The sequence below is a fragment of the Hafnia psychrotolerans genome (assembly GCF_014639435.1).
In the GTDB taxonomy this organism is placed as follows: domain Bacteria; phylum Pseudomonadota; class Gammaproteobacteria; order Enterobacterales; family Enterobacteriaceae; genus Ewingella; species Ewingella psychrotolerans.
In genome coordinates, this window is record NZ_BMFZ01000007.1 from 154,119 (window position 1) to 211,789 (window position 57,671).

Genomic DNA, 57,671 nt, shown 5'->3' on the forward strand with positions numbered 1-57,671 from the left:
GGTTGGAACGCTGGCGTATGCGGCTCAGGAAAAGCCTAATATTGTTTATATCATCGTTGACGACCAGCGTTATGACGCGATGGGATTTGTAAACAGTGATGCAGTAACGCCGAATATGGACGCCATAGCGAAAGAGGGCACCTATTTTAAAAATGCCTTTGTCACGACGTCACTGTGCGGACCAAGCCGCGCCAGCATCTTGACAGGAATGTACGCTCACAACCACGGTATGGTGGATAACAATAAAAACGACAATGTATACAGTCTGGACTTCTTCCCCCAGCGTCTTAAGCAGGCGGGATATCAGACCGCCTTCTTTGGTAAATGGCACTTTGGCGGTGTGGAAAAAGAAGCCAAGCCAGGGTTCGCTGGGTTTGATAAATGGGTCGGTTTTATCGGTTCCAACGCTCAGGGCAACTACTACCCGATCAACGAGTTTGGTGGCGCGTCTGAGCTGAATGTGGACGGCAAAGTCGTGAAGCAAAAAGGCTATATTACCGATGAGTTGACCGACTATGCCGTGGACTGGCTGGATCACCGTGATAAGTCCAAGCCTTTTATGCTCTATTTAGGCCATAAAGGTGTGCATGCCGACTTCCTGCCTGCACCACGTCACATCGGCAAGCTGAAAGGTAAAGTGTTCAAAAAGCCGGACTCCTGGGTGAACAATGCGGAGAACTACGCCGGGAAACCCCGTTGGGTGAAAGATCAGCGTAATAGCTGGCACGGCATCGATTTCCCGTATATGGAAAACCTGGACTACAACGAATGGTTGCAGAGCTACTATGAAACGCTGATGTCCGTCGATGACAGTATCGGTCGCGTACGTCAGTATCTGAAAGAGCACAACCTGGATAAAAATACCATCATCATGGTGATGGGCGACAACGGCTTTATGTTCGGCGAGCATGGTCTGATCGATAAACGTAATGCATACGAAGAGTCGATCCGCGTACCCTTAATTGCCAGTGGTCCGGGCTTCGATGCCGGTCGCGTGGTGAACGATGTGGTCGCCAACATTGATATCGCGCCGACCATTCTTGAAGCGGCTGGACTACAAAAGCCGAAAGAGTATGACGGTTCCAGCTTCCTCTCCCTCGGGACGGGTAAAGAGCCTGCTGAGGCGAGAAGTAAGACTTTCGTCTACGAATATTTTTGGGAATATAACTTCCCGTACACGCCGACTACCTTCGCGATCCGTGGCGAACGCTATAAATACATCAACTACTATGGCGTGTGGGATACCGAAGAGCTGTACGATCTGCAAGAAGATCCGAAAGAGATGCATAACCTGATTAATTCCGACGATCCGGTGATTGTGAAAATTAAGCAGAATCTACGTCAGGAGTTGTTTGCCAAACTCGGCGATCACAAAGGCAAGAACATTATTCCTTATAACGCCAAATTGTCTGAAGGGGTTGTTCAGCGTTATGACGATAATGGTAAGGGCGTGAAATCTGCCGACTTCCCGCAGAACTGGATGCGTCCCTATGGCCCGAAAGACAAGTATGTCGGGTTCCTGCCGGACACCCCGGGGAAAGCGGAGCAAGTGCAAAAAATGAGTGAAATGATGGGTAAAACCCAGGACTTCATCAAAGAAAACTACATGAAAGAAAAGAACTAAACGAAGCCAGAAAGCGGAGGAGGAGCGAACAATGCTCCTCCTTTTTCTGTTTTTACAGGAAAGAGAAAATGCACCTTAGCCGCATACTATTTGCACTGATCCTATCGCTGTTTGCTGGCGTTGCCCTCGCCGACAATATTGACCAACTGACGCAGTCGCTGGCGCAGAAAATGGGGGTGCCGGAGAAATATCGCCAAACCTCTCTCGTGCGGGTGATCCCCTTCGCGCAGTATCCGGAATCGAAATTGGTCTTCAATCGTTATAACGGTATCACCTTCGATGACCAGGGTAGTTCGCTGCCGTTTGCCATGTTCCTGTCACTCGCCTCTGCCGAGACGCTGGAGAAATTCTACGATAAGCAACTACCAGGCTTCCATAAGATCCGCCATGGCGATTCAACACTCTGGTTTGCCGGCGAGGTGAAAACCGTTGTTAACTTTCCGGTGGATCACATTGATAAAGTCTGGGTAGCGTTGGAACCCTTTGTCGTGGATGGGGTGAAAGTGATGCTGGTAAAAATGAATTACCGATTGGCGCAAAAATAAGTCGAGTTTTTACATGGGCGGGCATCGCCCCCGCCGCAACAAGGCAGCGGGGAGGGAAATTTAATGTGGGTGTCGGGCAAAATTTTTCATTTCGCGCTTGATGCGGGCTGGCGTAGTTCTTTGCTGTAGCCGTCTCAGGATATGCTGCATTCTGGGCACCACGTGATGCAGGTGGATCGCAAAACCATCACAGAGATAATTTTTGGTTGGCTTCCCGTCGCTCGACAATTCAAAGCGGTGCTTAGGGCAGCCGCCATTACAGACGTATTTTACCGGGCAGGTCAGGCATTCCTTGCTGATATGGTTGGCTTTACGCTCGCCAAACTCGATATTTTGCGGCGAATTTACCATTTCAGTGATTTTGTGCTCGTTGATATTTCCAAGCTTATTTTCCGGATAGACAAAATGGTCGCAGGAATAGACATCACCATTGGATTCAATAATTAAATTGCCACCACAGGTTTCGTTAATAATACAGGCACTTTGTGCGCCATTTATTTTGGCTAGAGTTTGCTCAAAATTCATCACAAAGGTTTGGCTGAGATCGTTGGCCGACCATTCATCGAATATCGTATTAAGGAATTTCCCCCAGGCAGGAGCCGGAACCGACCAGGCTTCCACCGCACACTGACCGGAGAAATCTGGTTTAATCAGCGTCAGTCCATTCTCATCCGGATGGGCAGCGCGGCGTTCAACTAAAGGGATGAATTGCATATAGCGACTGCCGATCCTTTTTAAAAACCGGTAGACATCTAAAGGTCGCTTAACATTTTCCGCATTCACGACCGTTAGGGTATTAAATTCGACCTGATGACGTTTCAGAATATCAATGCCATTTATGACGCTGTCGAAGGTGCTCTTTCCTGAGCGGGTTAGACGGTGGGCATCATTGCTGATACGATCGCCGTCGATGGATATTCCCACCAGGAAATTATGCTCTTTAAGAAATATTGCCCAGTCGTCATTAATATTCATGCCATTGGTTTGAAAGAAGTTATTGATGGTTTTCTTGCCCCGATACAGCGCCTGTAATCGGACGGCTTCCCGATAAAAATCAACCCCTAACATCGTGGGTTCACCACCTTGCCATAGGAAGTCAACGACATCGGCATGTTGTGCTGCAATATTTTTCTTGATGTAATTTTCCAACGTCAGATTATCCATTCTCCAGTTTTTCTTTCTTTCCGGATACAGATGCTCTTTCTCAAGATAAAAACAGTAGGAACAGTCGATGTTGCACACCGAACCTGAAGGTTTGGCCATCAGTTGAAAGTTATTAATTTTCATTTTCCGCTCTCATCATACATATTTAAAAAAAAACCTGGCATCAGTTGACGTGTAACACATCAACTGATGCCAGGTTTCGCCCTTAAATGGTAACGATCTCCTTCAAATATACCTTAGGATGAAAAAAATAAAAGGATAGATGTCGCATAATGACATCATAATATCCTTAGCATAAACACGCTCAGTGGTCGTGCTAAGTTCGTAGGTTCGGCTCCTATTATCGGCACCATGAAATACTTTAAAATAAAAAACCAATCAGCATTATTTAATAATAATCCGAGATGAAAATCAGTCTGTTTTTGAATGAAAGGTAACTCTAAAGATAAGAAAAAGAGTATAAAAAAACTGGCGTGTGACGGCCAGTTTTTCAGAATGACAACGGTGCGCGGTGATTTTCCGACACGACTACTGCGTGATTAACGCATGGTAACAAACTCTTCCGCACCGGTAGGGTGAATGGCCACGGTGTTGTCGAAGTCTTGCTTGGTGGCACCCATTTTGACCGCCACTGCGAAGCCTTGTAGCATTTCATCCATGCCATAACCAATACCGTGAATACCTACGATCTTCTCTTCTTTACCGGCACAAACCAGCTTCATGCGACACGGTTGGCGGTGTTGGGTCACGGCGGTGTACATGGCAGTGAACTGAGATTTGTAGACTTTCACGTTGTCTGCGCCGTACTGCTCGATGGCCTGCGGTTCGGTTAGGCCCACGGTGCCGATTGGCGGGTGGCTGAATACCACGGTGGCGATGTTGCTGTAATCCAGATGCTCATTCGGCTTGTTGTTAAACAGGCGCTCGGACAGGCGACGGCCAGCAGCAACGGCGACCGGCGTCAGTTCAACCGCGCCGGTGTTGTCGCCCACCGCATAGATGCCTTTCACGCTGGTGTTCTGGAATTTATCGACAATGATGTAGCCTTTATCATTGGTTTTCACGCCAGTGGCTTTCAGGTTGAAGTTGTCGGTTTCTGGTTCGCGGCCAATGGCCCATACCAAACTGTCGACTTCAAAGGTTTTGCCATTTTCCAGTTTCAGCGTCAGGCTGCCGTCGGCATTTTTGACCACTTCTTGCGGAATGGATTCTGTATGCAGTGCCGGGCCTTCCGTGTTGATCACTTCAAGCAGGGTTTCGACGATCAGCGGATCGAAGGTACGCAGTGGCGCGTGTTTACGCACAAACAGATGCGTTTCTGCGCCCAGCGCGTTCATGACACCGGCAATTTCTACGGCGATATAGCCTGCGCCAACCACGGCAACGCGTTTTGGCATTTCAGTCAGATCAAAGAAACCGTCAGAGTCGATGCCATATTCCGCACCTGGGATATTCGGGTGGATCGGGCGGCCGCCGGTGGCGATCAGGATATGATCGGCAGTGATCGTCTCACCATTAACTTCTACAGTATGATCGTCAACAAAGCGGGCAAAACCACGGATCACATCGACATTATTCTTGCCCAGCACGTTGTCGTAGGAGGTGTGAATACGGTCGATGTAAGCGGTGCGATTGGCCACCAGGGTTTTCCAGTTGAAGCTGTTGACGGTAGTATCAAAACCGTAATCAGGACCGTAGTTGCGGATAGCTTCAGCAATTTGCGCCGCATGCCACATCACCTTTTTCGGGACACAACCCACGTTAACGCACGTGCCGCCCAGCTCTTTCGCTTCGATCAGCGCACATTTTTGCCCATGCATGGCGGCACGGTTGATTGATGCGATACCGCCGCTGCCGCCGCCAATTGCCAGATAGTCATAATGTTTAGTCATGGGTTTATCCATAGGTTGTGAAAAAGTTACAAACGCCACATCGGTGCCGCTGATCTTAAAAAATTGAGTGTGAGTTTAACGCGGGAATCAAGTTTGTCGCAAAGTTTGGATCAATGATTGCGATAGGTGTGATAGCCAAAGCCTATCCCCGTCATCCTTCCAACTGTCTCTGCGTTGACTGCCTTCACTCACCCCGGTCACTTACTTGAGTAAGCTCCCGGGGATTCATTCAGTTGTCGCCTTGATGTAACTCGAATGATTTAGGGGATTTTTAATGAGGGGGATTTACTCAGGCACCACCCATTTCACCAACTGATGGCCAGTACCCGATGGCACCAACGTTTCCAGCAGCCACGGTAATACCGCTTTCATCTGCTGTTCCAGCTTCCATGGCGGGTTAATGACGATCATGCCCGAGGCGGTCATGCCACGCTGGTCGCTGTCCGGACGAACGCCCAGCTCGATTTGTAGAATACGGCGAATACCGGTGGCTTCCAGATCACGCAGCATCTTTTTGATCTGCTGGCGCATGACGACCGGGTACCACAGGGCATAGGTGCCGGTGGCGAAGCGTTTGTAGCCTTCCTGAATCCCTTGCACCACGTCCTGATAATCGGTTTTCAGCTCATACGACGGGTCCATCAGAATTAAACCACGACGGGAGAGTGGCGGCAGTTGAGCTTTCAACTGCTGATAACCGTCTTCACGCAAGACTCGGGCGCGATCGTCTTTAAGAAACTCACTGCGCAGCAGCGGGAAATCGCTCGAGTGAAGCTCAGTCATGTGCAGTTTGTCATGTTCACGCAGCAACTGGCGGGCGATGAGCGGTGAGCCAGGATAATAACGCAGGTTTTCATTGCGATTAAAATGCCTGATAACCGTCATATAAGGTGCCAATTCCGCCGGTTGATCTTCACGCTGCCAGATGCGCGCGATGCCTTCCATATATTCGCCAGTACGTTCGGCGTGTTCACCACTCAGAAGGTAACGACCCGCACCCGCGTGGGTGTCGAGATACAGGAAAGGTTTGTCTTTTTCCTTCAGAGATTCAATGATCAGGCTCTGAACGGTGTGTTTCAGGACGTCGGCGTGATTGCCAGCGTGAAAACTGTGGCGGTAACTCAGCATGGATTTACGTTTCCGAATAATGAATGTAGACAGTAAAATCAGTGGGTTACCGGATTTTTATACTGTACTGGGAATAGGATGCAGGCGTTGGCTCAAAACGGCCCGCCTTTAATGCGCCTCAGTATAAACCGTCTGCTGGCCACTGCCTAACCCGATCCCCATTGAATTCCCTGTGGCTTGACCTCATGTTAGAAGTTGCGTCATATAGAATATCACTCGAATTCACGGTGTGTTGCGCGAAGAGCCGATGCCAGCGCCACGCGCACCATGCACACAACAACAGGACCTTCCTATGACTACAGCTTCAACTAACCCGCTTCTGCAACCTTTTACGTTACCGCCGTTTTCTGCTATCCGTCCTGAACATATCGTTCCTGCCATGCAATCGGCGATTGACGAGTGCCGCCAGGTCGTGGAAAAAGTGGTTGCTCAGGGCGCGCCTTATAGCTGGGAGAGCCTGTGCCAGCCGCTGGCTGAAAGTGATGATCGCCTGAGCCGTATCTGGTCTCCGATTGGTCATCTTAATGCGGTGAAAAACAGCCCTGAACTGCGTGAAGCCTATGAGCAGTGCCTGCCGATTATTTCCGAATTCAGTACCTGGACTGGGCAGCATGCGGGTTTGTATCAGGCCTATCGTGAACTGAAAGAGGGCGCAAACTTTGCCAAACTGACGCTGGCGCAGAAGAAAGCGGTGGATAACGCGCTGCGTGACTTTGAGTTGTCAGGGATCGGTTTGCCTGCGGAGCAACAAAAACGTTACGGCGAGATCTCCGCCCGACTGTCTGAACTGGGTTCGACTTACAGTAACAATGTGCTGGACGCCACCATGGGCTGGAGCAAACTCATCACCGACGTGAATGAGTTAAAAGGCTTGCCGGAAAGCGCCCTGGCCGCCGCTAAAGCGCTGGCAGAATCGAAAGAGCAGGATGGTTGGCTGTTAACGCTGGATATTCCAAGCTATCTGCCGGTGATGACTTACGGTGAAAACCGCGAACTGCGCGAAGAGATGTACCGTGCTTTCGTGACCCGCGCATCCGATCAGGGCCCGAATGCCGGTAAATGGGATAACAGCGAGGTGATGGCCGAAGAGCTGGCACTGCGCCATGAACTGGCTGCACTGCTGGGCTTTGCCTCTTTCGCCGATATGTCTCTGGCCACTAAAATGGCCGAGAATCCATCGCAGGTTATTGATTTTCTGAACGATCTCGCCAAACGTGCGCGTCCTCAGGCTGAGCAGGAGCTAGCCCAGCTACGCGCCTTCGCCAAAGAACACGTTGGTGTTGATGAAATGGAAGCCTGGGATCTGCCTTTCTACGGTGAAAAGCAGAAACAGCATCTGTTCTCGATTAATGACGAGCAACTACGTCCGTACTTCCCGGAACAGCGCGTGCTCGAGGGGTTGTTTGAAGTGGTGAAGCGCATTTACGGCATCACCGCCAAAGAACGCACTGATGTCGATACCTGGCATGAAGAGGTCCGTTACTTCGATCTGTTTGATGACAGTAATGAACTGCGCGGCAGCTTCTACCTCGATTTGTACGCCCGTGAGCACAAACGCGGTGGTGCCTGGATGAACGACTGCGCAGGTAGCCTGCGTAAAGCCAGTGGCGAGGTGCAAAAACCGGTCGCCTACCTGACCTGTAACTTTAACCGCCCGGTCGGCACCGGTCCTGCGCTGTTTACGCATAATGAAGTGACCACGCTGTTCCACGAATTCGGTCACGGTCTGCACCATATGTTGACCAAAATCGACACCGCGGGTGTTGCCGGTATCAGCGGCGTGCCGTGGGATGCGGTCGAACTGCCGAGCCAGTTTATGGAAAACTGGTGCTGGGAACCGCAAGCGCTGGCGTTTATTTCGGGCCACTTTGAAACCGGCGAAACGCTGCCAAAAGATATGCTGGATAAAATGCTGGCCGCGAAAAACTATCAGGCGGCACTGTTTATTCTCCGTCAACTGGAGTTCGGCCTGTTCGACTTCCGTATGCACGCCGAGTATGACCCGGCCACCGGTGCGCAAATTTTGCAGACGCTGGCTGAGATCAAAAAACAAGTTGCCGTGGTGCCATCACCGAGCTGGGGTCGCTTTCCTCATGCTTTCAGCCACATTTTTGCTGGGGGTTACGCTGCCGGTTATTACAGCTATCTGTGGGCGGAAGTGCTCTCTGCCGATGCCTATTCGCGCTTCGAAGACGAAGGTATTTTCAACCGTCAAACCGGCCAGTCTTTCCTCGACAATATTCTGTCGCGTGGCGGTTCGGAAGAGCCGATGGAGCTGTTTAAACGCTTCCGTGGCCGCGAACCTCAACTGGATGCTATGCTGCGTCATTACGGCATTAAAGAGAGCGGCGCGAAAGAGCCTGTCTGAGGAAACGTCACCCAGTGAGTATCTGTTTAATTTGTGAAGAAGGCGCCGATGCAGGCGCCTTATCTATTCTGGCTGAACGCTGGGGCCTGACGTCAGATGACGGTGCCGTGATGGCGCTGGTGCTGACGTCACAACGCCTTGAACTCCATAAGCGAGATGAGCCAAAACTGGGCGCAATTTATGTCGATTTTGTCGGCGGCACCATGGCGCACCGGCGTAAATTCGGCGGCGGCCGCGGTGAGGCGGTCGCGAAAGCGGTCGGCATCAAAGGCGGTTACCGACCTCATGTGGTTGATGCCACAGCAGGATTAGGGCGCGATGCTTTCGTGCTGGCATCACTCGGATGTCATGTGCGGATGCTGGAGCGTAATCCGGTGGTGGCTGCACTGCTTGACGATGGTCTGGAGCGCGGTTACCGCGATGCGGAAATTGGCCCATGGCTGCGTGAGCGCATGACGCTATTGCATGCTTCCAGCTTGACGGCTCTGGCGGATTTGACGCCAAAACCTGAGGTGGTCTATCTTGACCCGATGTATCCACACAAGCAGAAAAGCGCGCTGGTGAAGAAAGAGATGCGGGTTTTTCAGGGGTTAGTTGGCCCAGATAATGATGCTGATGGTTTACTGGAACCGGCACGTCGCCTGGCCACCAAGCGTATTGTGGTCAAACGACCTGACTACGCTCCGCCGATGGCGGGTCTGCCCGCACAGGCCGCGTTAACAACCAAAAGTCACCGCTTTGACATTTATACGCCGTTATAAAAACGTTATAAAAAGGAGAAGTATTCACCTCTCCTTTTTAGCGGTATTAACACATTAGTCTGAAGCAGCGTCGTCGTCGTCTTCTTCGTCATCGTCTTCATCACGCAGTGGAACGATCAACATGTCAATATGAACGGTGTTGATCAACTGGCGGGCTGAAGACATCAGCTTGCTCCAGAAGTCCTGATGGTGGCCACATAGCACTAAATCGACGCTGTATTTATTGATGGCATCGATTAAAACCTGGGCTAAATCGCCGCTGCCGCTTAGGGTTTCTGAGATGGGGTAACCCGCGTTTTGCGAAAGTTCATTCAGTGCGTGATGTGTTTCTTCAGAGATGCGTTTCTGCATATCGCCCAGGTTGACGTCAATCAGACCGGTGTATAAATCAGAGTAATTTACGTCAACGTGGATCAAAGACACTTTGGCGTTATACGGACGCGCCATAGAAACCGCTTTCTCAACCAGAACTTTGCTTTCGGGAGACAGATCAACTGCAATAAGTATGTGTTTGTAAGACATAAGAAAACTCCTTTCATAAATCAGTTAATAGCGATATCAGCATCATGCAATTTTCATGTTTTTAGTATAGCGCTAAAACGTCCAGAGAAATCAAGACCGCTGCCTCGTTTCGAAAAAGTGGTCCTCACGCAAAGCATATAAGCAAATGATATGAAGATGTTTCCCCTTTTTTCATTTCGTTTCCTACACTAAATAATGAGGGGCTGGCTTTGTACGCCAGACGTCCTTGATATTTTTGGCGATAATAGGGGAGGCGGGGTAGTTTGACCCGAGATGAGATGTCTTAGGCGGTAAGGCGAAGCGGCGGGCTGGCGCTATTTAAAAGTGGCACGGTGCGTTGTAAATTCGTCTTGAGGGGGAATTATGATCAGTCCCGTTGCGCTGTTTTGGGCTTTATGTTTTGTCTGCGTAGTGAATATGCTGCGTTACTACTCGTCTTTGCGGGCATTGCTGGTGGTGTTACGCGGATGCGATCCTCTGCTGTATCAGTATGTCGATGGCGGTGGTTTTTTCACCGCGCATGGGCAACCGGTTAAGCAGATCAGATTGGTGCGGTACATCTATGCCCAGCGTTATAACGATCATCATGATCCCGAGTTTATCCGCCGTTGTGAACGCGTGCGGGGACAGTTTGTTCTTACTACCGCATTGGTAGGGTTAATACTCATCAGCATGGTAGCAATGCTGATTTGGTATTAATGATCGGTGAATGGAGGATGTTTTGAGACTTCGAAAAAAGAGAAAGGCGGCTTAATATTAAGCCGCCTTTCTTATTTCAACTTACCCGATTTAAATCAGTTTTAGCGCAATCCAGTACAGCACACCAGAAAGGACAATCGATACCGGCAGGGTTAAGATCCATGCCATGGCGATATTTTTCACAGTTTTGCTCTGCACGCCACCACCGTCAACCAGCATGGTGCCCGCAACGGCAGAAGAGAGTACGTGGGTTGTGGAAACGGGCATGCCGGTATAACTGGCGACACCAATCGACACGGCGGCGGTTAACTGCGCCGACAGGCCCTGTGCGTAAGTCATACCTTTCTTACCAATCTTCTCGCCAATGGTGGTCGCAACGCGCCTCCAGCCAATCATGGTACCCAGTGCCAACGCCAGCGCGACAGCGATGATGATCCAGATTGGGGCATACTCTACGGTTTGCAGAATGTCGCTTTTCAGCTCGGCCAGGAAGCGTTTGTCTGCTGCCGTGGTTTCATTCAGCTTGGTCACTTTGTCTGCGGTATCCGCTACGCACATCAGCAGACGACGCATATGGCTGCGCTGCTCTGGTGTCAGGTCGCTGTAGGATTGCAGGTTTGTCAGCAGTGCTTGAGTACGATCAATCGCGTCCATCGCGTGAGAGCTGTCGCAATGGAACTCTTTTTCCTTTGGCGTATCTGCTGCGTTTGCTGCTGCTTCATCTGGAGTCGGTACGATGGGAGTCAGCGCTACCACGTGCGGCAAGGCATCGGCATGGAGCCGGTAGAACTGCTGCAGGTTCGTCACTGCGTCGCGGGTGCGGGTAATGTCGTAACCTGTGGCGTTCATGTTTAGCACGAAGCCCGCAGGAGCAACACCAATCAGCACCAGCATAATCAAGCCGATGCCTTTCTGGCCGTCGTTAGCGCCGTGCGAGAAGCTGACACCAATGGCAGACAGAATCAGGCCGATACGTGTCCAGAATGGCGGTTTCTTTTTACCGTCTTTCTTTTCTCGTTCGGCTGGCGTCATATGAATCCGTGCGTGTTTTTTGGTACCGCTCCAGTAGCGGCGCAGTACGAAAATCATAGTACCGGCCATGATCATCCCGACCAGCGGAGAAATGATTAATGAGGCGAAAATACCAATCATCTTCGGAATGTTTAACGCATCAACCACTGAGCTGTGGGTGACCAAGGCATTCGTCAGACCAACGCCGATGATGGCACCGATGAGTGTATGGGAACTGGAGGCCGGTAAGCCAAAATACCAGGTTCCGAGGTTCCAGATGATGGCAGCCAGCAGCATGGAGAACACCATGGCCAGACCGTGAGTAGAACCGACATTCAGTAATAAATCTGTTGGCAATAGATGAACAATGGCATAAGCCACGCTCAAACCACCGAGGATAACGCCAAGGAAGTTAAATACCCCAGCCATGACAACCGCAAGTTGCGAGCGCATTGCTCGGGTATAGATGACAGTAGCTACTGCGTTAGCCGTATCATGAAAGCCATTGATAGCTTCGTAGAACAGTACAAACAGTAACGCGAGAATCAATAACGAACCGGTATGGAGATCTAACCCGGCAAATAAATGCAGCATATTTGTTACGCCAGTTTGTGGTCATGAACGCCGCGCATTATCTGCGAGAACAGGGGGGCGGTAAAAGGGAAATATGACATTTTTTTGACGAAAAGCAGTTAATGTTTCTCCTTACTTGATAGTAATCTTTTTTAAATCAAATAATTACACACACAATGTGACGTAACATTTACTTACTATCGCTGTGTTTGTTCTGACAGACTGGTTTCGAGCCCTCACGCGCCTTACAATCGCCGCCCGTAGCGCGTTTGCGGCGACAAGTTAAATGCGCCATTGATATAAACGCAACTGAAGATTTAAAGACAAGTGAGGCCGATGTGGAACAGGTAGATGTGGTGGTCGTTGGTGCTGGCGCAGCAGGTATGTTTTGCGCGGCTCTGGCTGGACAGGCTGGCCGTCGGGTGATGTTGCTGGATAACGGCAAAAAACTTGGCCGCAAAATACTGATGTCCGGTGGCGGCCGTTGCAACTTCACTAACCTCTATACAGAACCGGCCGCTTACCTTTCTCAAAATCCACATTTCTGTAAATCAGCACTGGCACGTTATACCCAATGGGATTTCATTGATATGGTCAACCGTCACGGTATTGCCTGGCATGAAAAAACCCTGGGTCAACTGTTCTGTGATGATTCGGCGCAGCAAATCGTCGCCATGCTCGAAAGCGAATGTGCCGAAGGTAACGTAGATATCCGCCTGCGTAGCGAGATCACTGAGGTCGAAAAAAACCAAACTGGCTTTGAAATCAAAGTGAATGGTTCAACTGTAAGTACTCACTCACTTGTGGTGGCGAGCGGTGGATTATCAATGCCGGGTCTTGGCGCTTCGCCTTGGGGATACCGCCTGGCTGAGCAATTTGGGCTAAAAGTCCTACCGACCCGTGCCGGGCTGGTGCCTTTTACTCTGCATAAACCGCTACTCGACCATATTCAAATGCTGTCCGGCGTATCGGTACCGTCGGTGCTGACTGCGGAAGATGGCACGGTGTTCCGTGAAAGCATTCTGTTTACCCACCGCGGGATGTCCGGACCGGCCGTTTTACAGCTGTCGAGTTATTGGCAGCCAGGGGAGTTTGTAAGTGTTAACTTACTTCCTGATGTCGATCTGGCAGGGTTTCTGGATTCTCAACGACAGGAACACCCTAATCAAAGCTTGAAAAATACCTTGGCAATACAGTTGCCAAAACGGCTGGTGGAGTGCCTGCAAACCTTAGGGCAACTGCCAGACGTCTCCCTGAAACAGCTCAATGCACCGCAACAATCCGAACTGGTAGAGCAATTGCAGAACTGGCAGGTGCAGCCGAATGGCACCGAAGGTTACCGTACCGCCGAAGTGACGCTGGGCGGGGTTGATACCAAAGCGCTGTCGTCAAAAACCATGGCGGCTGAAAAAGTGCCGGGTTTGTATTTCATCGGCGAAGTGGTGGATGTGACTGGCTGGCTGGGCGGCTATAACTTCCAATGGGCATGGAGCTCTGCGTGGGCCTGTGCACAGGCGCTGAGTGTTGCGCGGGAACAATAATCTTTGTACATAAACCATAAAGCTTGTGCATAAGAAGCTTTCGGAATCTTTGCATCTGTACCTTCGCTATACTTCATCCGTCTTTTTTGCCAGAGATGAAGCATTTTGGCAGGGCATAGAAGGCTTGATCCGCACGCTGATTTCTAACCTGTAGTCAGTCAATATTTGTTTTGTGAGGGTTTTTATCTCATATGAAATTACGTTCACTACAAGTTCTCTGTTTACTCAACTTTTTTATCGCCGATGTCCGTGACGGACTTGGGCCTTTTTTGGGAATATTTCTGGTATCCCATCACTGGCAGGCGAATGAGATTGGTCTTGTCATGACGGTGGGCGGCCTGGCCGGGTTATTGGCCACTTTTCCTTCAGGGATGATTGTTGATGCCACGCGTTACAAACGCTTGTTAATTATCACCTCATCCGTATTGATTACTTTCAGCACACTTGCCCTCTGGTATTTCCCTACTTCAGCCGTCGTTATTTTATCGCAAATCATAACCGGTGTAGCGGCCGCGATCATCGCGCCGGCTATTGCTGGAATAACCTTAGGCATTACCGGTCAGAAAGGCTTTTTGGATCAAATGGGCCGAAATGAAGCTTTCAACCACAGTGGTAACATGGCGGTTGCGGTATTGGCCGCGTTAACCTGCTGGATTTGGGGGACAGGATCGGTATTTTTACTGATGACGACGATGGCTGTGTGCACCGTCATATGTACATTAGGGATTAACAAAAAAGAGATAGACCATAATGTGGCCCGGGGTATTGAAAAACAGGATGGCCCGGTAGTTCCTGTCCAGTTTTTTGCGCTACTAAAGCGACCTGAGTTGGCGGTAACGGGATTCACTCTGCTTCTCTTCCATCTGGCCAATGCGGCACAACTGCCCATGTTAAGTATGCAGGTAGCCTCCTCAACCTCGGGTTCAATGTTCACACCAGGCACATATGCCGCATTAACGGTGGCGATTTCGCAGGCCGTCATGATCCCCGTAGCCTTGCTGACGGCGCGATATGCTTCTCAGTATGGTTACGGAAGGCTGATCTTAATTGCACTCATCGTGTTGCCGTTTCGTGCAGCCATTGCGTCCTTTGGGGGCAATGAGTTCGTTTTATTCCCTGTTCAGGCTCTGGACGGTATTGCCGCAGGTATTTTGGGGGTGGCTGTTCCTGGACTGATTGCGTCGTTGTTTAATGGTACAGGGCATATTAACGCAGCGCTTGGCCTGGTGATGTTACTGCAGGGGGTGGGCGCTTCACTCAGTCCTGCGCTGGCCGGGGCCATTGTCAGCTATACGTCATCATGGAGTTTTGCATTTATCACTCTGGGGGTAATCGCACTGTGTGCCCTGTTGATCTGGGTGATTTTTGGCAGGCTCGTTTTGAAACATTACTTTACCCTGCCGAAATCCTGATTAAGAGGGGAACCGATGAGGTAGCAGGATGTGAAATCATGGCGTGCAACCTCGTTAAGGCCAACGGCAAAAAACCGCCATCCTATAAACCACAGAGTGGTTTATAGGATGTAGAAAAGGGTTTAGGAAGCCTTGTCATACAATCCGCTCTATTTAAATGACACAATGATTACCATCATGAGTTATCAGCACTAAAATTCTATATATAATAAAAATCTTAAATATCAAAAAGATAAAAGCAGACTCTTATATTGAGAGAGTGTGTATATTCGTCACTGACTCGCCGTTAAATTAAAAATGCACTGCCATTAATTTCCCTAATGTATAGAAACAAAAATTCATTTTTTTGAGGAAAGGGTATGAGTCGCCATACTCAAAGGCGTATACGTGGCGGATACCAAGCCCTTAGCAGAATAACTGTTTGACTTGCTTATAGAATATTTTCATTTATATCAATAAGTTGAACGCGTCAAAATAAATAGGTCACTGCCTCGATAAACCACGACAAGGCATGCTCTTTAATAAAGGGCGGATCTATTTATCTTGTTTGCTTTCAATTTCAATACAATTTATTTTCGTATTAATTACACACGGTTTTTAACAAGACAGGTAAAATGAAAAATTGAGAATGAGCGTTCACTTAGGATCAATTCACTTATGGTTTTTAAAAAACTGTTTATTGTAGGGCTTGTGTTTTTGGTGGTCAGTTGCGATCAGAAAAATGCAGGAGGACCGGGATCAATTCCTACTGAAGTGGGCGTGGTAACCCTAAAATCTGAGCCCGTTACCCTTTACAGTGAACTTTCGGGACGCGTCACCGGGACGATGGTTTCTGATGTCAGACCGCAGGTCGGTGGCATCATTCAGAAACGGCTTTTCACGGAAGGTGACGAGGTTCACGCGGGGCAGGTTCTTTACCAGATTGACCCAGCCACTTATCAGGCCAGTTATGATGAAGCGGTTGCGCAGATGAATAATGCTATCGCCGTGGTGAAAAGCAGCAAGCTTAAAGCTCAACGCTATGCGGCGTTACTGCGAGAAAAAGGGGTGACCCGTCAGGATGCCGACGATGCCGAAGCGACCTACCAGCAGAATGTTGCATCAGTGGCGCAGTATCGCGCTGCCGCGCAAAGTGCCCGTCTTGATCTCGAATATACCAAAATTAAGGCGCCAATTTCTGGCCGCATCGGTATTTCATCGGTTACGCCGGGTGCGCTTGTCACCGCGAGCCAGACCGATGCACTGGCAACGATAAGAGTGCTGGATCCGATTTATGTTGACCTTACTCAGTCCAGTACACAACTGCTGAAGCTGAAGAAACAGCAGCAACAGCAATCAGGTCAAAAAGAAGAAGCTGTCCCTGTGACCGTAACGTTAGACGATGGGACAAAATACCAGCATGCAGGCCGGCTTGAACTGGAAGAAGTCTCGGTGGATGAATCCACAGGAACCGTCACACTCAGAGCTATTTTCCCTAACAAGGAGCATGAGCTTCTTCCTGGAATGTATGTCAGGGCGTCGGTAAGCCAAGGGACGCGTAACGATGCTATTTTGGCTCCTCAACAGGGCATTACCCGTGATGCAAAGGGCAATGCGACAGCTCTTATTGTGGATAAGGACAATAAGGTTGAGAGCCGAAATGTGATCACTGATCGCGTGATTGGGAATAAGTGGCTGATCACCAGTGGCCTCAAGGCGGGTGACCGTCTTATTACGGAAGGTACTGGCAAAGTTCAGCCTGGTATGGAGGTTAAAACCACGGAGGTTGGCAGTAGTGCTGTGAACCAAGCTTCCAGCAAAAATTCTGGGGGCAATTAAGCATGCTTGCACAATTTTTTATCAGACGACCGGTTTTCGCATGGGTCATTGCCATTGTTATTATGCTTTTTGGCATTATCAGCATAAACAGCCTCCCGATTGCACAGTATCCAGACGTTGCTCCCCCTCAGATCACGATCCAGGCAACCTATACCGGTGCATCGGCTGAAACGCTTGAAAGCAGTGTGACTCAGGTTATCGAACAGCAGCTTACCGGTCTTGATGGCCTGCTGTATTTTTCTTCGACCAGTACGGCTTCTACGGGTCAGGTAAAAATTACAGTGACCTTCAAACAGGGTACTGACCCAGATATTGCACAGGTTCAGGTTCAGAACAAAGTTCAGCAGGCAGAAAGTCGTCTGCCGGATGCTGTCACTTCCCAAGGTGTGACCGTCGAAAAAGCGCAAAGCGACTTCCTGCTTATTATGGCGCTTTATGACAAAACCAATAAAAGTACCTCTGCTGATGTCGCAGACTACCTTGTGAGTAATATGCAGGACTCGCTCGCGCGTGTTTCAGGCGTGGGTGGCGTTCAGGTATTTGGCTCAGAATATGCGATGCGCATCTGGTTAGACCCGGTCAAACTCGCGGCTTATTCACTGATGCCCTCCGATGTGACAACGGCGATTGAGAGTCAGAACACGCAGGTCTCCTCCGGTCAACTTGGTGCGATGCCTTCAGGTAAAGAACAGCAACTTGTCGCGACCGTTCAGTCACGTTCACGCCTTCATACTCCAGAGCAATTCCGTAATATTATTCTTAAGAGTAAATCAGACGGTTCAGCTGTCCGACTCAGCGATGTGGCGCGCGTTGAGATGGGTAATGAGGATTACAGTGCTAACGTTATGGCTAATGGCCATCCGGCGGCCGGGATTGCGGTTCAACTAGCTTCAGGGGCTAATGCGCTTTCGACAGCAGAAGCAGTCAAAAAAACAGTGGCTGAATTTCAGGAAAATATGCCTGCCAGCTATGTGGTTTCTTACCCGCTAGACAGCACAGACTTTGTTAAAGTATCGATTAAAGAAGTTATTAAAACGCTTTGCGAAGCCATTTTGCTGGTTATTTTGGTGATGTTTGTTTTCTTGCAAAATATCCGCACAACATTAATCCCGGCGATTGCTGTTCCGGTGGTGCTGCTGGGAACCTTTGGTGTTCTTTCGGCCTTCGGTTATTCCATAAACACGCTCACGATGTTTGGTATGGTGCTGGCCATCGGGTTGCTGGTTGATGATGCCATCGTGGTAGTCGAAAACGTTGAGCGCGTAATGCGTGAGGAGAATCTCCCTCCTCGTCAGGCCACTGAAAAATCGATGAGAGAGATAACCGGGGCGCTTATAGGGATTGCGATGGTGCTTTCCGCCGTTTTCCTCCCGATGACTTTTTTCAGCGGCTCTACCGGCGTTATTTACCGACAATTCTCGATCACCATCGTTTCATCAATGGTGCTGTCAGTGATAGTGGCTCTTACACTGACTCCAGCCCTATGTGCCACCTTGCTTAAACCACATAATCATCAAAGTAGTGGTAATCGTTTCTTTGAATGGTTTAACCGCACATACAGTGCCATTCAAAATCGGTACAAGAATGGGGTCGGTCGCGTTATTCATGGACCAATGCGCTTTATTCTTGTTTACGGGGTGATTCTGTTGGGCTGTGCTGTCCTGTATATGCGACTGCCGACCGGGTTTCTTCCTACTGAAGACCAAGGTTATATCATGGTGCAATATACGCTGGCCCCGGGTGCCACTGAAAACCGCACCCGTGAAGTGCGTAAACAAATCCAGGAGTATTTTCAAACCAAGGAGAAAAATAACGTCAATGTCGGCATGCTGGTTGACGGCTTCAGCTTCGCTGGTAGTGGCCAAAACGCGGGTATCGGTTTTATTTCACTTAAAAACTGGGATGATCGTAAAGGCAGTGAAAATAGTGCCAATGCCATTGCTGGGCGAGCCATGATGAACTTATCGCGGATCCGGGATGCACAAATTTTCGTATTGACCCCGCCAGCGGTCTCTGGACTCGGACAGTCTAATGGTTTCACTTTTGAACTGCAGGCGCGCGCGGGGACTGACGCCAGTACGCTGATTAAATACCGTGACCAACTCATTTCTGAGGCGGCTAAAGATCCATCGTTGGATAGCGTTAGGGCCAATACCTTGCCGGACCTGCCACAGCTCCAGGTCGACATTGACGATGATAAGGCACAATCCCTTGGTGTCTCAGTGAGTGATATTAACGACACGCTAAGCGCCGCGATCGGCGGTACCTATATTAATGACTTTGTGGATCGTGGCCGTGTGAAAAAAGTCTATGTGCAGGGCGATTCGGAATATCGTAGCAAGCCAGAGGATATCAACCAATGGTTTGTTCGCGGGACTGACAGTGATGGCAATAGTACGATGGTACCATTTTCTTCTTTCGCCTCCTCTCATTGGGTATACGGAGCGGATACTCTCTCACGCTTCAACGGACTGTCTTCTTACGAAATTCAAGGGAGTGCCTCTTCTGGCAGCAGTTCCGGGGATGCAATAAAGGCGATGGAGAAACTGGCTAATAAATTACCGTCAGGAATTACGTACTCTTGGTCGTCCCTTTCATACCAAGAAAAACTCTCGGGCAATCAAGCTATGTCCCTCTACGGCATTTCTCTGATTGTGGTGTTTCTTTGCCTGGCAGCACTGTATGAAAGTTGGTCAGTACCTTTTTCCGTAATGATGGTCGTTCCCCTTGGTGTCATTGGGGCCCTTCTGGCTATCACATTACGCGGGCTGGAAAATGATGTTTATTTCCAGGTCGCTCTCCTAACCATCATTGGACTGTCAGCCAAGAATGCGATCCTTATCGTGGAATTTGCCGAGGATAATTATCGCAAGGGAGAAGATCTCATGCATGCCGCTATTCATGCCGCTTCCATGCGTCTTCGTCCCATCATTATGACGTCCCTTGCCTTTACAGCTGGCGTATTACCTCTGGCGGTTTCTTCCGGAGCAGGAGCGAACAGCCGGATTGCAATCGGGACGGGTATCGTTGGCGGGACGATTACGGCCACCTTACTTGCCATATTCTTGGTCCCTCTGTTCTTCGTTCTGGTAAGACGCCGCTTCCCGGGACTTCCGGCTGAACATAACGACGTGCGTGATGCCGATGAAGGGAAAGGAGAATAAAATGACCTTTAAGCTTCTGATTTTATGTTTGCCAATGTTGTTAGCGGGTTGTATTTCATTAGATCCAGATTATAAGCGGCCAGAATTAGCGACACCGGCAACGTCTCCCAAAGGGGAAGCTTATGCCGGTTTGGGCAAGGTGACTGCGGGACATTATCGTGACACTGGCTGGCATGATTATATCCTGGACAGCAGACTCCGGCAGGTTGTGGCGATGTCACTAGACAGTAGCCGGGATCTGCGCGAAGCGGTTGCCAATGTGAAAGCCGCTCGCGCTCAGTATGGAGAGGAGCGCTCTAATCTTTTCCCGACCATCAATGCTGAACTGAGTGGGAGTCGCGCCCGTTCACTCACCGGCGAGGGTAACAAGACGGCAGTGAGCTCCAGTTATGAGGGCGATGCCAGCGTGAGTTCCTTTGAGCTGGATCTGTTTGGGAAGAATAAAAGTTTGACGCGCGAGCAGTATGAAAGCTATCTCAGTACTCTTCAGGGAGCGCGGAGTACTCGTCTAACTGTACTTTATAATACGGTTGACTATTGGCTGACACTCGCCGCAGATCGAAGCAATCTGGTGGTCGCGAAAGAAACCGCTGAAAGTGCACGTCAATCATTGGACGTTATAAAGGCGCAGCTTAGCCACGGGACGGCATCAATGGTGGATGTCTCTTCCGCTGAAACCACATATCAATCTGCACTTGCTGATGTGGCGAGTTATAAAACCAGTGTGGCTCAGGACAAAAATGCGCTGGATCTTGTCGTCGGAAAAACCGTTCCCGACAATCTTTTACCTGAGGGAATCGACACGCTTTCACATGCGTTCCGGGAAATACCGGCGAGTATATCTTCTGACGTTTTACTGAATCGGCCTGATGTGCTCGAAGCGGAACACAACCTTAAGTCAGCCAATGCCAGTATCGGCGCTGCCCGAGCCAATTTCTTCCCAAGCATCTCGCTTACGGCAAGCGGCGGAGCGGCCAGTTCTGACCTTTCATCTCTGTTCAAGCATGGGGCCGGGGTATGGTCATTCTCTCCCAGTATTTCTCTGCCCATTTTCTCAGGCGGATATAACACTTCTCAGCTGAATTACACCAAAGCCCAGAAGGAATACTACATAGCTGCTTACGAAAAGGCGGTTCAGACAGCATTCCAGGAAGTTGCCGATGCGCTGGCCCGACGAGGCACAATAAATGAGCAACTCACCGGCCAGCAGAACTACGTTACCGCGGCAGAAAGTTATTACCATTTGGCCGACTTGCGATATCAGAATGGTGTGGATAGCTGGCTGAATGCTCTTGATGCCCAACGTACGCTCTATACCGCGCGAACCTCACTGGTGAGTACTCAGCAGGAGTATTACGAGAACTTGATTACTCTGTACAAGGTGATGGGCGGAGGAACCGCGCTGAAAGAATCAGATATCAGTCACTGATGGTATTATTTGCAGCAATACCACCCGCAGCAGAGCGCGGACTTATCCGTGGCTCAACTGACCGGCTACATCATGACAACGACAGGGAAGCGTTAAAGGGTTGTCGCCGCATCAGGCATTATTCAATGATGACGGATTCTTAGTCGAGCGAGAACAGTACGGAGTTCAGAAAAGATCCAAAGAATATAAACCGGTGGGGTATGTTTCGGGGCTGGATGAGGGATTATCCAGCCTTACTGTTTTTATGCGGATAAAAATAACAACCTGTATGCACGTAGGAAAATACGAGGTTTATCACGTTACCTGAGGCAACATATCAGAAGACATTAAGTGACATTTTCCCCTACAAGCTAAAATGAAAGAAATATCGTGTATGTATAGGGTAAATATACTGGAGTATAATTTTGGTGAGCAGTTAACACTCACCAAAATTATCAGGAGATAGGTTTGGGTTTTGAAGGTAGATAACCCAGGGCTTTATTGTTTTCATGATGGTTCTAAACTCCGTTTAACATTGTGAGTCCAGACAAACTTCAAAACCCTCTCTGGTGAAATAATTTCCCGGTTAATAAATAACAGTTGTGGTAGAAACGTTGGATAATCTAACGGGCAGTGCCATTAATAATATTAGAATTTATAATTCACCCCTATCCCTAATGAACTCATATCCGACTTGTCAACCATAGGGCTATTTTTAACATCACTGGATAGCGCGCTGTAACGCACATTGATAGAGGCTTTCCAGTTGGTTAAGAACGGGTAATCCAGAGTCATCTGTAAATAGGGGGATAGGCTGTCGTTGGGGTCGTAGGTGTTCAATCCGCTACGCCTGGATTCTTGCTGGCTGATACCATAGTAGTATTCATTCTGCTTCTTGCTGCTCCATGAGACACCGACGCCGGGAGTCAGCTGAAATTTATCCCATTCGAAGCGATAGCTGTACCCTACATCACTGGTCATGCCGTTAGTCACGCCTGATGTATCTCTCATGATATTCGCATGAATAAGTCCCCAGACATCGTGATGAATATAAGAAAAACCAGCCATTATGGTCGATTTTCGCTTATACAGTTCTTTTAACTGTGGGTCATCACTGTCTCCTGGCTTGAACTCCATCGGAGAGTAGTTACCTAATAGGTTAAATTCATTATGATCATCCTTGTATATATGAACACCGGCACCTAAACCGTGTATAAAAAAGTAAGATGAGTCATAGTCAACAAAAGGAAGGGGGGATGCTTTTGAACTTACCCCTTTATAAGGACTGTTTTTAATCGCAACGGCGGCTCCGATCGATAAATCATCCGCTGCTGAATTTTTTATTATCACCATCGAAAGAACCATGGTAATGGATGTAAGGTATTTATTTGGTTTAATCATTTTCTAATCCCAAGGTTCAATAAAAAGAGGATGGCCTGGCAACAAGCTTTCTCTCCATTCTGGCTGTTGTGAACTATTTCACCCCAGTCAGGGCGATCTGTGTTTGTTATTTAACGGAAAGTGATTTTCAGACATGGCATGTTACAGACTTATCGAAAAAATTACGTAACAGACCCACTCTATAACTCGCCCGCTAAAATGGCGTGGGCGTTCACTGATGCATTTAATGTAGTATTCTTATTTTAATGTTGGTTAGCAAGATGCTTTTCACAAAACCTACAATAGGAATGAGTAAGAGGGATGGCGATGTGGTAATGCGAAAAGAAAATAAAATCAGACAAAATAAATTTTATTGAAAAGTAGACTATGTTAACAATACTGTTTGGTTTGTGGAAATTAATAAATATTTAATAATAAACAATATTCACATATCCGAAATTAGGGATGAGGCGGGGGATTCATAGGTAGCGGAAACCTATATAGCATCGGACTTCAGGATGTTCGATGCGTTGTTCTCTACATTTTTTAAATTCTAACGTGAAAAAAACATCGTCTCGCAACCACAAGATACTAGCTTCATTCAAAACTTCCATCGGCGTGATTGCCCACGAGGTTATCTGCGCGGACCTCTTCCTGAGCAACCTGACCGATGCAGAAATCCACCAATACAGGATGTAAGGTCTGAGTGCATTTGAACGTCAGGCAATAACAACGCGAACTCTCTGATCCTGGCTTCCTCTATCAGCAGGGAGCTTGTTGTGCGACACTCTCTCTTTGCCGGAGAACGCCTTTGTCTGCATGATGCCCTGATTTTTTCTCCTGATGTGAGTGAAATGTCACCCATCACGGCCGACATGCCATTTATTGAGTGAATGATGTCCTCAATCATCATATCTGTATCTTTCGCAACCATGATTTAGCCGACCGTCGTTGCGCCACAATGCGGTATCATGATGGGTGCCGTAAGAGCAGAGCATCCCCGCGCTGACCCCGCCGAGAACCGATGGAGGTGCTGGCTGGCGGAGTATGCCGTCTGACATCAGGCGGCGGTGATGTTCCGAATAATAAAAAAATGACGCGGACAGGCATGTCAAAATGTGTACGGGTTGCTTAAAGAAGGGACTGACAGGGAAGCCTTTTATTTCAATCCGACTTATTCAAAGAAGCTTTATTGGAGTGCGAAATGCTACAGAAAGTAGAGCCTATAGATATCAATAAAATAATTTTACTTCTTCCACACAGTTATCCTTTCTTGCTGATTGACCGAATTATTTCAATGCGAAACGATGTTAATGGTATGCATGTTAAGGCGATTAAAAATGTGACGAGTAGTGATTCAGCAATACCTGTGGGCTCCAGGTTGCATACTGCATTTCCCGCCGTGTTGATTATTGAAGCTCTGGCGCAGGCAACGGTTCTCCTTGCAAAACAGGTATTAGGTGATACTCATTCAGACGCAGTGTATTATTTTGCCGCCATTAATCGGGCCCGCTTTTACCATGCGGTTTATCCTGGTGATCAATTAGAGCTGGATGTCTCTTTTATCCGCAAAAGAGGGATGATTGTGCAGTTGGCCGGTGTGGCAACCGTGTCGGGAAAAAGAGTCTGCACAGCGAAATTCATGTGCGTAAGGAAATAACTTTCCTTCTTTGTTTGTCGTCTGAGTGGGTATGAATAATGGTAACGATAGATGCGTTTTTAAATAAAATAACATTGCTGACCAGCGGTAATACTATCGCTAAAGAAAGCGATGAGTACGGTAATATTATCGTCACTGATTCAACGAAGTATAGAGTACTGCGATTTGATGGCATTAATGAGCAAAGTAAAATGCTCAAAAGCGACACTTGCTTACCAATACATAATTATATTAAAGCGATGCTGATGGCAACTGCCTTCACCTCATCAAACACGGCGCTGGTACTCGGGCTTGGTGGCGGGTCTTTAGTTCGTTCCCTGTATGCTCTCGATAGTCAATTAACACTCGACGTCGTAGAATTGAGGTCGCGTGTTCTCTCCATCGCTCGTGAGTATTTTTCATTACCCTCATCAGATAAAATAACCTATTACATTAACGATGCTGGAGACTATTTAAATAATCTCTCTCTTCCTCGTTATGACCTTATTTTTTCTGATCTGTATTCTGCCTTCACCATGGATCCTCTTCAGGGAACAGAACGTTTTTTGCGGCTGTGCCTGAATAAAATGCATGATCATGGTTGGCTGGTGATGAATTATCACGAAGTACCCAAGGTAGGTAGTTCATTATATGATGCACTGCATCGTGTATTTGACGAGGTTCTTTACTGCATCGTACCGAGCGGAAACGTTGTCATTTATGCGGCCAAAAAGCCTCATGACAGCTCTCTGGACGAAAAGAAAAGCCAGGCTAACCAACTGTTGTTACAACTTGGCAGTAATGTCGATTACCTGTCGAGAAAAATTAACTTTTTGCGTTGTCTTTAACTTACCATATGTGCTGGAAAAAGATGACTAACTTATTGAAATATTTTAGAAATAGCTCAGTCTACGGGCTGTAATCAGTTAACGGGCACACAAATTTTGTTCTGGCAAGGTTATCCGATGTACATCCGTTATTACCCCCACGTCATTAGGCTTTAAAAATCAACGCAATGAAAAAAATAATAAGGGGATTTACGGGGTTAAGCATCATGCTCCCGCTGCTTCTGACGTCCTGCGGAACCTTGTCCGAGATGCAGGTTGATGAAAGCCCGCATAAGGTGAAGCAACTCGCCTGCACAAAAAATATTGATGATCTGGTCGACGGCATTGTTCGTCAATATATGAATAAGGAAAAAAACACCGGTATGGCGGTGGGTATCATCAGAAATGATGGGGCTCCACGAACCTGGGGATATGGCTATACCAATGCGGACAATCGTTACCCAATTGATGGGGAAACCCTGTTTGCGCTGGGTTCAATCAGCAAAGGTGTGACAGGTGAAGTGGTGGCGGGGCTGGTCGATAAAGGACAACTGAAGTGGGACGATAATCTTGCTGATTTATTGCCGAAAAATACGCTTCTCAGTGATGACGCAAAGCACATCACATTGTTGCAACTGGTGACCCACACGTCTGGCTTACCCCGACAAAACATGAATGCACATATGCTGCAGAGCTTCCTAAGCTATCTGTTTACCGGCGACAATTTCTATAGTGAGCTGGACAGCGACTCGGTGGTGAATGATTTATCGTCATTTAAAAGGCCGCAAAAACGGGTGCCGCTGTATTCTAATCTGGGTTATGCCCTGCTGGGGTATATCATCAAATTAAAAACGGGAGAAGATATCCAGCAGTTGTCTTATGACTTTATATTCCACTCGTTGAAGATGAGCAGTACCAGCTTCGATGCCCCAAGGTTAAAAGCCTATCCCTATCGTGCGATTGGCCATGCAGGCGATCAGCCGAAGTTTATTCGCCGTGGAGCCGTCGTTCCTGACTGGTATTTCACCAATAATATGGTCGCAGCGGCTAGCTTGTATAGCAATGTAGATGATTTAATGAAATATCTTCGTGCACATATTACTGATTCAGAAAGCAGCGATCTTAATTCGGCAATATTGGTTTCTGAAAAAATCTATTTTCAGAGAGAGATCGAAGCGGCCAATATTGCATGGGTGACCGACCATAAAGATAATCAAATTATCACCTATCAGGTCGGGTATATCGGCGGTTATTCCAGTTATATCGGTTTCGATAAAAAGCATAAAAATGCCGTAGTGGTATTACAGAATTCATTCAACTGGAGCAACTATATTGGCCATGATTTGCTGTTAAAAATGGCAATGGCGGACGACTACCGCGGAACCTGTAAGTAAAAAGGCTCAGTGTGCTGAGCCTTTTCGAAGAGATGACAATGTTCAGGTAGATCCGAACGCGCGGGGGAATCGCGAAACGTTCTACTGATGTACACCAATATAGCGCTCAAATTTTGCCGGTTTTAACTGATGAAGATCAACCAGTACCAGCCCATCGATGCAATGATTGAACGCCGGATCGGAGCCAAAATCGATAAACTGTACGCCGCCAGCTTCACAAAGTTCTGAGTACTGTTTATAAAGTGGCGGAATGCTGCATCCTAAATTACTGAGTAATCGCTTCAGGCGCTGCAAATCCTGCGGGTAGTCGTCCCCGGAAAACTGTGCCAGTACGTCCGGCAGTGATGCCGGATAAGGTCGGCGAGAGGTTGCGAGCGGTAGCGTAGGGGCGAAATAGAGCCGGTAAAATGCGATCAGCAGGTCGCGGGCGACCAGAGGGAAACCGCCTGAAATCGACACCGGGCCGAATAAATAGCGGGTTTGCGGATATTTTGCCAGATACGCGCCGATGCCTAACCACAGATAATCCAGCCCGCGTTTGCCCCAGTAGGCCGGCTGAATAAAGCTACGACCCAGCTCAATTCCCTGCTCCAGTATCGGGTCCATCTGGTTTCCATAATGGAACAAACTTTGGCTATAAATACTCTCTAAACCTTTCTGACTCCCTCGCCCGGCGGTGGGAATAAAACGGTATGCGCCGACGATTTCCAAATCCTGTGGATCCCATAAAACCAGATGATAGTACTCATCATCGTAGCTATCTAAATCGCGGCGGCGACCGCTGCCTTCCCCCACGGCGCGAAAGGCGATTTCGCGCAGGCGGCCCAGTTCGCGTAGCACGGGTACATAGTCCTCACCGTTGCGACGGTACAAATAGATCAGCTTGCCGTCCGGCGTCTGGCCCAGTTTCTCACTGGCTTCCAGCGCACGTTTCAGCACCGCGCGATCTTCGGCGCGGGCAATGGCCGATTCCGACTGAAATAACCCCTCTTTGCTCTGCCCAAGACGGTAAACGTGGCGACGAAAGCGTTCGGCCAGATCATTGGCGTGAGTATGTCCGTCATACCAACTGGCGTAAGGAATGCGCGCGCCAATCTGTAATTTCAGGCAGTTGCCACGTTGGCGAAACATCTCGCGTACCAGCAATAGCGAGGAGAGTGGCCGGTAAATCAGCGAGCTTAGATAAAATAATACGCTGTTAGCCCCACCGATATGCACCGGCACAATCGGCGCACGGGCTTTGGCTGCCATGCGGATAAATCCGGTATGCCAGCGGCCATCGCGCACACCTTTGGACGTTAGGCGTGACACTTCACCGGCTGGGAAAACAATCAGGACGCCCTGATTTTCCAGTTGTTCTTGCATGGCTGACACCTGCGAACGCTGGGTGCGATTGCCCATGTTATCCACGGGAATCATCAGACTGCTAAGCGATTCCACTCGTGATAACAAGCGGTTTGCTACAACTTTGACGTCGGAACGTACTGAGGCGATGGCGTGCAACAACGCCAGCCCGTCAAGCGTACCGATAGGGTGGTTGGCTACCACGATCACTGGACCATAACTGGGGATTTGTTCGAGGTCGCGTTCGGCCAGTTCGCAGCGAATATCGAAATATTCCAGCACCTGCTCCACCATATCCATGCCTTTTAGATGGCGGTTCTGGTCCGCCAACTGGTGAAACTCTTTCTCATGGAACAGGGTTTTTAACAGACTGCGCTGCCAGGGCGGGGTAATACGCTGTGGGTCTAAATCCTGAAGTACGGTATCCATGCTGAACATAGGATGTCCTCCGGTTAAGTTACTCAGAACATAAGCAGCGCACATGACAGAGAAATTGCAGGGAAATGACAGAACGTGGAAATAATCATAAGGAAATGTCGCATCCTTTGCGATAACTATGGTCTATCAGGTTATTGTTTGAATTCTAACCAATGATAATTATCCTATTCACTTAGGATCATGCTTTATGTGATAACTGATGCTGCGGGCTATTCAATTAAATACGATTTATTCAATAAGGTCCTTAATGTCTGGCAAGCAAAGCGACTCTTCATTCCTACCGTCAGTTTCAATTTCCAGCTCAATACTTCTCTATCCTTATCTTCAATAATTTGTAGGTTTCAGGATGGAAAATATTTGCTATCGAATAGCTGAAGACCCGCGGCTTCTGTATAAAAATAAATTTATTCATGATGTGGATTCCTAATGAACCTCATAATAGAATTATACGAAATTGAGTCTGATTTTTAACAGTTTTTACGACAATTCGCTGCTGCCCAATCTCCTCCCAGAGAGGTAGGGTAGTTGTAGTGTTGGCTTCCACAGCTCCTTGCCGCTCACTGATGTTCTGCGTACCCGCCAGCAAGCCTGAACGGATAAGTCATTTTCGTAGCCTGTTCGGAGCAGAAAATCAGTTAATTAGAGGGGAATCGTTGTATGGTGGTTTTATGTCAAACAGTATTCGGGATCGCTTATGCTGCAACCCCATCTTGACGCGTTGAATATTCTGAGCACCCCGGTTTGGGTTGTTTCACCAAAGAATCAGGAAATCGTTTTTGCTAATAGCGCTGCAAAAAAACTGGCACCTCACGGCCAGTTAGCGGAGCTACGTCACGGGCAGTTTTCAGCCCATGCCCAGAAATTACTGGGATCCTATTTGCCCGCTTTACTTAAAGATGAACAAATCGTCGAAATTTGGACCGTTCAACGTGACGGCAATGCCTTTCCACTGAGCGGCCATCTCTCGCTGATGCATCTTGAGGCGCAGGAAACGGCGATTATTTTCGAAGGGATTAATGCCTCCGGCGTGGTGATGCCGGTAGTCAGCCCTTGCCCGGATATTGAGTGTGCTACGCCATATTGCCGCGATGAACGGGGTTTTTACGAGCGCTTGTTTCATACCAATACTGCACCGATACTGCTTATTGACCCGGCGGCAGAAGGGCGGATTCTGTATGCCAATCTGGCTGCCTCGCGTTTTTATGGTTACTCGCGCGAACAGATGTGCCTGAAGCATACCTGGGACATCAACGTGTTGGGCCGCGATGTCCTGCCGATCATGCATGAGATTTCCAGATTACCCGGCGGCCATAAGCCTCTTAATTTTATTCATAAACTGGCTGACGGTAATCTCCGTCACGTGCAGACTTATGCCGGTCCGGTGGAGCTGGACGGTGTTCGGCTGATGCTGTGCATCATTCATGATATTACCGAACAGAAACGTCTGGAGCAGGAACTCGAGGATGCCGCCCTGCGCGATGCGCTGACGGGGCTCGGCAATCGTCGTCAGTTTTTGCAACGGGTTGAGCGTGCCTATGCCAAGACCCAATATTTAGATCAAGACTTCAGCCTGATGCTGGTTGATGCCGATCACTTCAAAGCGATTAACGATCAGCATGGCCACCATAAGGGTGACGAAGCGCTGATCTCACTCGCCAGAGCGCTTGAGGCTGGTATTCGTGACAGCGATACGGTATTTCGCTGGGGAGGCGAGGAGTTCGTTATCCTACTGCCGCTGACCAACCTGGAAGGGGCATTGCATGTGGCGGAATCCCTGCGTAAAGCCGTTCAACAACTTTTCCAGCCCAATCTGCCACAGTTGACGGTAAGCATTGGCGTCGCACAGTATCAGGCTAATGAGGACTCCGTCAGCCTGTTCAAACGCATGGATGACGCACTGTACCGCGCAAAAACATCGGGACGTAATAAAGTGATGGCTGGAAAGTGCTAAGGCATCGGGCTCTATGCTGTGGTAGTGACTCCTTGAATAACCTCTGAATTTATCTGTCTTTTCGCCGGAATCAAATGATCTCTTGGTTCAAAATAATCCTTTACAAGTGCGAATGATAATGATTATTATTGTCATGTGTTCCGGGGATGGCCACACACCATGGTCAAACGGGTCCCCATGAATGCACGACATTGCTCACATTGCTTCCAGTATTATTTAGCCAGCCGGGTGCTGGCTTTTTTTTGTTCCTATTTTGAGCCGCAGATGCGTTGACTGTGTGCGCGCTCACCCAAATCACTGACGCCTGCAAGCTTATCGGGATTCGCTTACTGACCGCCTTCCTGCAATGCAAACTATGTTGAAAACATTTCTCTTCATCGTCGCCAAAACACGTGCAAATCTCCAACAAATCCTTTGAATTTAGCTATCTGCATTTGTTCATATTTTTTGAACAGAGGAGTGAGTTTTTTACGCTTTCTTATTCTCAGCCGTTGACTAGACTAGAGAAAACATTGAGGAGAGTTGAACATGATCTACTTACGCAAAGCACAAGAACGCGGTCACGCCAACCATGGTTGGCTCGACAGCTGGCACACTTTTTCTTTCGCCGATTACTACGATGCAAACTTTATGGGTTTCTCCGCGCTGCGGGTGATCAATGAAGATTTTATCGACGCGGGACAGGGGTTTGGTAAGCACCCACACAGAGATATGGAAATCCTGACCTATGTGCTGGAAGGCACTGTGGAGCACCAGGATAGCATGGGTAACAAAGAGCAGATTCAGGCGGGTGAATTCCAGATCATGAGCGCCGGTACCGGCGTTACCCATTCTGAATACAACGGCAATAAAGACAAAAAATTGCACCTGTATCAGATTTGGATCCTGCCTGAAACTAAAGGTATCGAGCCACGTTACGAGCAACGCCTGTTCGATGCGCCGCAGGGCCGTCAACTGGTGCTGTCACCTGATGCCCGGGATGGCTCGTTGAAAGTGTTCCAGGATATGGAGTTGTCACGCTGGGCGATGAAGAAAGATGAACAATCTGTTTATCAGATTCAGCCGGAACGTCGCGTGTGGATCCAGGTGGTAAAAGGCACGGTATCCATCAACGGCCAGAAAGCGGGCCCAAGTGATGCCCTGGCCATTTGGGATGAAGCCACCTTGTCGGTGCATGCCGATGAAGAAAGTGAAATCCTGTTGTTTGATCTGCCGCCAGTCTGATGGATTTAACACTCGGCTTTATAACGATGGGCAACTCAGGTTGCCCATTTTTCTGACTCGACTTCCTGCCATATAGCCCTTGCCCGTGCAATGTTCCGAAATCCCCCCGTTTCATGACCCTATTCATCACATTGCGTACGCCAGTATTCAATGTTTGAACGCGCTCTCATTGTCTCTTTTAATGGGGGGAAACCGGTTTTTGAAATGACGCCAGTAAGGATGACATCAAGAGAATGGGGCAGTGCCTTCATCATCACTGGAGTGAAGCACTATGAAAAATCATGCTTTGTTGTGCGTCCAGCACAGGGGATATTGGTGACGCTGTTCTGATTACCGCAAGGTAGCGTTATCCGTCAGGGCGAATATTTGCTAAAATCAGCCTCATGCTTACTTAACTCAGTTCATTGAATATGAAGAAAAAAAGGCCAGCGCTTCAGGACGTGGCAGATAAAGTGGGTGTGACTAAAATGACGGTCAGCCGCTATTTGCGCAATCCTGAACAGGTTTCTGCCGCGTTGCAGGAGAAAATCTCCGCCGCACTCGATGAACTGGGTTACATCCCCAACCGTGCCCCGGAAATTCTTTCCAATGCTAAAAGTCGCGCCATCGGCGTGCTGCTGCCCTCACTGACCAACCAGGTGTTTGCCGAAGTCTTGCGTGGTATCGAAAGTGTGACGGATATTCACGGCTATCAGACCATGCTGGCGCACTATGGTTACAGTCCTGAGCGCGAAGAGCAGCGGCTGACATCACTGCTCTCCTACAACATCGATGGCCTGATTTTATCCGAGCGCAGCCACACGGTGCGTACTCTGAAGATGATCGAAGTGGCGGGCATTCCTGTGGTCGAGATGATGGACTGCGTATCGCCATGCGTCGATCTGGCGGTTGGCTTCAATAACTTCGAAGCCGCACGGCAAATGACTCAGCAAATCATTGCCCGTGGTCACCGTCACGTGGTCTATTTCGGCGCACGTCAGGATGAGCGAACGATAATTAAACAGCAGGGCTATGAGCAGGCAATGTATGAGTCCGGGCTTCTGCCTTACAGCGTCATGACCCGTCGTTCATCGAGCTATTCGGCAGGTGCCGAGTTACTTAAACAGGCGCAGAAGGAGTGGCCGCAGATTGACAGCATTTTTAGCACTAACGATGATCTCGCGGCGGGCGCGTTTTTTGAATGTCAGCGGCAGGGATTACATATTCCATCGCAGATGGCGATCGCGGGTTTCCATGGTCATAACATGGGGCAGGCGATGGAGCCTCAGCTTGCCAGTGTTCTAACGCCGCGCGAACGCATGGGGCAAATTACCGCTGAACGGTTGTTGGCAAGATTACGCGGCGAAGTCGTGACACCAAGAATGGTGGATGTCGGGTTTACCATTTCAGCGGGCGGAAGTATCTGAGCCGGTCTGACTGATCACGTGTTGGGAAGGGCGCAGTATGGGAACCGCTGATATGCGCCAAACTGCGATAACGTCACGTTTGCGAATATATTCGCGCGATTGTTACCGCTATCTGGGCTGAACAACATGAAATTATTCCTTGGTTTAAAGTAAAATCACTCAAGAAAAAAATCTTAATGCCGATATTAATAATATTAAAATAATTTTCTCTATTTTTATTGGAATCAGTAACCGGCACCTGAGTGCACCGTCATTTCAATGTGGCCGGTATTGTCGTTGAAATAGAAAAAATATTCTGACGAGACCCATATCAAAATGGCGTGTTAATAAAAACCGTGATGACGCTATTTTTTACCCGAATAGCAAGGTTGATGTTTCGCAAGTAGCATGCTGAATGTAGATAATAGGCAAATGGCGACATCAAAATGTTAGCAAATGTACCTATGGGCTTATATCGTCAGTTTAATCTATAACTCACTGTTTTAAAACGTGAACGATTGGGTGTGACTTATGACGACAGAACTAAACATTTACGGTCAGGCTTTGGGGAAGGAATTACCTGATTGGCACTCCCGGGGTGTACTCAAGAAAGTCCCCCTTAAAGGTGACTATTGCCTGCTTGAAGCTATTGATATTAAGCATAGTCGAGACTTGTTTGATGCGTGGCATAGTATCGATGACGAACGTGATTGGACCTATTTCCACATCAAAAGACCTATTACTATTAAGCAATGCGATCATTATATTGCCTCTCTGGCTACCAGCGCGGACCCTTCTTTCTATGCGGTGATTAACCATGCCACGGATAAAGCCGTGGGTTCGGTAGCATTGCAGCGAATTGATCCGGAAAATGGGACCATAGAGATAGGCTGGATTAACTGGTCCCCGTTAATGAAACGTACTTTATGTAGCACGGAGGCAATCTTTCTTCTGCTGTCATATATTTTCGATACGTTGCAATACAGGCGATGTGCGTGGAAATGTGACAGCCTGCATGAATCAGCCATTCACTCTGCACAACGGTTGGGTTTTCAATACGAAGGCACATTCAGGCAAATGCAGGTATCTAAAGGGCGTAATCGTGATGTTCGCTGGTATTCCATTACCGATGGTGAGTGGCCGTTAATTCGCAGAGCCATGAGTCTTTGGTTGAGCCCGGCTAATTTGGACGAAAAAGGCAAACAAAAACAAAGGCTGGCCGAACTGATGCCCCAGAAACCAGAAAAATAATTATACTGGAATCGTCGTTATGGCCCCTTTTTCGTCATACACCCATTCAGAATGGGTGGCGAAGGCAACCGTGCCGTCATCTTTCACCACCGCACTGAGATAGTCTCTTCAGCGATAGCCCTTATCTGCCGGTGATTCCCCGGCCCGATTTGTTGGCGAGCCAAGCCTATTGATTGTGCTTATTCAACGCGGCCACACACCGATCTACGACACCTTCAAACTTGTGATCGATATTCACACGCAGTACATCGGGTTCGTCTTCGCCGGGCTCTTCCAGCGCATCGAACTGGCTCTTTAGCAACTCTGTCGGCATGAAGTGGCCGACGCGGGCTTTCATGCGCTCGGAAATCACCTCAATACTGCCCTTCAGATAGATAAAGACCACGCCCTGATTATCCTCGCGCAACGCATCGCGATAGCGGCGTTTCAGCGCAGAACAGACAATCACTCCGCTTTCGTTTTTATGGTAAAGACTGTAAGCGGCGTCATTCAGACGTTTAAGCCAGGGTGCGCGGTCATCATCGTTCAACGGGTGTCCGCTGGCCATTTTCTGAATATTTGCACGGGGATGGAGATCATCACCGTCGATAAATTTTGCGTTAATCTCCCGGGCTAATGCCGCGCCGACGGTGGACTTACCGCTGCCTGACACACCCATCAGAATGATGCTTTGTCCTGCCATAAGTTGATCTCTATCCCAAAATGAAAATTTTGACTGCGAAGTGAGTCCTAATATTATCATGTTACCGGTATCATGATACCGGTAACAAATGGAGATGTGACTAATATCACAAAGGAATGTACTGCTGATTTAGCGGTCTCGGCCTGTACCCGTTGCACTGTTAACTCCTATAATTTATTGAAAATCAAAAATAATGCCCCGTTTTCCAGATACCTGCGCGGGATAAAGCATAAAGGGGAAAAGATATGCCATTAGTTATTGTAGCCGTAGGCGTCGCGCTACTGCTGTTGCTTATGATCCGATTCAAACTCAACGGGTTCATTGCTCTGATCCTGGTCGCGCTCGCGGTCGGTATCATGCAAGGCATGCCGGTGGATAAAGTGATTACCTCGATTAAAAACGGGGTAGGCGGCACGTTAGGGAGTCTTGCGTTGATCATGGGCTTTGGTGCCATGCTGGGTAAGATGTTGGCTGATTGCGGCGGTGCACAACGTATTGCGACCACGCTTATCAGTAAGTTCGGTAAAGAGCACATTCAATGGGCCGTGGTTCTGACAGGTTTTATCGTCGGTTTCGCGCTGTTCTATGAAGTCGGCTTCGTACTGATGCTACCCCTGGTCTTCACCATTGCCGCATCGGCGCGTCTGCCATTGCTGTATGTCGGTGTACCCATGGCCGCTGCGTTATCCGTCACGCACGGTTTCTTACCACCACACCCTGGCCCAACGGCGATTGCCACGATTTTCCATGCAGATATGGGTAAAACCCTGTTGTATGGTTCGCTGCTGGCAGTCCCTACGGTTATCCTTGCGGGTCCTGTATTTGCCCGCTTCCTGAAAGGCATTGATAAACCGGTTCCTGAAGGCCTGTTCAATCCAAAAACCTTTACCGAACAAGAAATGCCAAGTTTTGGCGTCAGCGTAGCAACCTCTCTGGTGCCGGTTATCCTGATGGCATTCCGTGCGGTTTGCGAGATGATCCTGCCAAAAGGCCACGTGGTTCTGCCTTATGCTGAGTTCTTCGGTGACCCGGTCATGGCAACGCTGATTGCGGTGCTGATCGCTATCTTCACTTTCGGGCTGAACCGTGGCCGTAGCATGACGGAAGTGATGAATACCGTGACGGAGTCGATCAAAATCATCGCGATGATGCTGCTTATCATTGGGGGTGGCGGTGCGTTCAAACAGGTGCTGGTGGACAGCGGTATCGAACCGTATATCGCTAACATTATGAACGGCAGCAACTTGTCGCCAATCCTGCTGGCATGGTCCATTGCAGCGGTTCTGCGTATTGCGCTGGGTTCTGCAACCGTCGCCGCTATTACGGCGGGCGGTATTGTTGCACCGCTGATTGCTACCAGCGGTGCCAGCCCTGAGCTGATGGTGATCGCCGTCGGTTCCGGTAGCGTTATTTTCTCCCACGTTAATGATCCCGGTTTTTGGCTATTCAAGGAGTACTTCAACCTGACTATTGTTGAAACCTTCAAATCCTGGTCAATCCTGGAAACCATCATTTCCCTGTGTGGTCTCGGCGGTTGTCTGCTGTTATCGATGGTGGTGTAAAGCCAGCGTTCTGAATTGAAACCCACAAAAACGGCGGCCCTTGAGGGGCCGCCGTTTTTGTGGGTGCGAAAGCGGACGGCTAAATCTTCAAGTATGCTCTGATGCCGTCAAGGAACATCTGCGTCGAGAGCATGACCAGAATCAGGCCCATCAGGCGTTCCAGCGCGCTGACACCTTTATCGCCGAGCAGGCGCAGGAACAGGTTCGACAGCAGCAGAATGCCCATCGACAAACCCCAGGCGATAAACAGTGCCAGGGTTAAATGACTGAGCTGATGGGGATATTGATGCGACAACAGCATCAGCGTGGCCAGAATCGACGGGCCAGCTACCAGCGGGATCGCCATGGGTACCAGAAAAGGTTCTTCACCGGCAGAGAGGCCCGTACTGCTTTTCTCCTCTGAGGGGAAAATCATTTTGATGGCGATCAGGAAGAGAATGATACCGCCTGAAATCGACACCGTCTCGGTGCGCAGATTAAGGAAAGAGAGGATCTTTTCGCCCGCGAAGAGGAAAATTAGCATCAGGATCAGCGCAATCAGCATCTCGCGGATCAACACTACGCGACGCCGTTTCGGATCCAGATGTTTTAACACCGACATAAAGATCGGCAGGTTGCCGAGTGGATCCATAATCAAAAACAGCAAGATGGTTGCTGAAATCATATCAGTCATGACTACCTCAAAGGCGGAGATCGGCTTTCTTAAAAACGCCTGTTATAAGCCGGGCTGCTAAAAAAGCCCGTACTATCGATTAAATTCACTTGCCACTTCTACACCATTTTGTAAGGTGGTAGACCAGCGCGTTGACAGGGTCGTCGACGCTAAAAATCACAAACACATTTTACGCAGCTATCACCCTTAGGGCAGGACAGTAATTATGAAAAACGTAGGTTTCGTTGGTTGGCGCGGGATGGTCGGTTCTGTACTCATGCAGCGCATGATTGAAGAACGCGATTTTGACGCCATCCGCCCGGTATTCTTCTCTACCTCGCAACACGGTCAGGCCGCACCGGAATTTGCCGGACAGCATGGCACATTGCAGGACGCTTATGACCTCGACGCATTGAGTGCGCTGGACATTATCATCACCTGTCAGGGCGGCGATTATACCAATGAAATCTATCCAAAGCTGCGTCAAATCGGTTGGAAAGGCTACTGGATCGACGCCGCATCCTCTCTGAGAATGCATGATGACGCGATTATTATCCTGGATCCGGTCAATAGCGCGGTGATTCATCAAGGTATCGATAAAGGCATCAAAACCTTTGCCGGAGGTAACTGTACCGTCAGCCTGATGCTGATGTCGTTGGGCGGCCTGTTTGCCAATGACTTGATCGAATGGGCTTCAGTGGCGACCTACCAGGCCGCTTCCGGCGGCGGCGCCCGTCACATGCGCGAACTGCTGACTCAAATGGGCATGCTGCACAATAGCGTGGCGAAAGAGTTGCAAGATCCGGCCTCCGCGATCCTTGAAATCGAACGTAAAGTCACCGCGCTAACCCGCAGCGGCACACTGCCGACCGACAATTTCGGCGTTCCGCTGGCCGGCGGTTTGATCCCGTGGATTGATAAGCAACTGGATAACGGCCAGACCAAAGAAGAGTGGAAAGGTCAGGCTGAAACAAACAAAATTCTTGGCACCTCCAGCGTGATCCCGGTTGATGGTCTGTGCGTGCGCATCGGTGCGCTGCGCTGCCACAGCCAGGCGTTTACCCTGAAGCTCAAAAAAGATGTGTCGATTCCTGAAATCGAACAGATGCTGGCGACGCACAACGACTGGGTGCGTGTCATCCCGAATGACCGCGAGCTGTCGATGAGAGAACTGACACCGGCAGCGGTCACGGGTACCATGAACACGCCGGTTGGACGCCTGCGGAAATTGAATATGGGCCCGCAATATCTGTCTGCGTTTACCGTCGGCGACCAGTTGTTGTGGGGCGCGGCAGAGCCACTACGCCGTATGTTGCGCATCTTGCTGTAACCTTCAGATTTGAAGTCGTAGGCGGCGTGAGCTGCCTTGCGACAACGCCAACTATTTTGGTTAGTCAAAGGATAAATCTCAGGATTTTCCTCTCTCTGACTGCCTAACGGGACACCAGCACGGTGTCCCGTTTTTGTTTCAGTCATCAATCACTTCACCCGGTTTGAATCTCTTCGTCAGCGCTTTTGGCTGAATTTGATTTTGTGAAAAAATCCGCGCTTTTTGCTCCTGCTTTTTATCGACCTTTGTCTATGCTTAGTAGATGAGCAAAACGCTTTTGAGAAGCACAAACAAGCACTTATTTAGAAACTGTGAGCGTAAGCGCTGACAGGCATGTTTAAGCAAAAAGAAATGGCGCTCGTGTCACAAGGTGATCATCCATTCAGGAGCACACTGACCAGAGCGTTATCATAGATCATCTGGATGATTTCATTGGACTTATTGATTTAATTAATCATAGGACGAAATGCATGTCAGTACTTCCCGATCAGCACGTTATCAATCAACTTATTTCCGGCCATTATGCTGATCCGTTTTCGCTCTTGGGAATGCATTCTGTAGCGGCGGGTATTGAGGTCCGCGCCCTGTTACCGGATGCCGATCAGGTCTGGGTGATTGATGCCGATAAAGGCACCAAAGTGGCTGAATTGCGTCGCAATGACGATCGTGGCTTCTTTATTGGGGTGATGCCCCGGCGCAAAAATCCCTTCCGTTATCGGCTGGAAGTTCGCTGGGGTGAGAATACCCAGCTGATTGATGATCCTTACCGTTTTGGCACGCTTTTGCAGGAGCTGGATATCTGGCTTTTGGCTGAAGGCACGCATTTGCGACCTTACGAGATGCTGGGCGCACATCCACAGGTTTTGGATAACGTTGAAGGCGTCAGTTTTGCGCTCTGGGCACCGAACGCGAAGCGTATTTCGGTGGTCGGCGAATTCAACTTTTGGGATGGCCGCCGCCACCCGATGCGTCAGCGTCGTGAAAACGGTATCTGGGAGCTATTCATCCCCGCAGTACACGAAGGCCAACTGTACAAATACGAAGTGATCGATTGTAACGGCAATGTCTCATTGCGCGCAGACCCCTATGCGTTTGAAGCGCAAATGCGCCCGGAAACTGCCTCGCTGGTGAGCCATCTGCCCGAGAAAGTTCCCTTTTCTGCCGCGCGTAAAAAAGCGAATGCTCTGAACCAGCCGGTGTCGGTGTATGAAGTGCATTTGGGGTCCTGGCGTCGCCATACGGATGACGGTTTCTGGTTAAGCTACGGCGAGCTGGCTGAGCAACTGATTCCGTATGCTAAATGGATGGGTTTCACCCATATCGAACTGATGCCAATCAACGAACATCCGTTTGACGGCAGTTGGGGTTACCAGCCGCTGGGCATGTATGCGCCGACGCGGCGTTATGGTACGCCGCAGGAGTTCAAGGCTTTCATTGATGCAGCCCATGATGCCGGTCTTAATGTGATTCTTGACTGGGTCCCGGGCCATTTCCCGAGCGACGCCCATGGTTTGGCACAGTTCGATGGCACCGCGTTATATGAATATGCCGACCCGCGCGAAGGTTACCATCAGGACTGGAATACGTTAATTTACAACTATGGCCGCCACGAAGTGCGTAACTATCTGGCTGGCAATGGTTTCTACTGGATTGAACGCTACGGTATTGACGGCCTGCGGGTCGATGCGGTGGCCTCGATGATTTACCGCGATTACAGCCGCAAGGCAGGCGAGTGGATCCCCAACTATTACGGCGGCCGTGAAAACCTGGAAGCCATCTCTTTTCTACGCTACACCAACCAAACCATTGGCCGTGAACTCGACGGTGCCGTGACGCTGGCTGAAGAGTCGACGGATTATCCTGGCGTCACTATGCCGCCTGATGCGAACGGACTGGGTTTCCATTACAAATGGAATTTGGGCTGGATGCATGACTCGCTTAATTATATGCAACTTGATCCTGTTCATCGCAAATACCACCATAATCTCATGACGTTCGGTGTGCTTTATGCCTACAGCGAGAACTTCATGCTGCCGCTTTCGCATGACGAAGTGGTGCATGGCAAAGGCTCGCTGCTCGACAGAATGCCCGGTGATGTCTGGCAGAAATTTGCCAACCTGCGTGCCTATTACGGTTTTATGTGGGCACATCCCGGCAAAAAACTGCTGTTTATGGGGTGTGAATTTGCACAGGGCCGTGAGTGGGATTTCAACAACAGCCTCGACTGGCACCTACTGGATGACCAAAACGGCTGGCACAGCGGTGTTCAGCATCTGGTGCGGGATCTCAATCATGTTTACCGCCAGCAAACGCCGCTTTACGAGCTGGACTTCAACCCGCGTGGCTTTGAATGGTTGGTGGTCGATGACCACGAAAACTCCGTGTTTGCCTTTGCGCGCCGCGACGACAACGGCGACGAAATCATCGTGGTCAGCAATTTCACACCGGTGCCGCGTTACGACTACCGCATTGGCGTGGCGCGGCCGGGGCGATATCACGAAATCCTCAATACTGATTCGCATTTCTATCGCGGCGGTAACATCGGCAATAGCGGCGATATTTACAGCCAGCCGATCGGTCTCCATCAGCGTGAGCACTCCATCAGCCTGACCATTCCGCCGCTGGCGACTGTGTATCTGCGCAGGGAGGAACGATGAAAAAACTTGAGTCCGGACAACCAGCGCCCTATGGCGCGCAATTACAGGCCCATGGCGTCAACTTCTGCCTGTTTTCAGCCCATGCGGAAAAAATCGAACTGTGTCTATTCGATGAGTCCGGCAGTGAGCAACGCCTGATGCTTCCTGGTCGCACCGGTAATCTTTGGCACGGCTTTTTGCCTGGTGCCAAAGCCGGTCAGCACTATGGTTACCGGGTTTACGGACCGTTCGAGCCGGAAAGCGGACTGCGTTTTAACCCTAAAAAGCTGCTGATCGACCCCAGTGCTCGTGCGCTGGAGGGGCAATTGCGCGATAACGCCCGGCTAAAGGGAGGTATTGATGCGCCGGATGAAAAAGACAGCGCCGTGGCTGCGCCGAAGTCGGTGGTGGTCGATGATAGGTTTGACTGGGGCGATGATGCCCCACCCGCCACGCCGTGGGGAGAGACGATCATTTATGAAGCGCATGTGCGCGGCCTGACACGTCAGCATCCGCACATTCCGGCGGCGTTGCGCGGCACTTATGCCGGCCTGGCGCATCCGGTTATGCTGGAATATTTGCAGCATCTGGGCGTGACGGCAATAGAGTTACTGCCGGTGCAGCATCACGCTGACGAACCGCGGCTGCAGCGCCTTGGACTCAGTAATTACTGGGGCTATAACGTGCTGGCACCTTGCGCGGTTGAGCCAAGCTATGCCAGCCGACAGAAAGGTATTTCAGCACTTAATGAGTTCAAAGCGGCGGTGAAAGGGCTCCATCAGGCCGGGATTGAAGTGATCCTCGACGTGGTATTCAACCACAGCGCGGAGTTGGATATCGATGGGCCATTCATCTCGTTTCGCGGTCTGGATAATCCCAGCTGGTACTGGCTGCGGGAAGACGGCAGCGACGACAATGTCACTGGCTGCGGCAATGCGCTACGGTTAGTGGATGAGGAAACCATTGCCTGGACACTCGACTGCCTGCATTACTGGGTGCGCGAATGCCATGTTGATGGCTTCCGTTTTGATCTTGCTACTGTGCTTGGCAGAACCCCGACGTTCACCTCAGAATCACCACTTTTCGCGGCTATTCGAGCCGACAGCCTCTTGTCGAATGTCAAACTGATTGCTGAACCCTGGGACATTGGCCCAGGTGGTTACCAGCTCGGCAACTTCCCACCTCCTTTCGCTGAATGGAGCGATGTGTGGCGAGATGATATGCGTAAATTCTGGCTGCATGGCGATGTATCGCTCGGACAGTTCGCCAAGCGTTTTGCCGCGTCAGCCGATCTTTTTGACCACGGCGGGCGCGCCCCTCACGCCAGCATTAACATGCTTACCGCGCACGACGGTTTTACTCTGCGTGATGTCGTGAGCTTCAACGACAAACACAATCAGGCCAACGGCGAAGATAACCGCGACGGGCACAATGAAAACTACAGCCAAAACCACGGCGAAGAGGGGCTGAATGCCTCTGGAGAGGTACTGCGTCAGCGGCATCTCAGTCAGCGCGCGCTGCTGGCGACGCTCTTGCTTTCGCAGGGAACCCCGATGCTGCTGGCCGGTGACGAACACGGCAACACCCAACAAGGCAACAACAATGCCTATTGCCAGGACAACGCCCTGACCTGGCTCGACTGGAGCCATGTTGACGATACGTTGACGGCTTACGTGGCGGCTCTGGTGGCGTTGCGTAAAAACATCCCTGCACTGATGCAGGACCAGTGGTGGCGTCACGAAGGCAGTGACGTCGAATGGTTAGATGCTCAAGGCCAGCCGATGCAGGCCGCAAGTTGGGAGCACGGGCCGCAACAATGGCTGCAAATCCGCCTGTCAGGCCGCTGGTTACTGGTGCTGAATGCCTCGCTCGGTGATGTCGATATGCAATTACCTGAGGGGCAATGGCAGCCTGTTAGCCCGTTTAATTCGGTTCTATTTGGAGAGGAACCTCAGTGTGTCAGGGATGGTTCGATCTGGCGTGCGACAGCAAAAACACTCTGCGTGCTCCATTGCCATGAATAACAAAACAACATACATGCAGAGACGTCAGCAGAGTTACCCAAGGAGTCAGCCATGAATACAACAGAAAATAGAGATCCGGTAATGCTGGCAAGACAGTTACCCCTGAAAGCCGTCGCGCTTATCCTGGCTGGCGGTCGAGGCTCGCGTCTTAAGGATTTAACCGCTACCCGCGCCAAGCCTGCGGTTCATTTTGGAGGGAAGTTCCGCATCATCGACTTCGCACTGTCGAACTGTCTGAATTCAGGTATTCGCCGCATTGGTGTTATTACGCAGTATCAGTCACATACGTTGGTCCAACATATTCAACGTGGCTGGTCATTTCTCAATGAAGAGATGAATGAGTTTGTGGATTTACTGCCCGCTCAGCAGCGCCACAGTACCGAGCACTGGTACAAGGGCACCGCCGACGCCGTCTATCAGAATCTGGATATCATTCGTCGCTATGAGGCTGAGTATGTCGTGATCCTCGCCGGAGATCACATCTACAAGATGGATTACTCCCGAATGCTGGTGGACCACGTGCAAAAAGGCGGTGAGTGCACCGTGGCTTGCCTTGCCGTTCCGCTGGCAGAAGCCAGTGAATTTGGTGTCATAGATGTGGGGGAAGATTATCAAATCAAGGGGTTTCTTGAGAAACCACAGAACCCGCCTTGTATTCCTGGCCAGCCGGACATGGCACTGGCGAGCATGGGCGTCTACATTTTTAATGCTGACTACCTGTTCCGCCTGCTCGAAGAAGATATGTCCAAGGAGGAGTCCAGCCACGATTTTGGCAAGGATCTGCTGCCGAGAATTACTACAGAGGGCGTTGCCTGGGCGCATCCTTTCAGCATGTCCTGTGTGACGCAAAACGCTGAGTTGCCGCCGTACTGGCGTGATGTCGGGACGCTCGATGCGTACTGGAAGGCCAATCTGGATCTGGCCTCCGTGACGCCTGAACTGGATATGTACGATCGTTCGTGGCCGATCCGCACCCACATGGAACCGCTGCCTCCAGCCAAATTTGTACAGGACCGCTCCGGCAGTCACGGTATGACCATGAACTCTTTGGTCGCCGGTGGTTGCATTGTCTCTGGCTCGGTGGTGGTGAACGCGGTGTTATTCCCGCGAGTGAGGGTGAATTCGTTTTGCAATATTGATTCGACCATCCTGTTGCCGGACGTCAACATTGGCCGTTCATGCCGCTTACGTAAATGTGTTATCGACCGTGCCTGCCATATTCCCGAAGGCATGGTGATCGGCGAAAACGCAGACGAAGACAGTCGACGTTTTTATCGTTCAGAGGGCGGTGTTGTTTTAGTGACCCGCGCCATGCTGGCGAAATTGTAATACCCGGCGACCTTGAAGCCATGGCTGCATTCGCGAGTCTGAATCCTGTGTAAGCGGAATCTACTCATTTGCCGCCTTGTCACAACGCCAATGACTTGGGTATGTCTTTAAGGAATCTATACGTGGTCCGGGACGGTGCAACAGGGAGTTTGTTGACGTCTGCCCCGATAATGTTTGCTCATCACCCAGGTAATAACCCCGTGGTGGCGATGATAATTCAGGAGCGCGAATGCAGGTTTTACATGTTTGTTCAGAGCTTTTTCCCCTATTAAAAACAGGGGGACTGGCTGACGTCGCGGGTGCGCTTCCCGCCGCGCAAATAGCGGGGGGGACCGACGTACGCGTGCTGATCCCGGCCTTCCCCGATATTAAGCGGGGCATCGGAGAGACGCAGGTCGTGGGCCACCTTGATACCTTCGCCGGACATGTGACGCTACGCTACGGTGTGTTCCAGGGCGTGGGTATTTACATCATTGATGTGCCCGGACTGTATGACCGCCCCGGCAGCCCGTATCATGATCAGTCTGCTTATGCTTATCCCGATAACCATTTGCGTTTTGCCCTGCTAAGCTGGATGGCAGCCGAATTGGCCAATGGTTTTGACGGAATGTGGAAACCAGATATTCTTCACTCACACGACTGGCACGCCGGGCTGACGTCGGCTTATGTGCGCTCACGACATATTCCGGTCAAAACCGTGTTCACCGTGCATAATCTGGCATTTCAGGGGTTGTTCGACGGTTACCATTTGCAGCACTTGCAGATCCCGTTCGAGTTCTTTCAGATGTACGGCCTGGAGTTCTACGGTCAGATATCGTATCTGAAAGCCGGGTTGTTCTATTCGGACCACATCACCACTGTCAGCCCTACCTATGCGAAAGAGATCACCCGTCCTGAATTTGGTTACGGGATGGAATCTTTGCTGCGTGAACGTGAACAGGAAGGTCGACTGTCGGGCATTCTCAACGGTGTGGATGATGCCATCTGGCAGCCGCGTGATGACGTATTGCTGTCGGCTCGCTATGATGCTGATGACCTGCGCTCCAAGATGATCAACAAAGCCTATTTGCAACGTGCAATGGGACTGGACGTAGATGACTCGCGACTGGTGTTCGCTGTCGTTAGCCGCCTGACCAGCCAAAAAGGGCTGGACCTGGTTCTGGAAGCGCTGCCGGACTTGCTTGAACGTGGCGGTCAACTGGCACTTCTCGGAGCAGGCGATGCCGTATTACAGCAGGCGTTTCTGGCCGCGGCCGCAGATAACCCAGGGCAAGTGGGCGTACAGCTCGGCTATCACGAGTCGTTTTCACACCGCATTATCGGTGGTGCTGACGTCATCATGGTGCCAAGCCGCTTCGAGCCTTGCGGACTGACACAGCTTTATGGTCTTAAATACGGTACCTTGCCACTGGTTCGCCGTACCGGCGGACTGGCGGATACGGTGGTGGACTGCGCGCTGGAAAATCTTTCCGACGGTACCGCCAGCGGGTTTGTTTTCGAAGAGGCGAACGGCACGTCTTTGGGGAGCGCCATTCGCCGGGCGTTTGTGCTGTGGAGCCGGCCAAAACATTGGCGCCACGTTCAGCATCACGCTATGGGTATCGACTTCGGTTGGCAGGTAGCGGCTCAGGCCTATCTGTCACTTTATCAACGGTTGCTGTCATGAAGATTGAGAAGCGACATGACTTGATTGGGAGCTCAACGCTATGACTTCACCGTTTAATTACACTTCGCCGACAGTCAGTGTTGAAGCGCTGAAACACTCGATTGCTTACAAGCTGATGTTTATCGTCGGAAAAGATCCCTCGATTGCCACTCAGCATGACTGGCTAAACGCCACTTTGTTTGCGGTACGTGACCGCATGGTGGAGCGTTGGTTACGCTCTAACCGGGCACAAACCTCGCAAGATGTGCGGCAGGTTTACTATTTATCGATGGAGTTTCTTATTGGGCGCACGTTGTCGAATTCGCTGCTGTCGATGGGTATTTACGATGATATCAAACAAGCACTCAATGAGATGGGATTTGACCTTGAGGAACTGATCGATGAAGAGAACGATCCCGGCCTCGGCAACGGCGGGCTGGGACGTCTTGCTGCTTGTTTCCTCGACTCGCTGGCTACGCTGGCGCTACCGGGACGGGGTTATGGAATCCGTTACGAATATGGCATGTTCTCGCAAAGCATTGTTAACGGTCAGCAGATGGAAGCGCCGGATTACTGGTTGGAATACGGTAATCCATGGGAGTTCCAGCGGCATAACACCCGATACAAAGTGCGTTTCGGCGGTCGCCTGCAACATGAAGGGACCAAAACCCGCTGGCTGGAAACCGAAGAAGTCATCGCCTGCGCCTATGACCAGATCATCCCCGGTTTTGATACTGATGCCACCAACACGCTGCGTCTATGGGGCGCGCAGGCCAGTAATGAAATTAACCTCGGCAAATTCAATCAGGGTGACTATTTTGCGGCGGTAGAAGATAAAAACCATTCTGAGAACGTCTCACGAGTGCTTTATCCCGATGACTCGACCTACTCTGGGCGCGAGCTGCGGCTGCGTCAGGAATATTTCCTGGTTTCTGCCACCGTGCAGGACATTCTTACTCGCCATTATGTCACCCACCACACCTATGACAATCTGGCTGACAAAATTGCCATTCACCTCAACGACACGCATCCCGTGCTCTCTATCCCAGAGCTAATGCGGCTGCTGATCGACGAGCATAAATTCGGCTGGGATAAAGCCTGGGAGACGGTCAGTACAGTCTTCTCCTACACCAATCATACGTTGATGAGCGAAGCCCTGGAGACCTGGCCGGTAGATATGATCGGCAAGATCTTGCCGCGTCATCTGGAGATCATCTTCCAGATTAACGATCACTTCCTCAAAGAAGTTGAAGTGAAAGTGCCCGGTGATAGCGGCATTTTGTCACGCGTGTCCATTATCGATGAAGAGCATGGTCGCAAGGTGCGCATGGCATGGCTGGCGGTCATCGCCAGCCATAAAGTCAATGGCGTGTCGGCACTACATTCCGAATTGATGGTGCAATCGCTGTTTGCTGATTTTGCCAAAGTCTATCCGGACCGTTTCTGTAACAAAACTAACGGTGTGACGCCGCGTCGCTGGCTCGGTGTGGCGAATAAACCGCTGTCGAAAGTACTGGATGACGCGATTGGCCACAACTGGCGTACCGACCTGAGTCAGCTTGATGAGTTGAAACAGAATATTGACTACCCGAGTTTCCTCGACGCGCTGCGCAAGGCAAAGTTTGAGAACAAAAAACGTCTGGCGATTTATATCGCGCAGAAACTGGATGTCGTGGTAGATCCCAAGAGCCTGTTTGATGTGCAGATCAAGCGCATTCACGAATATAAACGCCAATTGATGAACGTGCTGCATGTGATCACCCGTTATAACCGCATTATTGAAGAACCGGAGGCTGACTGGGTACCGCGGACAGTGATTTTCGCAGGTAAAGCCGCCTCGGCCTATTACGCGGCCAAGCAGATTATTCACCTGATCAACGATGTTGCTACCGTTATCAATGAAGATCCGCGCGTGCGCGATAAACTCAAAGTTGTGTTTATTCCGAACTATAGCGTGAGTCTGGCGCAGATGATCATCCCGGCCGCCGATCTTTCGGAACAGATTTCACTGGCTGGCACCGAAGCCTCAGGCACCAGTAATATGAAATTTGCTCTCAATGGTGCGTTGACGATTGGAACCTTGGACGGTGCCAACGTCGAAATGCTCGAACATGTCGGTGAGGAAAATATCTTCATTTTCGGTAATACCACGCCACAAGTGGAGCAGCTTCGCCATGACGGCTATAACCCGCGGACTTATTATGAACAGGATACTGAGCTACACCAGGTACTGACCCAGATTGCTACTGGCGTCTTCAGCCCAGACGAGCCGAAGCGCTACACTAATCTGTTCGATTCTCTGGTGAACCTCGGTGACCACTATCAGGTACTGGCGGATTACCGTAGTTATGTCGATACCCAAGACAAAGTGGACGAACTCTACCAACATCCAGATGAGTGGACGCGTCGTACTCTGCTGAATATCGCTAACATGGGCTATTTCTCGTCTGACCGCACCATTAAAGAGTACGCCGACGAGATCTGGAATATTAAGCCGGTCAAGTTGTAACCGAAGCGTTGATATGACAAAGGCATCCGATGGATGCCTTTGTTGGTATAGCGTTGCAGATAGATTAAGACGCTAACGACAGGTGTTTTTTCTGCTGCTTGTGAGTGGCCAGCCATTCGGCCACGCGTTGTTGCTGAGCGCTGTCAAGCCACATGCCGAGTTTGGTACGACGCCAGATAGCGTCATCCAGCTCGATAACCCACTCTTTTTCCACCAGATAACGCAGTTCGGCTTCATAGAATCCGTGGCCGAAATCTTCTCCCAGTGATTCCAGACTGGTGGCATCAGCGATAAACAACTCGGTCTGGCTGCCGTACGTATGGGTATAGCGACGAGCCAGTGTCTCCGGCAGCCATTTGAAGCGGTTGCGCAAATTGGCAGCGTACGTTTCGCGATCGCCGTTCAGTTTTCCTCCTGGCAGCACGGCATTTTTGGTCCAGGCCGGGCCGGCTTTCGGATAATACTTCGTCAGTTTTTCCAGCGCATGTTCTGCCAGCTTACGGTAGGTCGTTAGTTTACCGCCAAATACCGACAGCAGCGGGGCCTGGCCATTCTGGTCGTGAACATCCAAGGTATAATCGCGGGTGATCGCCTGCGGAGAATCAGACTCATCATCACACAGTGGACGCACGCCGGAGTAACTCCAGACGATGTCCTCAGTGGTCAGCTGTTTCTTAAAGTGATCGTTATACACTTTCAGTAGATAGCGGGTCTCTTTCTCATCAATTTTCACATCCTTCGGATCGCCGTTATATTCTACGTCGGTGGTGCCGATGATGGAGAATTCATCCAACCATGGGATCACAAACACAATACGGTGGTCTTCGTTTTGCAGAATATAGGACTGCGGCTGATTGTGGGCGCGTGGCACTACAATATGGCTGCCTTTGATCAGACGAATACCGTAAGGCGATTTAAGCTTCAGGCCGTCGTCGAAGAATTGTTTGACCCACGGGCCGGTAGCATTCACCAGACCTTTAGCGCGCCAGGTGAAGGTTTTACCGGAATCAATATCTTCGGCTTCCACCATCCACATCCCATCTTCACGCCATGCTCGGTTTACGCGGGTGCGGGTACGTACTTCGCCGCCGCGCTCTTCCACTTCCTGAGCGTTGAGCACCACTAAACGTGCGTCATCGACCCAGCAGTCGGAATACTCAAAGCCTTTGGTCAGCTCAGGTTTCAGCACGGAGTCCGTACCAAACTTCACCCCTTTACTGGAAGGCAGGCTGGTACGTTTACCCAGATGATCATACATAAACAGGCCGATGCGGATCATCCAGGCCGGACGCAGGTGCGGTTGATGCGGCAGACGGAAACGCATCGGGAATGCGATATGTGGCGCAAGGCGCAGCAGGACTTCGCGTTCAGCCAGTGCTTCACTGACCAGGCGGAATTCGTAGTGTTCGAGGTAGCGCAAGCCGCCGTGAATCAGCTTTGAACTGGCTGAAGAGGTCGCGCACGCCAAGTCTTGCGCTTCCAGCAGCAGAACGGACAGCCCACGGCCAGCCGCATCCGCCGCAATGCCGGCACCATTGATACCGCCACCGATTACGATCAAGTCTTTGGTTTCCACGTCATCTTCCTCCAGATGTTCGTTATAGCTCTTTAATGTTCGTTTTCGCTCATGATTGTAATCGAGAATTGTCAAACAAGCCAAGAGTTAACCAAATAAAAACATTTAGGCGTGATGCAGGTAACATTATTTAGGCGTTTTTGCGCAAAAAAGCGTGAAGGAAAAACCAATGGAAGGGAAATGGCGGGGCGTTTTCGCTATGGTTTGTTTAAGGGATCCGTACGAACGTAATGAAAGTATCGGATGCGTGCTCTTGACGCATCCGGCAGACAGGCGGGTTTAGCAGAGTTCGAGTTGTACGTCGTACTTGTCGATAATTTTCATGACGCTTTCTGGTGGCTGTTGGTCAGTGAACAGATAATCGATCAGACTCATATTGCCGAGATTCACCATGGCATTACGGCCAAACTTAGAGTGGTCTGTGACCAGCATGACGGAGCGAGAGTTCTCAATAATGGCGCGTTTAGTGCGCACTTCATGATAGTCAAATTCTAGCAATGAACCATCCATGTCGATGCCGCTGATGCCCAGAATGCCGAAGTCGAGGCGAAACTGGGAGATGAAATCCAACGTTGCTTCGCCCATGATGCCGCCGTCACGCGTGCGGACTTCACCCCCGGCAAGGATCAGCCGGAAGTCTTCTTTCGCGGTCAAAAGCGTGGCGACATTGAGGTTGTTGGTGACCACGCGCAGATTCTTATGGTTGAGTAGCGCATAGGCCACGGCTTCAGGCGTAGTGCCGATGTCGATAAACAGCGTTGCGCCATCGGGGATCTGTGCGGCCACGCGCTGAGCAATACGCGCTTTTTCTGCCGACCACATGATTTTTCGGTCATTGTAGGCAGCGTTGACGGAACTCGATGGCAGTGCTGCACCGCCGTGATGGCGGTGAATCTTATTCTTCTCGGCCAGGTCATTGAGGTCTCGGCGGATCGTCTGTGGGCTGACGGAGAAATGCTCCACCAACTCCTCGGTACTCACGTAACCCTGCAAGCGTACCAGGTCAATAATGGCGTCATGGCGTTGTGTCTGTTTCACCGAAATCCCCTAATTATGTTTTTTATCTGATGTTCGGGTATCAACAAAGGCCATCAATAGGCCGAGCACCAAACCGAAAATGTGGGCGGCATTAGCAATGGCAAGTCCCATCACGTTGAAATAACCCAGCACCAGCCAGGCAATGGAAAATACCATTAGTCCACGTGGCAAAGAAATCCCGCGTTCAGGTTTTAACTCACCGGTCAGCCAGACATAACCCATTAGGGCATACACCACGCCTGATAAACCGCCGAACCAGATACCGCTGAATAGCGACTGGCCCCAGCCGCTGATTAACGCTGACACAATGGTGATCGTAAATAGTTTGCCGGTGCCGAGACGTTTTTCCACCGGGCCACCCAGATACCACCACCACAATAAGTTAAACAGAATGTGCAACAGGGAGAAGTGCAACAAGGCGGGAGAGAACCAACGCCAAATTTCGACGTATTGGCTGCTGTCCATTGGCCAGGCCAACACACGCATTATGCTTTCGTCACCATAGATTTGTTGCAGAATATAGACCGCGATACACAGGAACATGATGGTCATCGTCAGCGGCCCGGCCTGGCTGCGTATGCGCTGCCAGTAAGAGTAGTGCTGATAGCTCAGATTGGCGTCGGTACTGCCAGTTTGCCAACTGGCGGCCAGATAGCGCGCATGCAACGGGTCTTCCAAAAATAGCGCCGCCTGCTGCTCCACTTCTGGCAAGCGAGCCTCATCGTCCAGCCACAGTTGCACTTCCTGACTCTCTTTTATGACCCGCAGTTTTATCCCCTGCGTCGCCATATAATCGACAAAAGCCAGGGCCAGACGGGGATTGTTCAGGCTAAGAATACGTACCATATTATTTTGCTGGTCCTGTAATGGTTTGATTTTTCGACGACATGGATAGGATAACCTTAATCTGCCAGCGTGATGACGATTGATTATAACGTCAGTGGCGCGGACTGTATGCTGCATAAAAAAAACCGACCGGGCAAACCTTGGTCGGTTTTTTTGTTAAAACAGTGACAGGGCAGAGAAATTACAGCCCTTTGAGCGCCTGCTGAATGTCGTCTATCAAATCTTCCACGTCTTCAATACCAATACTGATACGCACCAGACCGTCGGTGATTCCGCTCTGGCGGCGAACTTCGGCTGAGACTGCGCTGTGCGTGGTCGTCGCTGGGTGACAGGCCAGCGAGTCGGTGTCACCGACAGAGACTGCCTGTGTGATGATGGTCAGCTTATCAAGGAAAGTCCGCGCTGCGTCGCGTCCACCGCGCAGTTCAATCGCCATGATGCCGCCGAACAGTTTCATCTGGCGTGCAGCAATCTCATGGCCCGTATGGCTTTTCAGCCCCGGATAAAACACCTGTGACACCGCCGGATGTGCGTCCAGCACTTCGGCAATATGCGCGGCGCTGAGCGAACTGGCTTCTACGCGCAGTGGCAGGGTTTTCAGGCCTCGGGTCAGCAGCGCTGCTTCGAACGGGCTTAAGCAACCGCCAAACTGTTTCATACTGAGGGTGCGGATCGGATCAATCAGTGCTTTACTGCCCACAACCACGCCGCCGGTCGCATCACCGTGACCGCTGATGTATTTGGTGGCGGAATGCAGGGAAATATCAATGCCCAGATCCAGCGGACGGGTCAGATAAGGCGTGGCGAACGTGTTGTCCACCACGCTGACCACACCGGCCTGCTTCGCCATGCGGGAGATTACGGCAATATCGACAATACCTAACACCGGGTTAGCCGGCGTTTCGACAAACACCATTTTGGTCTGCGGTGTGAGTGCCGCTTGCAGGTCTTTAGTGTCTGCTACAAACACCGGTTTAATGCCGTAACGCGGCAGCAAATTGCGGATCACACCTTCGGTTCCCCCATACAGCGTACCGACATGAATAATCTCATCACCCGTTGACAGCATGGCAAACAGTACAGCGCTAATGGCTGCCATACCGCTGGCGCAGGCGACGGCGCTTTCTGCGCCTTCGAGAGCCGCCATCTTTTGCTCAACAACCGCAACCGTCGGATTGGCAAAGCGGCTGTAGGAATAACCCGGTTCTTCGCCACTAAAACGCCGAGCGCCGCTGTCGAAATTATCGTAGGAAAAAGCCGAAGTGGCTGTAATTGGCGTCGCGATGGCACCGGTTAATTTATCAGGTTGCTGACCTGCATGAACCGCCAGTGTACGCATGCCCAGTGGGCGAGGTTTTTCCAGGTTTTTCATCTTTATATCCTATAAATATTAGAGATAAATTATACCAATACTGAAAAGGTTCAGCTGATTCAGCTTAAGAATATTTAATGCCCAGACCAAACCAACGGTTATAACTAAAAAAGCATGTCAGCGGGATCCGGGGACTAATCAGAAAGGAGGAAATACCTGGAATCAGGCTTCAAGGTCCTGAGGAAAAGTTTGTGACCAGGCTTCGAAGCCGCCGTCAACGCTATAGACCGACTCAAAACCTTGTCCGATCAGAAATTGTGCTGCGCCCCGGCTGCTGATGCCGTGATAGCACATGACCAGCAGCGGGGTTTTGGCATCAGCGTTTTGGATAAAAGCCGCCATGCTTTCATTACTCAGATGAAATGCACCGGGTGCATGGGCTGCACCAAAGCTTTGCGGGTCGCGGATATCGACCATCACCGCATCGCCTGCTTTCAGGCGGGTATGCGCAAGTTCTACGCTGATTGTTTCAAATTGTTCCATTTTGGCAAAGCCTCATTAATCATGACTTGCCCCATACTACCGAATTATTCAGCCACCAAGACCCGACAAACTTCAGGGATAAACCAAAATAAGCGATCAGACTAAAATGACCTTCACGCCTTTAGCGCGTAATTGATCGAGGATCGCGGTATCAGCATCTTGCCCGGTAATGAGCACGTCGATTTGTTCAGTACGGCTGAACAGCATACCCGCGCGCTGGCCGACTTTGCTGCTATCTACTAGCACAGCCAGTTTACCGACGTAGTTAAGCATCTTTTGTTCGGCCATCGCGGTCAGCATATCGGTTTTATACAGGCCGTCGCTGGTTAGCCCCGCGCCGCTAGTGAACATCCAATGGCCGGCATACAGACTGGCGTCGCCATCTTGTGGGGCCAGCGTTATCGACTGACTTTTATTGTACTGACCCCCCATGATCACCACACTGTCGTGTTCCTGCTCAATCAGATAATTGGCCAGCGGAAGATAGTTGGTGATCACCTGAATATCTTTACCGCACATCTCGCGGCCCAGCAGAAATGCGGTGGAACCGCAGTTGATCACCACGCTTTCACCGGGCTGGCAGAGCTTTGCAGCGGCCTGGGCGATACGCATTTTTTCATTGAGGTTTTGTGTCTGGTGAATATTGAGCGGCGTCCAGTTCTGACGCGGTAAAGTGACGGCTTCAGCACCGTTGCGCACTTTACGCAGCTTACCCAGTTCATTGAGTTTGGTGATATCACGGCGCGCCGTAGCGGGCGATATATCGAAACTGTCGATCACATCTGAGACAGAAATCTGACCCTGGCGTTGTAAAAGCTCAAGGATCGCATTATGGCGTTGTGGTTCTGTCATGGTGACTCCGCGGGAGGGGATACCGCGTGATTATAGATGAGCAGTTGAATCATTCAATCGTCATTTGCTGATAACGTGCGGGGATCACGATCCCCGCCATGCTTTTACTCATCGATTAAAGGAATGATTTAAAAGGTAAATCCGTTTCCGTGATGAAACAGTCATCGAAACCGCGTGGATAGTGGTACTCGAAATTATCTTTGTCATCCGGGTAGGTAAATTTGCCACCAACCTGCCAGATAAACGGTTTGAAGCCATATTTTAGGCGGTCTTTCTTCATTTCCCACAGTACGCGAATCTCCTGCGGATCGGCCTGGAAGTTTGACCAAATATCATGGTGGAACGGAATAACCACCTGAGTTTTCAATGACTCGGCCATGCGCAACATATCCACGCTGGTCATTTTGTCTGTTACGCCGCGTGGATTTTCTCCATAAGAGCCAAGTGCCACGTCGACTTTATATTCATTGCCATGTTTGGCGTAGTAATTGGAATAGTGGGAGTCGCCGCTGTGATACAGATTGCCGCCTGGCGTTTTAAACAGATAGTTCACCGCGCGCTGGTCCATCATGTCCGGCAGTACACCAGCGGCTTTCTGGTCGGCGGGCAAGGTGATAAGCACCGTGCGGTCGAACGAATCCAGCGCATGAATTTCTACATCTTTAATATGCACTACTTTGCCTGGTGTCATCACGATGCAGCGTTCAGCCGGTACGCCCCAGCTCATCCATAAATCTACGCAGGTCTGCGGGCCGATAAATGGCACGTCTGCGGCGCAGTTTTGCATCACCGCTGCAGCGACGTTGACATCAATGTGGTCATTGTGGTCGTGCGTGGACAATACCGCATCAATCTCCCTGATAGCAAAGGGGTCGAGCACAAACGGTGTGGTGCGTAGGTTCGGTTGCAGCTTTTTCACACCCGCCATACGTTGCATCTGATGGCCATTTTTCATCAGCGGGCTGCTGTGATTTTGTTTGCCCACGCCACACCAGAAGTCGACACAAATGTTTGCGCCGCCTTCGGACTTCAGCCAGATCCCGGTACAGCCGAGCCACCACATAGCAAAGGTGCCTGGCGCGACCTTTTCCTGCTCAATTTCTTCGTTTAACCAGGTGCCCCATTCCGGGAAAGTGCTGAGGATCCAGGACTCGCGGCTGATCGTTTCTACTTTGCTCATGGTGTTCCCTCGTCATGTATTGAAGTGCGAATTTAAATCACAAATAATCATATGGTGATTATTTGTGTCTCTTTCGTGAGCAAGCTAGCACTGATTTTGGCTGTATACAATGCCATTTTTGACAAAAAAGCACGCATAAACGTAGGTGTTTAAACAGAATGTAATTTATCGATAGGCTGAATAGAAAGTGATCTTTCATTTATAGCTATGAATTAATTGAAATAAAAATCTTGCTGGTAGAAATACATGTTGAAACGTCAGTCGATATCTTGCGAGTGTGCTCACAAATAATCATTATTAATCTTTTAATGACTTGTGGTGAGCATTAAAGTCTTTGTGTCCCAACATCGTTTGTGGCTACTCCATCAGGGTGGAAAGCCCGGGCAAGTCTCTCGAAGGTTAACGGAGAGTTTTATGGAATTCCTCTATACCGTATTTACCGTATTTTTTAATCAGGTGATGACCAACGCACCGCTGCTGCTGGGTATTGTGACCATGCTGGGTTACATCCTGCTCAGGAAGAGCGCGACAGTGATTATCAAAGGCACCATCAAAACCATTATCGGCTTCATGTTATTACAGGCAGGTTCCGGCATTCTGACCGGTACGTTTAAACCGGTGGTGGCCAAGCTGTCGGAAGTGTATGGCATTAACGGCGCCATTTCTGACACCTACGCCTCAATGATGGCCACGGTTGAGCGCATGGGTGATGCTTATAGCTGGGTCGGTTATTCGGTGCTGATCGCCCTCGGACTTAACATTCTTTACGTCGTATTTCGCCGAATCACCGGCATCCGTACCATCATGCTCACTGGCCACATTATGTTTCAACAAGCCGGGCTCATTGCGGTGTTCTTCTTCATCCTGGGCTATCCGATGTGGACCACTATCTGGTCGACGGCGTTTCTGGTATCGCTCTATTGGGGGATTACCTCCAACATGATGTATAAACCGACGCAGGCCGTGACCGAAAACAGCGGTTTCTCAATTGGTCACCAACAACAGTTTGCTTCCTGGATCGCTTATAAAATCGCGCCGTATTTGGGTAAAAAAGAAGAGAGCGTGGAAGACCTCAAGTTGCCGGGTTGGCTGAATATCTTCCATGACAATATTGTCTCAACTGCCATCGTGATGACCGTCTTCTTCGGCATCATCCTCTGCTCTTTTGGCCTCGACACGTTGCAACAAATGGCCGGTAAAACGCACTGGACCCTCTACATCCTGCAAACCGGTCTGATGTTTGCTGTAGCGATCTTCATCATTATTCAGGGCGTGCGCATGTTCGTCGCTGAACTGACCGAAGCCTTTAACGGTATCTCTCAACGTTTAATTCCCGGTGCCGTTCTGGCGATCGATTGTGCAGCGATTTACAGCTTTGCACCGAACGCCGTGGTTTGGGGCTTTATGTGGGGCACCATTGGTCAGCTGCTTGCTGTCAGTATTTTGTTCGCCATGGGATCTTCCATCATGATCATTCCTGGCTTTATCCCGA

General features: G+C 50.0%; 41 protein-coding genes (2 of these 41 cut by a window edge). 25 read left to right on the forward strand and 16 right to left on the reverse strand.

What is annotated here, in order from left to right; all coding sequences use genetic code 11:
* Nucleotides 1-1,624, forward strand: partial view of a sulfatase family protein gene (locus tag IEV89_RS13970; protein WP_188474138.1) — the 3' portion only. It extends 56 nt beyond the left edge of the window; the window shows 1,624 of its 1,680 coding nt (coding positions 57-1,680); its start codon lies off the left edge, out of view; it ends in the stop codon at nucleotides 1,622-1,624.
* Nucleotides 1,625-1,692: 68 nt separating this feature from the next.
* Complete coding sequence (locus IEV89_RS13975; protein WP_188474139.1) at nucleotides 1,693-2,169, forward strand: hypothetical protein; 477 nt, start codon at nucleotides 1,693-1,695, stop codon at nucleotides 2,167-2,169.
* Between the two features lie 60 nt (nucleotides 2,170-2,229).
* On the opposite strand, the gene IEV89_RS13980 is transcribed toward IEV89_RS13975, so the two are convergent.
* The 3 genes from IEV89_RS13980 to IEV89_RS13990 all read right to left on the reverse strand — a co-directional run bounded on the left by IEV89_RS13980 (nucleotide 2,230) and on the right by IEV89_RS13990 (nucleotide 6,353).
* Nucleotides 2,230-3,456: an anaerobic sulfatase maturase gene (locus IEV89_RS13980; protein WP_188474140.1), complete on the reverse strand. Its 1,227-nt coding sequence runs from the start codon at nucleotides 3,454-3,456 to the stop codon at nucleotides 2,230-2,232.
* A gap of 416 nt (nucleotides 3,457-3,872) precedes the next feature.
* Entirely contained in the window at nucleotides 3,873-5,225 is a 1,353-nt protein-coding gene (gene gorA, locus IEV89_RS13985; protein ID WP_188474141.1) for a glutathione-disulfide reductase, read from the reverse strand.
* Nucleotides 5,226-5,510: 285 nt separating this feature from the next.
* Nucleotides 5,511-6,353, reverse strand: coding sequence for a 23S rRNA (adenine(2030)-N(6))-methyltransferase RlmJ (locus IEV89_RS13990; protein ID WP_188474142.1), 843 nt, complete (start codon nucleotides 6,351-6,353; stop codon nucleotides 5,511-5,513).
* 292 nt (nucleotides 6,354-6,645) lie between these two features.
* Here IEV89_RS13990 and prlC point away from each other — a divergent pair, with 292 nt between their 5' ends.
* On the forward strand, nucleotides 6,646-8,721 hold the full coding sequence (prlC, locus tag IEV89_RS13995; RefSeq protein ID WP_188474143.1) for an oligopeptidase A: 2,076 nt from the start codon (nucleotides 6,646-6,648) through the stop codon (nucleotides 8,719-8,721).
* 14 nt (nucleotides 8,722-8,735) lie between these two features.
* A complete protein-coding gene (gene rsmJ / locus IEV89_RS14000; RefSeq protein ID WP_188474144.1) occupies nucleotides 8,736-9,482 on the forward strand; it encodes a 16S rRNA (guanine(1516)-N(2))-methyltransferase RsmJ in 747 nt (248 codons plus the stop codon).
* A 54-nt stretch (nucleotides 9,483-9,536) separates the two neighbouring features.
* Here rsmJ and uspA read toward each other — a convergent pair whose 3' ends face one another.
* Entirely contained in the window at nucleotides 9,537-10,004 is a 468-nt protein-coding gene (uspA, locus tag IEV89_RS14005; RefSeq protein WP_188474145.1) for a universal stress protein UspA, read from the reverse strand.
* 363 nt (nucleotides 10,005-10,367) lie between these two features.
* Between uspA and uspB the strand changes: the two genes are divergently transcribed.
* Nucleotides 10,368-10,703 (forward strand): universal stress protein UspB, encoded by a 336-nt coding sequence (uspB, locus tag IEV89_RS14010; protein ID WP_188474146.1) that lies wholly within the window; start codon nucleotides 10,368-10,370, stop codon nucleotides 10,701-10,703.
* A 90-nt stretch (nucleotides 10,704-10,793) separates the two neighbouring features.
* Here the strand turns inward: uspB and pitA are convergent, their stop codons facing one another.
* Entirely contained in the window at nucleotides 10,794-12,308 is a 1,515-nt protein-coding gene (pitA, locus tag IEV89_RS14015; RefSeq protein ID WP_188474147.1) for an inorganic phosphate transporter PitA, read from the reverse strand.
* Nucleotides 12,309-12,625: 317 nt separating this feature from the next.
* Here pitA and IEV89_RS14020 point away from each other — a divergent pair, with 317 nt between their 5' ends.
* The 5 genes from IEV89_RS14020 to IEV89_RS14040 all read left to right on the forward strand — a co-directional run bounded on the left by IEV89_RS14020 (nucleotide 12,626) and on the right by IEV89_RS14040 (nucleotide 21,651).
* Nucleotides 12,626-13,828: a BaiN/RdsA family NAD(P)/FAD-dependent oxidoreductase gene (locus IEV89_RS14020; protein WP_188474148.1), complete on the forward strand. Its 1,203-nt coding sequence runs from the start codon at nucleotides 12,626-12,628 to the stop codon at nucleotides 13,826-13,828.
* A gap of 191 nt (nucleotides 13,829-14,019) precedes the next feature.
* Nucleotides 14,020-15,240, forward strand: coding sequence for an MFS transporter (locus IEV89_RS14025; RefSeq protein WP_188474149.1), 1,221 nt, complete (start codon nucleotides 14,020-14,022; stop codon nucleotides 15,238-15,240).
* Between the two features lie 657 nt (nucleotides 15,241-15,897).
* Nucleotides 15,898-17,058 carry an efflux RND transporter periplasmic adaptor subunit gene (locus tag IEV89_RS14030; protein WP_188474150.1) on the forward strand — a complete coding sequence of 387 codons (1,161 nt, stop codon included), beginning with the start codon at nucleotides 15,898-15,900 and terminating at the stop codon, nucleotides 17,056-17,058.
* A gap of 2 nt (nucleotides 17,059-17,060) precedes the next feature.
* Nucleotides 17,061-20,222 (forward strand): efflux RND transporter permease subunit, encoded by a 3,162-nt coding sequence (locus IEV89_RS14035; protein WP_188474151.1) that lies wholly within the window; start codon nucleotides 17,061-17,063, stop codon nucleotides 20,220-20,222.
* Between the two features lies 1 nt (nucleotide 20,223).
* Nucleotides 20,224-21,651 carry an efflux transporter outer membrane subunit gene (locus tag IEV89_RS14040; protein WP_188474152.1) on the forward strand — a complete coding sequence of 476 codons (1,428 nt, stop codon included), beginning with the start codon at nucleotides 20,224-20,226 and terminating at the stop codon, nucleotides 21,649-21,651.
* Nucleotides 21,652-22,278: 627 nt separating this feature from the next.
* Here IEV89_RS14040 and IEV89_RS14045 read toward each other — a convergent pair.
* Entirely contained in the window at nucleotides 22,279-23,031 is a 753-nt protein-coding gene (locus IEV89_RS14045; RefSeq protein WP_188474153.1) for a MipA/OmpV family protein, read from the reverse strand.
* A gap of 1,183 nt (nucleotides 23,032-24,214) precedes the next feature.
* On the opposite strand from IEV89_RS14045, the gene fabZ reads away from it, so the two are divergent.
* From fabZ to IEV89_RS14060, 3 genes are all read left to right on the forward strand, one after another.
* Nucleotides 24,215-24,670, forward strand: coding sequence for a 3-hydroxyacyl-ACP dehydratase FabZ (gene fabZ, locus IEV89_RS14050; protein ID WP_188474154.1), 456 nt, complete (start codon nucleotides 24,215-24,217; stop codon nucleotides 24,668-24,670).
* A gap of 38 nt (nucleotides 24,671-24,708) precedes the next feature.
* On the forward strand, nucleotides 24,709-25,497 hold the full coding sequence (locus IEV89_RS14055; RefSeq protein WP_188474155.1) for a spermidine synthase: 789 nt from the start codon (nucleotides 24,709-24,711) through the stop codon (nucleotides 25,495-25,497).
* 206 nt (nucleotides 25,498-25,703) lie between these two features.
* The gene (locus tag IEV89_RS14060; protein WP_229746484.1) at nucleotides 25,704-26,870 is read left to right on the forward strand and encodes a serine hydrolase domain-containing protein; all 1,167 of its coding nucleotides are present in this window, start codon (nucleotides 25,704-25,706) and stop codon (nucleotides 26,868-26,870) included.
* An 81-nt stretch (nucleotides 26,871-26,951) separates the two neighbouring features.
* Here IEV89_RS14060 and olsF read toward each other — a convergent pair whose 3' ends face one another.
* The gene (olsF, locus tag IEV89_RS14065; RefSeq protein ID WP_188474157.1) at nucleotides 26,952-28,652 is read right to left on the reverse strand and encodes a bifunctional ornithine lipid synthase OlsF; all 1,701 of its coding nucleotides are present in this window, start codon (nucleotides 28,650-28,652) and stop codon (nucleotides 26,952-26,954) included.
* 694 nt (nucleotides 28,653-29,346) lie between these two features.
* Here olsF and IEV89_RS14070 point away from each other — a divergent pair.
* The 4 genes from IEV89_RS14070 (at nucleotide 29,347) to IEV89_RS14085 (ending at nucleotide 34,463) form a co-directional block, all read left to right on the forward strand.
* Complete coding sequence (locus IEV89_RS14070) at nucleotides 29,347-30,603, forward strand: GGDEF domain-containing protein (RefSeq protein ID WP_188474158.1); 1,257 nt, start codon at nucleotides 29,347-29,349, stop codon at nucleotides 30,601-30,603.
* Between the two features lie 528 nt (nucleotides 30,604-31,131).
* Nucleotides 31,132-31,827: a pirin family protein gene (locus IEV89_RS14075; protein WP_188474159.1), complete on the forward strand. Its 696-nt coding sequence runs from the start codon at nucleotides 31,132-31,134 to the stop codon at nucleotides 31,825-31,827.
* Between the two features lie 410 nt (nucleotides 31,828-32,237).
* A complete protein-coding gene (gene gntR, locus IEV89_RS14080; protein ID WP_188474160.1) occupies nucleotides 32,238-33,233 on the forward strand; it encodes a gluconate operon transcriptional repressor GntR in 996 nt (331 codons plus the stop codon).
* A gap of 510 nt (nucleotides 33,234-33,743) precedes the next feature.
* The gene (locus IEV89_RS14085; RefSeq protein ID WP_188474161.1) at nucleotides 33,744-34,463 is read left to right on the forward strand and encodes a GNAT family N-acetyltransferase; all 720 of its coding nucleotides are present in this window, start codon (nucleotides 33,744-33,746) and stop codon (nucleotides 34,461-34,463) included.
* 166 nt (nucleotides 34,464-34,629) lie between these two features.
* Here the strand turns inward: IEV89_RS14085 and IEV89_RS14090 are convergent, their stop codons facing one another.
* Nucleotides 34,630-35,145 (reverse strand): gluconokinase, encoded by a 516-nt coding sequence (locus tag IEV89_RS14090; RefSeq protein WP_188474162.1) that lies wholly within the window; start codon nucleotides 35,143-35,145, stop codon nucleotides 34,630-34,632.
* A gap of 245 nt (nucleotides 35,146-35,390) precedes the next feature.
* On the opposite strand from IEV89_RS14090, the gene gntT reads away from it, so the two are divergent.
* Nucleotides 35,391-36,707, forward strand: coding sequence for a gluconate transporter (gene gntT / locus IEV89_RS14095; protein ID WP_188474163.1), 1,317 nt, complete (start codon nucleotides 35,391-35,393; stop codon nucleotides 36,705-36,707).
* 79 nt (nucleotides 36,708-36,786) lie between these two features.
* Here the strand turns inward: gntT and IEV89_RS14100 are convergent, their stop codons facing one another.
* Nucleotides 36,787-37,380 carry a YhgN family NAAT transporter gene (locus IEV89_RS14100; protein ID WP_188474164.1) on the reverse strand — a complete coding sequence of 198 codons (594 nt, stop codon included), beginning with the start codon at nucleotides 37,378-37,380 and terminating at the stop codon, nucleotides 36,787-36,789.
* Between the two features lie 205 nt (nucleotides 37,381-37,585).
* On the opposite strand from IEV89_RS14100, the gene asd reads away from it, so the two are divergent.
* The 6 genes from asd (at nucleotide 37,586) to glgP (ending at nucleotide 48,832) form a co-directional block, all read left to right on the forward strand.
* Nucleotides 37,586-38,689 (forward strand): aspartate-semialdehyde dehydrogenase, encoded by a 1,104-nt coding sequence (asd, locus tag IEV89_RS14105; RefSeq protein WP_188474165.1) that lies wholly within the window; start codon nucleotides 37,586-37,588, stop codon nucleotides 38,687-38,689.
* A 470-nt stretch (nucleotides 38,690-39,159) separates the two neighbouring features.
* The gene (gene glgB, locus IEV89_RS14110) at nucleotides 39,160-41,346 is read left to right on the forward strand and encodes a 1,4-alpha-glucan branching protein GlgB (protein WP_188474166.1); all 2,187 of its coding nucleotides are present in this window, start codon (nucleotides 39,160-39,162) and stop codon (nucleotides 41,344-41,346) included.
* Nucleotides 41,343-43,349 carry a glycogen debranching protein GlgX gene (gene glgX, locus IEV89_RS14115; RefSeq protein WP_188474167.1) on the forward strand — a complete coding sequence of 669 codons (2,007 nt, stop codon included), beginning with the start codon at nucleotides 41,343-41,345 and terminating at the stop codon, nucleotides 43,347-43,349. The genes glgB and glgX overlap by 4 nt, the downstream gene beginning before the upstream one ends.
* Before the next feature lie 51 nt (nucleotides 43,350-43,400).
* Nucleotides 43,401-44,678, forward strand: coding sequence for a glucose-1-phosphate adenylyltransferase (gene glgC, locus IEV89_RS14120; RefSeq protein WP_188474168.1), 1,278 nt, complete (start codon nucleotides 43,401-43,403; stop codon nucleotides 44,676-44,678).
* 229 nt (nucleotides 44,679-44,907) lie between these two features.
* Nucleotides 44,908-46,344, forward strand: a complete 1,437-nt coding sequence (gene glgA, locus IEV89_RS14125) for a glycogen synthase GlgA (RefSeq protein ID WP_188474169.1) — start codon at nucleotides 44,908-44,910, stop codon at nucleotides 46,342-46,344.
* A gap of 40 nt (nucleotides 46,345-46,384) precedes the next feature.
* Nucleotides 46,385-48,832 (forward strand): glycogen phosphorylase, encoded by a 2,448-nt coding sequence (gene glgP / locus IEV89_RS14130; protein WP_188474170.1) that lies wholly within the window; start codon nucleotides 46,385-46,387, stop codon nucleotides 48,830-48,832.
* A gap of 64 nt (nucleotides 48,833-48,896) precedes the next feature.
* Here the strand turns inward: glgP and glpD are convergent, their stop codons facing one another.
* The 7 genes from glpD to ulaG all read right to left on the reverse strand — a co-directional run bounded on the left by glpD (nucleotide 48,897) and on the right by ulaG (nucleotide 56,179).
* Nucleotides 48,897-50,408 (reverse strand): glycerol-3-phosphate dehydrogenase, encoded by a 1,512-nt coding sequence (glpD, locus tag IEV89_RS14135; protein WP_188474171.1) that lies wholly within the window; start codon nucleotides 50,406-50,408, stop codon nucleotides 48,897-48,899.
* A 279-nt stretch (nucleotides 50,409-50,687) separates the two neighbouring features.
* Nucleotides 50,688-51,446, reverse strand: a complete 759-nt coding sequence (locus IEV89_RS14140) for a DeoR/GlpR family transcriptional regulator (RefSeq protein WP_188474172.1) — start codon at nucleotides 51,444-51,446, stop codon at nucleotides 50,688-50,690.
* A 9-nt stretch (nucleotides 51,447-51,455) separates the two neighbouring features.
* The gene (gene glpG, locus IEV89_RS14145) at nucleotides 51,456-52,292 is read right to left on the reverse strand and encodes a rhomboid family intramembrane serine protease GlpG (protein WP_188474173.1); all 837 of its coding nucleotides are present in this window, start codon (nucleotides 52,290-52,292) and stop codon (nucleotides 51,456-51,458) included.
* Nucleotides 52,293-52,473: 181 nt separating this feature from the next.
* On the reverse strand, nucleotides 52,474-53,664 hold the full coding sequence (locus IEV89_RS14150; RefSeq protein WP_188474174.1) for a trans-sulfuration enzyme family protein: 1,191 nt from the start codon (nucleotides 53,662-53,664) through the stop codon (nucleotides 52,474-52,476).
* 162 nt (nucleotides 53,665-53,826) lie between these two features.
* Complete coding sequence (gene glpE / locus IEV89_RS14155; protein ID WP_188474175.1) at nucleotides 53,827-54,147, reverse strand: thiosulfate sulfurtransferase GlpE; 321 nt, start codon at nucleotides 54,145-54,147, stop codon at nucleotides 53,827-53,829.
* 96 nt (nucleotides 54,148-54,243) lie between these two features.
* Complete coding sequence (gene ulaR / locus IEV89_RS14160; RefSeq protein ID WP_188474176.1) at nucleotides 54,244-54,999, reverse strand: HTH-type transcriptional regulator UlaR; 756 nt, start codon at nucleotides 54,997-54,999, stop codon at nucleotides 54,244-54,246.
* A 115-nt stretch (nucleotides 55,000-55,114) separates the two neighbouring features.
* On the reverse strand, nucleotides 55,115-56,179 hold the full coding sequence (gene ulaG, locus IEV89_RS14165) for an L-ascorbate 6-phosphate lactonase (protein ID WP_188474177.1): 1,065 nt from the start codon (nucleotides 56,177-56,179) through the stop codon (nucleotides 55,115-55,117).
* A gap of 414 nt (nucleotides 56,180-56,593) precedes the next feature.
* Between ulaG and IEV89_RS14170 the strand changes: the two genes are divergently transcribed.
* Nucleotides 56,594-57,671, forward strand: the 5' portion of a protein-coding gene (locus IEV89_RS14170) for a PTS ascorbate-specific subunit IIBC (RefSeq protein WP_188474178.1). 326 nt of this gene lie beyond the right edge of the window; only the first 1,078 of its 1,404 coding nucleotides appear in the window; the start codon lies at nucleotides 56,594-56,596; the stop codon falls past the right edge of the window.

What these genes read in the sequence shown, in the direction of transcription:
- IEV89_RS13975 (WP_188474139.1), top strand. Translation starts at nt 1,693, where the DNA reads ATGCACCTTAGCCGCATACTATTTGCACTGATCCTATCGCTGTTTGCT.
- IEV89_RS13980 (WP_188474140.1), bottom strand. Translation starts at nt 3,456, where the DNA reads ATGAAAATTAATAACTTTCAACTGATGGCCAAACCTTCAGGTTCGGTG.
- gorA (WP_188474141.1), bottom strand. Translation starts at nt 5,225, where the DNA reads ATGACTAAACATTATGACTATCTGGCAATTGGCGGCGGCAGCGGCGGT.
- IEV89_RS13990 (WP_188474142.1), bottom strand. Translation starts at nt 6,353, where the DNA reads ATGCTGAGTTACCGCCACAGTTTTCACGCTGGCAATCACGCCGACGTC.
- prlC (WP_188474143.1), top strand. Translation starts at nt 6,646, where the DNA reads ATGACTACAGCTTCAACTAACCCGCTTCTGCAACCTTTTACGTTACCG.
- uspA (WP_188474145.1), bottom strand. Translation starts at nt 10,004, where the DNA reads ATGTCTTACAAACACATACTTATTGCAGTTGATCTGTCTCCCGAAAGC.
- uspB (WP_188474146.1), top strand. Translation starts at nt 10,368, where the DNA reads ATGATCAGTCCCGTTGCGCTGTTTTGGGCTTTATGTTTTGTCTGCGTA.
- pitA (WP_188474147.1), bottom strand. Translation starts at nt 12,308, where the DNA reads ATGCTGCATTTATTTGCCGGGTTAGATCTCCATACCGGTTCGTTATTG.
- IEV89_RS14025 (WP_188474149.1), top strand. Translation starts at nt 14,020, where the DNA reads ATGAAATTACGTTCACTACAAGTTCTCTGTTTACTCAACTTTTTTATC.
- IEV89_RS14030 (WP_188474150.1), top strand. Translation starts at nt 15,898, where the DNA reads ATGGTTTTTAAAAAACTGTTTATTGTAGGGCTTGTGTTTTTGGTGGTC.
- IEV89_RS14035 (WP_188474151.1), top strand. Translation starts at nt 17,061, where the DNA reads ATGCTTGCACAATTTTTTATCAGACGACCGGTTTTCGCATGGGTCATT.
- IEV89_RS14040 (WP_188474152.1), top strand. Translation starts at nt 20,224, where the DNA reads ATGACCTTTAAGCTTCTGATTTTATGTTTGCCAATGTTGTTAGCGGGT.
- IEV89_RS14045 (WP_188474153.1), bottom strand. Translation starts at nt 23,031, where the DNA reads ATGATTAAACCAAATAAATACCTTACATCCATTACCATGGTTCTTTCG.
- fabZ (WP_188474154.1), top strand. Translation starts at nt 24,215, where the DNA reads ATGCTACAGAAAGTAGAGCCTATAGATATCAATAAAATAATTTTACTT.
- IEV89_RS14055 (WP_188474155.1), top strand. Translation starts at nt 24,709, where the DNA reads ATGGTAACGATAGATGCGTTTTTAAATAAAATAACATTGCTGACCAGC.
- IEV89_RS14060 (WP_229746484.1), top strand. Translation starts at nt 25,704, where the DNA reads ATGCTCCCGCTGCTTCTGACGTCCTGCGGAACCTTGTCCGAGATGCAG.
- olsF (WP_188474157.1), bottom strand. Translation starts at nt 28,652, where the DNA reads ATGTTCAGCATGGATACCGTACTTCAGGATTTAGACCCACAGCGTATT.
- IEV89_RS14070 (WP_188474158.1), top strand. Translation starts at nt 29,347, where the DNA reads ATGCTGCAACCCCATCTTGACGCGTTGAATATTCTGAGCACCCCGGTT.
- IEV89_RS14075 (WP_188474159.1), top strand. Translation starts at nt 31,132, where the DNA reads ATGATCTACTTACGCAAAGCACAAGAACGCGGTCACGCCAACCATGGT.
- gntR (WP_188474160.1), top strand. Translation starts at nt 32,238, where the DNA reads ATGAAGAAAAAAAGGCCAGCGCTTCAGGACGTGGCAGATAAAGTGGGT.
- IEV89_RS14085 (WP_188474161.1), top strand. Translation starts at nt 33,744, where the DNA reads ATGACGACAGAACTAAACATTTACGGTCAGGCTTTGGGGAAGGAATTA.
- IEV89_RS14090 (WP_188474162.1), bottom strand. Translation starts at nt 35,145, where the DNA reads ATGGCAGGACAAAGCATCATTCTGATGGGTGTGTCAGGCAGCGGTAAG.
- gntT (WP_188474163.1), top strand. Translation starts at nt 35,391, where the DNA reads ATGCCATTAGTTATTGTAGCCGTAGGCGTCGCGCTACTGCTGTTGCTT.
- IEV89_RS14100 (WP_188474164.1), bottom strand. Translation starts at nt 37,380, where the DNA reads ATGACTGATATGATTTCAGCAACCATCTTGCTGTTTTTGATTATGGAT.
- asd (WP_188474165.1), top strand. Translation starts at nt 37,586, where the DNA reads ATGAAAAACGTAGGTTTCGTTGGTTGGCGCGGGATGGTCGGTTCTGTA.
- glgB (WP_188474166.1), top strand. Translation starts at nt 39,160, where the DNA reads ATGTCAGTACTTCCCGATCAGCACGTTATCAATCAACTTATTTCCGGC.
- glgX (WP_188474167.1), top strand. Translation starts at nt 41,343, where the DNA reads ATGAAAAAACTTGAGTCCGGACAACCAGCGCCCTATGGCGCGCAATTA.
- glgC (WP_188474168.1), top strand. Translation starts at nt 43,401, where the DNA reads ATGAATACAACAGAAAATAGAGATCCGGTAATGCTGGCAAGACAGTTA.
- glgA (WP_188474169.1), top strand. Translation starts at nt 44,908, where the DNA reads ATGCAGGTTTTACATGTTTGTTCAGAGCTTTTTCCCCTATTAAAAACA.
- glgP (WP_188474170.1), top strand. Translation starts at nt 46,385, where the DNA reads ATGACTTCACCGTTTAATTACACTTCGCCGACAGTCAGTGTTGAAGCG.
- glpG (WP_188474173.1), bottom strand. Translation starts at nt 52,292, where the DNA reads ATGGTACGTATTCTTAGCCTGAACAATCCCCGTCTGGCCCTGGCTTTT.
- IEV89_RS14150 (WP_188474174.1), bottom strand. Translation starts at nt 53,664, where the DNA reads ATGAAAAACCTGGAAAAACCTCGCCCACTGGGCATGCGTACACTGGCG.
- glpE (WP_188474175.1), bottom strand. Translation starts at nt 54,147, where the DNA reads ATGGAACAATTTGAAACAATCAGCGTAGAACTTGCGCATACCCGCCTG.
- ulaR (WP_188474176.1), bottom strand. Translation starts at nt 54,999, where the DNA reads ATGACAGAACCACAACGCCATAATGCGATCCTTGAGCTTTTACAACGC.
- ulaG (WP_188474177.1), bottom strand. Translation starts at nt 56,179, where the DNA reads ATGAGCAAAGTAGAAACGATCAGCCGCGAGTCCTGGATCCTCAGCACT.